Source organism: Streptomyces sp. NPDC057638, assembly GCF_042800315.1.
GTDB lineage: Bacteria > Actinomycetota > Actinomycetes > Streptomycetales > Streptomycetaceae > Streptomyces.
Genome location: NZ_JBHVHF010000027.1, coordinates 1 through 43168, shown reverse-complemented (window position 1 = coordinate 43168; position 43168 = coordinate 1). Strand labels below are relative to the sequence as shown.

Genomic DNA, 43168 nt, shown 5'->3' with positions numbered 1-43168 from the left:
CACTCACCGTGTCCGGGCCCTCGGGCGTGTACGGGAGCGTACGGAGGCGGGGAACCCTCCTCGTACGGAAGCGGAGGAAGCTGAGGAAGCGGCGCGGGCCGCTCGGCGGTGCCCGCGCGGTCCCGCCCGGCCTGCGGACGCCCGGCACTCCCCCGGGAGCCCAGGGTGGCGGACGTCGCGGGCCCCTCTCCCGGGGCCTCGCCCCGGTGGGAGGACGGCGCTGCCGCGCGGACACGGCCTACGGTGACAGCGGGGTCTCCCGGGCCAGCCGTTCGGCCAGGCGCTCCAGCAGGGGTCCCGCGTCGCGCAGGCAGCGCTCCGGGTCGGGCTCCAGGTCCAGCAGGGCGTAGGCGCGGGCGATGCCCACCCCGGCCAGCTCCGCCGGGGTCAGGGCGAGACGGCCGCAGACCGCGACCACCTCACGGCCCCGGGCGCGGGCGGCGGCGGCGACCCCGGCGGGGGCCTTGCCCTGGAGGGTCTGGGTGTCGAGGGAGCCCTCCCCCGTGATCACCAGGGTCGCCCGTTCCAGGGCCGCCGCGAAGCCGAGGACATCGAGGACGACCTCGATCCCGGGCCGCGCCCGCGCTCCGAGCACCGCCAGCGCCGCGTACCCCACACCACCGGCCGCCCCGGCGCCCCGGTCCGCCGCGCGCTCCGGGCCCAGCACCGAGGCGTAGTGGGCCAGGGCCGCGTCCAGCAGGGTGATGTCGTCGGCGGTGGCGCCCTTCTGCGGGCCGTAGACGGCCGCGGCGCCGTCCGGGCCGGTCAGCGGGTTGGCGACATCGCTGGCCAGGATCAGCTCGGCCGTGGTGAGCCGGGGGTCGAGCCCGGACAGATCCACGGTGGCCAGGGCGCCCAGCGCCGCTCCCCCGGGCGGAAGCCCGGCGCCCGAGGCGTCCAGCAGCCGGGCCCCGAGGGCGCTGAGCATGCCCGCGCCGCCGTCGGTGGTGGCGCTGCCGCCGACCCCGAGGACGATCGTGCGCGCCCCGGCGTCCAGGGCGGCCCGCAGCAGCTCGCCGGTGCCCCGGCTGGTGGCGGTGAGCGGGGCGAACCGCTCCGGGCCGACCCCGGGCAGCCGCTGGAGCCCGGACGCCTCCGCCATCTCGACCACGGCGGTCCCGCCGCGCAGGGCGTAGGCGGCGGTCACGGGGGTGCCCAGCGGTCCGGTGACCCGGGCCTCGCGCCGGGTGAACCCGGCGGCCACCGCCGCCGCGACCGTGCCGTCGCCGCCGTCGGCGACCGGGAGCGACTCCACCGCGAGACCGGGCACGGCCCGCCGCAGCCCGGCCGTCACCCGCTCGGCGACCTGGGCGGCCGTCAGCGAGCCCTTGAACTTGTCCGCCGCCACCAGGACATGGGCGGGCGGGATCACTGCTCCGTTCGTCACTTCGTATCCCTCGCTGTCGAACAGGCAGTCGCGCCGCGACCGACAGTATCCGCCCGGTCGGCGGACGTGCCACCCTCGACAGCGGACAAACGGGGTAGGCCGTAGCCATGGGACTGCGACATGTGGAGCTTTCGGACCGGATCCTCGGCGGCTGGCTGGGCCGGGTGGCGGGCAATATGCTCGGCAAACCGGTGGAGCGCGGCGACTACTGGTCACGCGAGCGCATCGACCGCTATCTGCGCCGCACGGGCGCGTTCCCGCTGCGGGACTATCTGCCGCCGCCGCCCTCCGACACCGAGCCCGGCGAGTTCGATCTGCGGCCGGAGTGGCCGCAGTGCGTCCGGGGCCGGATCCACGGCAGCTGCCGGGACGACGACGTGGACTACTCGATCCTCGGGCTCCATCTGCTGGAGGCGCACGGCTTCGGCTTCACCACCGAGCAGGTGGGCGACATGTGGCTGCGGCGGCTGCCCTACCTCCAGACCTTCACCGCCGAGCGGATCGCGTACCGCAATCTCGCCAACGGGCTCAAGCCGCCGCTGACCGCCTCCCACCAAAACCCCTACCAGGAGTGGGTGGGCGCCCTGATCCGCGCCGACGTCTTCGGCTGGACCTCCCCCGGCGACCCGGCCCGCGCCGCCGCCCTCGCCCGCCGGGACGCGGTCCTCTCCCACCAGGGCAACGGGGTCCACGGCGCGATGTGGGCCGCCGCGCTGATCGCCGCCGCCTTCACCGCGGGCGGCCCGCGCGAGGCCGTGGCGGCGTCGCTGGGCCAGATCCCGCCGAACAGCAGGCTGGCCCGCACGGTCCGGGCGACGGCGGCCCTGTACGACGCGGGCGCCGCGTGGCCGGAGAACCTCGCCGAGCTGGAGCGCGCCACCGAGGGGCTGCACTGGATCCACGCCGTGCCCAACGCGGGCGTCATCACGGCGGGCCTGCTGTACGGGGGCGGTGACTTCACCGAGACGGTGACCCTGACCGTGCGCGGTGGTCAGGACACCGACTCGTGCGGGGCGACCGCGGGGTCGGTGGCCGGGGTGCTCTGCGGGGCGTCGGGGATCCCCGGGCAGTGGACCGCACCGCTCGGGGACCGGGTGCGCAGCGCGGTCCTGGGCTTCGACAACGCCCGTATCAGCGAGCTGGCGGCGCGTACCGCCCGGCTGGCCGCGACGGCGTGATCCGGTGCCGTCGCGGTCCAGGGCCGGGCGCCCCGGGCTCGCTCAGAAGAGGGCGGCGGGCTCGGTGTCGCCCGACTCGAAGGAGAGCAGGCGCTGCTTGCGGGTCAGCCCGCCCCCGTACCCGGTCAGGCTGCCGGTGGAGCCGATGACGCGGTGGCAGGGGACGATGATCGAGACCGGGTTCTTGCCGTTGGCGAGGCCGACGGCGCGCGAGGCCTGGGGGTTGCCGAGTTCATGGGCGAGCTCGCCGTAGCTGCGGGTCTCGCCGTACGGGATGGCCAGCAGCCGCTCCCAGACCCGCCGCTGGAAGTCGGTGCCCGCGGAGAGGTCGAGCGGCAGGTCGAAGGTGGTCAGCTCGCGGGCGAAGTAGGCGTCGAGCTGGCGCAGGGCCTCGGTGAAGGGGGCCGGGTCGGGGGCGCCGAAGGTCTCCTCGGCGGGTCGGTGGCGCTGGTCGGTCATATACAGCCCGCTGAGGACGCCGTCGGTGGCGACCAGGGTCAGCGCGCCGTAGGGGCTGTCGATGACGGTGTGGACACGGGTCATGGTGCTGGTCCTTCTCCGTTTTCCGGGAGGTTTTCCGGGAGGTTTTCCGGGCGGTCTTCCGGGCGGTCTTCCGGGAGGTTTTCCGGGCGGTCAGGCGGGGAGGTGGTTGATGGGGTGGTCGTCGGTGGCCCACAGGTACTGGACGGCGTAGGCGCGCCAAGGGCGCCAGGCCGCCGCGTGCGCGGTGAGCGCGGCCGGGGTGGCGGGCAGGCCGAGTCCGGCCGCCGCCCGGCGCATCCCGAGGTCGGTGGGGAGGAAGGCGTCCGGGTCGCCGAGGGCGCGCATCGCGATCACCTCGACGGTCCACGGGCCGAAGCCCGGGAGCGCGGCGAGCTGGGCGCGGGCCTGGTCCCAGTCGCTGTCGACGCCGAGCTTCAGCGAGCCGTCGGCGAGCGCGCCGACCAGGGTGGTGAGGGTGGTGCGGCGGCTGCGGGGCAGCGCCAGCGCCTCGGGGTCGAGCCCGGCGAGCGCCACCGGGTCCGGGAAGAGATGGGTCAGCCCGCCCTCGGGGTCGTCCACGGGCGTTCCGTACGCGGTGACCAGCCGGGCGGCGTGGGTGCGGGCGGCGGCGGTGGAGACCTGCTGGCCCAGGACCGCCCGTACCGCGAACTCCGCCGCGTCCACGGTCCGGGGCACCCGGCGTCCCGGGGCCGTGTCGACCAGGGGCCGCAGCAGGGGGTCGGCGCGCAGCTGCTCGTCGACGGCGACCGGGTCGGCGTCGAGGTCGAGCAGCCAGCGGCAGCGGCTGATGGCGAGGGTCAGATCGCGCGGATCGGTGAGGGAGAGCCGGCAGGCGACATGGTCGGGCCGCGGGGTGAGGGCGACCACACCATGGCCGTAGGGAAGGGCGAGGGTGCGCCGGTAGGCGCCGTCGCGCCACTCCTCGACGCCGGGCACGGCGGTGGCGGCGAGATGGCCGAAGAGGTTGCTGGGGTCGAGCGGGGCGCGGTAGGGCAGCCGCAGGCTGATCACCCCGGGCGCCGGGGCCGGGGGGCCGCCGGTCCGTCCGGCGCGGGAGCGCAGCTCCCCGGGGGTGAGGGCGAAGACCTCGCGGACGGTGTCGTTGAAGGTGCGGACGGAGGAGAATCCGGCCGCGAACGCGATCTCCGCCATCGGCAGCGCGGTCGTCTCGATCAGCAGCCGGGCGGTCTGCGCCCGCTGGGCGCGGGCGAGGGCGAGCGGCCCGGCGCCCAGCTCGGCCAGGAGCTGGCGCTCGATCTGGCGGGTGGAGTACCCCAGGCGCGTGGCGAGTCCGGGGACGCCCTCGCGGTCCACGACACCGTCCTGGATCAGCCGCATGGCACGGGCGACGGTGTCGGCGCGGGCGTTCCACTCGGGTGAGCCGGGGGAGGTGTCGGGGCGGCACCGCTTACAGGCGCGGAACCCGGCCTGCTGACAGGCGGCGGCGCTCGGGTAGAAGGTCATGTTCTCGGCCTTCGGGGGCACGACCGGACAGCTCGGACGGCAGTAGATCCCGGTGGTCCGGACGGCGGTGAAGAACCAGCCGTCGAATCGGGCGTCCTTGGAGCGGACGGCGCGGACGCAGCGCTCGGTGTCGGTGTGCATGTCTCCAGCATCGCGCGCCCGCACCGCTGGGGCTGGCGGAAATCCGACATGAGCCTTCGCCGACCTGGCACCCCGCGCGGCACCTACAGCGCATGGCGCAGGGAGCGCCAGACCGCCTTGGCCGCGTTGTGGCCGGACATGCCGTGGACACCCGGGCCGGGCCAGGTGGCGGCGGAGCAGAGGAAGACCGAGGGGTGCCGGGTGGCGTAGGGGAAGAGGGTGGGGCGGGGGCGGAAGAGGAGCTGGAGGCCGCTGGCGGCGCCGCAGGCGATGTCGCCGCCGACGTAGTTGGCGTTACGGGCGAACAGCTCGGCGGGGCCCGCGGTCGCCCGGGCCAGGACCCGGTCGCGGAAGCCGGGCGCGAACCGTTCGAGCTGGCGCTCGATCGCCTCGGTGAGATCGCCGGTCCAGCCCTGGGGCACATGGCCGTACGCCCAGAAGACCTGACGGCCCCGCGGTGCCCGGCCCGGGTCGACCAGGCTCGGCTGGGCCGTGATCAGGAAGGGGGTCTCGGGGGCCTGCCCGCCGGTGGCCTGGCGCAGCGCGGTGGCGATCTCCCGGCTGGAGGGGCCGATCTGCACCGTCCCGGCCCGCCGGGCCTCGGGTGCCGTCCAGGGCACGGGGCCGTCCAGCGCGTAGTCGATCTTGAACGCGGCGGCGCCGTAGCGGTACCCCGCGTAGGCGCTGCCCAGGCCCGCGATCCGGGCGAGCGCGGTGGGCGAGGTGTCGAAGAGATAGGCGCGCGCCGGGGGGAGGTCATCCAGCCGCTTGACCTCGAAGTCGGTGTGCACCGCCCCGCCGAGGTCCCGCAGATAGCCGGTGAGCGCGTCCGCGATCGACTGCGAGCCTCCGCGCGGCACCGGCCACCCCCGTTCATGCGCGGCGAGCGCGAACAGCAGCCCGACGCCCGTGGTCGCCACCCCGTCCAGCGGGGCGATGACATGCGCGACCAGCCCGGCGAGCATCGCCCGCGCCCGGTCGTCGTGGAAGCGGCGCATGGTCCAGGCGTACGGAGGCAGCGCGGCCGCGCCGAACCGGGCCAGCCGCAGCGGATCGCGCGGCAGCGCGGTCAGCGGAAGCGACATGAAGTCCCGCACCAGCCCGTCCCAGCGGCCGAGATACGGCGTGACCAGCCGCCGGTAGGCCCCGGCGTCACGGGGGCCGAGCGAGGCGGCGGTCTCCGCGACCGAACGGGCCAGCACCGCGGCGGTGCCGTCGTCGAAGGGATGCGCCATGGGCAGCCGGGGGTGGAGCCACTCCAGGCCGTACCGCGCCAGCGGCATCTGCGCGAAGGCGGGCGAGCCGATCCCCAGCGGATGGACGGCGGAGCAGGGGTCGTGCCGGAAGCCCGGCAGGGTCAGCTCCTCGGTCCTGGCACCCCCGCCGACGGTCCCCTTCGCCTCGAACACGGCGACGGAGAGCCCCCGGCGCGCGAGCTCCACGGCGGCCGTGAGCCCGTTGGGCCCGGCGCCCACGACGGCGGCATCCAGCATCGGCGTCACGTCCGGACTCCTTCACCACGGGATGGGCCAGGCTTCCCAGGATATTCGGGGGTGCCACGCGGGGAAGCGGTACGCGGCGGGGCCGCCGGGACGCGGGGCGGGCCGCCGTGTGCCGCCGGACCCACAGGTCCGGACCCGTCTGGACGCACCGCTGGCCCCACGATACGGACGCACCCGGACGCGCCGGGCCGGATGCGCCGCCATGCGCACCGGCCACACACACCCCGCCCGCACCGCCGGATCCACCGGCCGGACGCACCCGTACGCACCGGCCGGACCCACCCGTACGCACAGGCCGGACCCACCCGGACACGCCAGGCACGACCGGCAACGCACAGCCCGGCACTCTCAGCACCGCGCTCCCCCGGCCTGACGCCACCCGCCTCCACCCGCGCACGGCCCAGCGCGCCGCCATGCATGCGGCTCGGCTCGCACCGTCATACGCACAGCCCGGCGCGTCCCAGACGGCGGATCGCCCGGGTTCAGCCGCGCAGCAGGCCCAGCAGCCGGGCCACCGTCTCCTCCGACCCGCCCGCCGTGAACGGGAGCGCGTTGCCGCCGTGGAGCCGGAAACGCTCGCCGGAGAGGGTGCGGTGGGTGCCGCCCGCCTCCGCGACCAGCAGGAGGCCCGCCGCGTGGTCCCAGGCGTGCTCCCAGGAGAACGCGACACCGTCCAGAGCGCCGCGCGCGATGGCGAGATACTCAAGACCGGCCGCGCCACAGGGGCGCGGGCGGACACCGGGGGTGTCCAGCCCCAGCAGGGCGCGCTTCTGCTCGGGGGTGGTGTAGTCGGGGTGCGACGTCGCCACCTCCAGATCGGCCCCGGGCCGGGGGCCACGGGTACGCAGCGGGGCGCCGTTGAGCAGGGCGCCCCGCCCCCGTATCGCCGTGGCCATCTCGTCGAGGACGGGCGCGTACGTCCACGAGGCGAGGATCTCGCCGCCGAGGGCGAGCGCGACCAGGGTGCAGAAGCCGGACTCGCCCCGGACGAACTGGCGGGTGCCGTCGACCGGGTCCACGATCCAGACCGGCGCGTCGCCCTCCAGCGCGGCGTAGACGGCGGGGTCGGCGTGGACGGCCTCCTCGCCGACGACGACGGAACCGGGCAGCAGCTGGGTCAGGGAGGCGGTCAGGTGCTCCTCCGCCAGCCGGTCGGCGACGGTCACCAGGTCGTGCGGACCGTTCTTCTCGACGATCTCGTCGGCCGCGAGTTGGCGGTGCCTCGGGAGGATCTCGGCGGCGGCGGCCTTACGGATCGCCCCGTCGACAGCGGACAGGTCACCAGTGAGGAAGTCGTCGATCATAGGTCCAGCTAAGCACGGTGCTCTGACACCCGGCGACGGGCCCCGGACTCGGGGCCGCGGGCGGCCCGGGGCGCTTGGCGCCCGGCCGTGCCGGTCCGGCCGGGGGGCGGGTCCCGTCACGGCCGGGGCCCTGCCGGAGGCCCGCGTGGCGGAACGTCCCACCGCCGCCGCCGGGCACCCGCGCTCCCTCCGGCCCCTGCGCGCCGACGGCGGTTTACGGTGGGGCCAGGACCCCCGCGACCGGCCGCGGGTCCCTGACCGGTGGAGGCGTGGCGTGCACGGCGAGTACAAGGTTCCCGGCGGCAAGCTGGTGGTCGTCGATCTCGATGTCGACGGCGGTACCGGGCGGCTGAGCAACGTCCGGGTGGGCGGGGACTTCTTCCTGGAGCCCGACGACGCCATCGCGCTCATCGACGCGGCCCTGGAGGGCGCCCCCTCCGACACCGACACCGCCGCCCTCACCGCCCGGATCGACGCCGTGCTGCCCGCGTCGGCGGTCCTCTTCGGCTTCACCACGGAGAGCGTCGCCATCGCGGTACGGCGGGCCCTCGCCCAGGCCACCGACTGGAGCGACTACGACTGGCAGCTCATCCACGAGGCCCCCCAGCCACCCGCGCTGCACATGGCGCTGGACGAGGTCATCACCGCCGAGGTCGCGGCGGGGCGGCGGCCCCCGACCCTGCGGGTCTGGCAGTGGGACTCCCCCGCCGTGATCATCGGCAGCTTCCAGTCCCTGCGCAACGAGGTCGACGCCGAGGGCGCGGCCCGCCACGGCGTGACCGTCGTCCGCCGTATCTCCGGCGGCGGGGCGATGTTCGCCGAGCCGCAGAGCACCATCACCTACTCGCTCTCGGTGCCCGAGTCCCTGGTCTCCGGACTCTCCTTCGCCGACTCGTACGCCTATCTCGACGACTGGGTCCTCGGCGCCCTCGGCGACATGGGCATCAAAGCCTGGTACCAGCCGCTGAACGACATCGCCACCGAGGTCGGCAAGGTCGCGGGCGCCGCCCAGAAGCGGATGGTCGGCCCCGACGGCGGGCCGGGCGCCGTGCTGCACCACGTGACCATGGCGTACGACATCGACGCCGACAAGATGACGGAGATCCTGCGGATCGGGCGGGAGAAGCTCTCCGACAAGGGCACCAAGAGCGCGAAGAAGCGGGTGGATCCGCTGCGGCGGCAGACGGGGCTGGCGCGCGGGGTGGTGATCGAGCGGATGATCGAGTCGTTCCGGGCGCGGTACGGGCTCACCCAGGGGGCGGTGACGGAGGAGGAGATGGCACACGCCCAGGACCTGGTCCGCACCAAGTTCGCCGCCGAGGAGTGGACCAGGCGCCTGCCCTGACCCGGGTCCTGCCGGTGCTCCCTGGTGCGGTGTTCCGGCCCGGGGAGCACCACACGATTCACCCGGACCGGCCCGCACGCACGCGGCGTAGGTCGTGTCCGCACAGGAGCGCCGTCCTCCCCTGGACGAAGTCCAGGGGGCGGGGGCTGCGGTGTCCGGTGCTGGGAGTACCCCCGGGCCGCAGAGCCCAGGGGTGGGGCCCCTCCCGGGCCGCAGGGCCCAGGGGTGGGGGCACCTCCCGGGCCGCAGGGCCCAGGGGGAGCGTGCCGGGCGTCGCGGGCCAGGCGGGGCTGCGCGCACGCGGCCTAGGCTGCGCGCATGGAGATTCGCGGCATCGACCCCAGAGACACCACATGGGAACAGGACCACGCCCGCTACCGGGTCTATTTCTGGGACCGGTTGAACACCCACTCCCATGAGTACGAGATCCTCGGCGAGGTCGACATCGGTGAACTCCTGGCCTGGGCCGAGGAGTACGCCACTGAGCGGGGATGGGCCTACACCGTCTACGTCGTCGCCACGGACCGGGGCGAACGGGGTCTCATCCGGCTCGCCGGAGTGCTCGGGGACCCCTTCGCCCCGTAGGGCCTGTCTGATGGATCGGGCCGGGGCCCGGGGTGCCCGGCCGTGCGGGACGCCCGTGCGGGGAGTGGCACGGGCGCCGGGTCACGAGGACAGGGCCGGGATCACGGACGTCCCGTACGCGTCGAGCATGGCCTCCTTCGCGTCGTGCATCGCGTACACCGCGAACTGGTCCACCCCCACCGCCCGCAGCGCCCGCAACTTCTCCACATGCGCCTCCACCGGCCCCAGCAGACAGAAGCGGTCCACGATCTCGTCGGGCACGAAGTCCGCCGAGGGGTTCCCGGCACGGCCGTGGTGGCTGTAGTCGTAGCCCTCGCGTGCCGCGATGTACGAGGTGAGCGCCTCGGGCACCAGGGAGGAGTGTTCGCCGTAGCGGGCGACGAGGTCGGCGACGTGGTTGCCGACCATCCCGCCGAACCAGCGGCACTGTTCGCGGGCGTGGGCGAGGTCGTCCCCGACGTACGCGGGCGCGGCGACGCAGATGGTGAGCGCGTCCGGGTCGCGTCCGGCGTCGGAGGCGGCGGTCCGTACGGCCCGCACCATGGTCTCGGTGAGGTAGGGGTCGGCGAGCTGGAGGATGAAGCCGTCGGCCTTCTGCCCGGCGAGCGCCAGGGCCTTGGGCCCGTAGGCCGCCATCCAGACGGGCAGCCGGCCCTCCTCCACCCAGGCGAGCCGCAGCGGCTGGCCGTCGACGACGGTCTCGCGGCCCTCGGCGAGGTCGCGGATGGCGTCGATGGCGTCGCCGAGCCGGGCGAGGGTGGTGGGGGCGCGTCCGGCGACGCGCAGCGCCGAGTCACCCCGGCCGATGCCGCAGACGGTGCGGTTGCCGTACATGTCGTTGAGGGTGGCGAAGGTGGAGGCGGTCACCTCCCAGCTGCGGGTGGCGGGGTTGGTGACCATCGGTCCGACGATCATCCGCTCGGTGTGTTCCAGGACGCGGCTGTAGATGACGAAGGGCTCCTGCCAGAGCACCGCCGAGTCGAAGGTCCAGCCGTAGCGGAAGCCCTGGCGCTCGGCCCTGCGCATCAGGTCGACCACGGCGGAGGCGGGCGGGTCGGTCTGGAGGACGAGTCCGAAGTCCATGGGGGTCACTGCTCCTTGCCGTGGGGTGTTCGGGCCGGGAGGGTGCCTCCCGGCCCGGGTGGTGCGGTGCGGGGTCCCCCGCGGAGGACCCCGCACGGTGCGGGACCGCCGTGTGACGTGGCCGGAGGGCCGGGAGCCCGCGCGGCCGGGGCCCGGTGCCGGGAGCCCGCGTACGGATGCCCCGCCGCGTGCGGAGGCCGGGTCCCGCCGCGCCTCAGCCGAGGTACTGGCACGTCCCGCGCGGGACGTACCGCCCGTGCCCCGCCCGTCCGGTGAAGGTGCGGCGGTCGAGGACGAGTTCGCCACGGGACAGGACGGTCTCCACCTGGCCGGTGATCCGGCGTCCCTCGTACGCCGAGTAGTCGACGTTCATATGGTGGGTCCGGGCGGAGATGGTCTGTTCGGCGGCCGGGTCGTAGATCACCACGTCGGCGTCGGACCCGGGCGCGATGGTGCCCTTGCGGGGGTAGAGGCCGAACATCCGCGCCGGGGTGGCGCAGGCCACCTCGATCCAGCGGCGGCGGGTGAGACGGCCGTCGAGGACGGCCTGGTGGAGGAGGTCCATCCGGTTCTCCACGCCCGGCAGTCCGTTGGGGATCTTGGAGAAGTCGCCCCGGCCGAGTTCCTTCTGACCGGAGAAGCAGAAGGGGCAGTGGTCGGTGGAGACCACCTGGAGGTCGTCGGTGCGCAGCCCGCGCCAGAGCGCCGCCTGGTGCTCGCGGGGGCGCAGCGGAGTGGAGCAGACGTACTTGGCGCCCTCGAAGTCCGGCTCGGCGAGGTTGTCGGTGGAGAGGAAGAGGTACTGGGGACAGGTCTCGCCGAAGACGGGCAGCCCCTTGTCCCGGGCGGTGACGATCTCGGCGACGGCCTCCTCGGCGGAGACATGGACCACGTAGAGCGGGGCTCCGGCGACCCGGGCGAGCGCGATGGCGCGATGGGTCGCCTCGGCCTCCAGCAGGGCTCTGCGGACCTCGCCGTGGTAGCGGGGGTCGGTGTGACCGGCGGCGAGGGCCTGTGCCACCAGGACGTCGATGGCGATGCCGTTCTCGGCGTGCATCATGATCAGCCCGCCGTTGGCGGCGGAGCGCTGCATGGCGCGCAGGATCTGGCCGTCGTCGCTGTAGAAGACGCCGGGGTAGGCCATGAAGAGCTTGAACGAGGTCACGCCCTCCTCGACCAGCCGGTCCAGCTCCCTGAGCGAGGAGTCCTGGACATCGGAGAGGATCATGTGGAAGGCGTAGTCGATGGCGCAGCGGCCGTCCGCCTTGGCGTACCAGGCGTCGAGCCCCTCGCGCAGGGAGTGGCCGACGGACTGGACCGCGAAGTCCACGATCGTGGTGGTGCCGCCCCAGGCGGCGGCCCGGGTGCCGCTCTCGAAGTCGTCGGAGGCGAAGGTCCCGCCGAACGGCAGTTCCATATGGGTGTGGGCGTCGACGCCGCCCGGGATGACATATCTGCCGGAGGCGTCGATGACGCGCTCGGCGGTCCAGGAGTCGGCGACGGAGGTGCCGTGCGCGGCGAGCGCGACGACACGGCCCTCGTCGATCAGGACGTCGGCGTGGATCTCGTCCGCGGCGGTGATGACCAGACCGCCGCGGATGAGGGTGCGGGTGGTGCTCATGGGGTGCGCTCCCTTGGGGTGTCGGCCGGGCGTCGCGGCACGGGTGGTCCGGGGGCCGTCGGGCCCTCCGCCTGATACGGGCGGGGGCCGTCGTGGCCGCGTACGGGCCCGGCCGGAGGCCGCGTACGGGGTCATGGCCGGACTCGGTACGGAGTCACGGTCACGGAGACGGCACCGGTCACGGCCCCGGCCCCGGGCGGGGCTGACGGGTGCTCAGAGGACGCTCAGCGCCCGCCCCAGGATCGCGGCCCCCTCCTCCGCCTCCGCGACGGTCAGCGACAGCGGCGGGGCGATCCGCAGCACGCTGGTGTTGTGCCCGCCGCCCTTGCCGATGAGCAGCCCGTTCTCCCGGGCCGCCTCCAGGACCTGGGCCGCCGCCTCGGGGGCGGCCTCGTCGGTGCCGGGCCGGGAGAGTTCGATGCCGATCATCAGCCCCCGGCCGCGTACCTCCCGTACCGCCGGAACGGTCGCGGCGACGCCCCGCAGCCGCTCGATCAGCAGTCCGCCGACCCGGCGGGCGTTGCCCTGGAGGTCGTGTTCGAGGAGGTACGAGAGGTTGGCGAGCCCGGCGGCCATGGTGACCGGGGAGCCGCCGAAGGTGGAGATGGAGTTGGCGTCGAGGGAGTTCATGACGGCGGCCGAGGCGACGACCCCGCCGATGGACATGCCGTTGCCGATGCCCTTGGCGAAGGTGAGGATGTCCGGCGGACCGCTGCCGTCATGGGCCTGCCAGCCCCAGAAGTGGTCACCGGTGCGGCCCCAGCCGGTCTGGACCTCGTCGGAGATCCAGAGGATGCCGTGGCGGGCGAGGACCTCGCGGAAGGCCGCGTAGAGCCCGTCGGGCGGTGCGGTGAAGCCGCCGACGCCCTGGATCGGCTCGGCGATCAGCGCGGCGACGTCATGGGTGTGGCCGAGCAGGTCCTCCAGGTCGGCCACGCACGCCTTGACGAACCGTTCGTCGGAGAGCTGGGCGTAGGGGCCCCGGCTGCGGACGGCGCCGTGGACGTAGAGGGTCTGGAGCGGGGAGAGGGTGGTGGGCGACCAGCCCCGGTTACCGGTGATGGAGACCGCCGAGAAGGAGCGGCCGTGGTAGCTGTTGCGCATCGCGAGTATCTGGTTGGTGCGGCGGTGCGCGGTCGCCAGCAGCAGGGCGGTGTCGTTGGCCTCGGTGCCGGAGGTGGTGAAGAAGACCCGGGCGTCGGGGATGCCGGAGACGGCGGCGATCCGTTCCGCCAGCTCCACCATGGGGCGGTTGAGGTAGAGGGTGGAGGAGTGGATCATCCGCCCGGCCTGGTCGGCGACGGCCTTGGTGACCTCCGGCAGGGCGTGGGCGGTCATGGTGGTGAGGATGCCGCCGAAGAAGTCGAGATAGCGGTTGCCGTCGGCGTCCCAGACATGGCGGCCCTCGCCGTGGGTCAGCTCGATGGGCCGCTGGTAGTAGAGGGCGACCCAGTCGGGGATGACGGCGCGGTGCCGGTCGTACAGGGTCACGGGTTCACCAGCCCTTCATAGGCGTCGGGCCGCCGGTCCCGGTAGAAGGCCCACTGCTGGCGCACGGTGTCGATCAGACCGAAGTCGAGGTCGCGGACGACGAGTTCCTCCGCCGTGTCGCTGGCGACCTCGCCGACGATCTGGCCGCGCGGGTCGACGAAGTAGCTGCTGCCGTAGAAGTCGTTGTCGCCGTACTCCTCCTGGCCGACGCGGTTGATCGCGGCGACGAAGTACTCGTTGGCCACGGCGGCGGCGGGCTGTTCGAGCTGCCAGAGGTAGGCGGAGAGCCCGCGCGAGGTGGCGGAGGGGTTGTAGACCAGCTGGGCACCGGCGAGACCGAGCTGGCGCCAGCCCTCGGGGAAGTGGCGGTCGTAGCAGATGTAGACGCCGATCCGTCCGGCGGCGGTGTCGAAGACGGGCCAGCCCGCGTTGCCGGGGCGGAAGTAGTACTTCTCCCAGAACCCCTTCACCTGCGGGATGTGGTGCTTGCGGTACTTGCCGAGGTACGAACCGTCGGCGTCGATCACGGCGGCGGTGTTGTAGTAGAGACCGGAGCCCTCGATCTCGAAGACGGGGACCACGATCACCATGCCGGTCTCCCGGGCGAGATCGCGCATCCGGCTCACGGTGGGCCCGTCGGGGACGGGCTCGGCCCAGCGGTAGTGCTCGGGTTCCTGGACCTGACAGAAGTACGGGGCGTTGAAGACTTCCTGGAAACCGATGACCTTGGCGCCACGGCGGGCCGCCTCACGGGCGTGGTGCTCATGCTTGGCGATCATGGATTCGGTGTCGCCGGTCCAGCTGGCCTGGACCAGTGCGGCGCGTACGACAGTGGCCATGAGCTGCTCCTTCGACCGGACGTCAGCGAGCCTCTACGCACGTAGACGCGGTGCGTAGATGGAGAACCTAAGCCCCGTCACCAAGCGGTGCAAGACCATCGCCGCGAACCGGCGGAGTCGATCTTGATTCACTCGTACGGGGGAGCAAGTGGCCCGTGGGGCGGGGTCGGTGGCCGCCGGTACGGGGGTGATCGGCGGCCCGGAGGCGCGGTGCCGTACCGCCCGGCACGGGGAGGCACGCGGTGCGGAGTGCGGGCAGCGGAAGCGGGCGTGATCCGGCCGGGCCAGGCGCGCGGGGGTGCCGAGGGGCGCGCCAGGCCCATGTGCGCGCCGGGGCGGACGGCAGGGCACGGGGCGGCACGCGGGGCCCGGGGCGGGCGGGGCACGGGGCGGGCGGGGCCCGGCCGTCCGGGGCTCGCCCCTCCACGCTCATCGCTCCAGATGGCCTGCGACCCGCAGCGCGTGCGTCAGATCGCGCTCATGGGAGCCGCCCGCCGCCCGTGCGGCGGCGAGCAGCGCCGGAACCAGCCGGGCGGGCGCGGGGTCGGCGACCCTGGCCGCGTCGGCGGCGCTGTGCTGCTGGACGCAGGCGATGAGGAGGGCGGGCGCCCGGTCGCCCTGCCCCAGGTCGTCGAGGAGAAGCACGGTGTCGGCGATCTCGGCCACCGGCCGCACCACGCCCTGGCGGAGCAACTGGGCTCCGTCGTCGTCCCAGCCCCACTCGGACAGGGCGGCGGCGACGGCCGCGACCCGGGGCAGCGGCTGGGCGGCGGCCTCCCACAGCAGGGTGGTCCAGTCGGCGCCGAGTCCGGCGTGGTGCAGCGCCTCCCCGATGGCGGGCAGCCACTCGGCGGGCAGGGCGGCGGCCTCGCAGATCAGTCCGTACGCCTCCCCGCCCCGGCCCTGGCGCCGCAGCAGGGCCAGCGTCCCGGCGACTTCACGGGCCCCATGGGCCACGGCGGCCTCGTCGGGATCGTGGGGATCAGCGGGCGCGGCGGGCTGATGAGCCTCGTACGGCGCCATGGCCTCATCGGGTCCGGTGACCCCGTCGGGCCGGTCGTTGCCGTGAACCCCGTTGACCGAGCCGACCCCGCTGAACCCACCACCACCCCCACCGCCAGGAAACGGAGCGGATCCCGCCGGGTCGACGGCCATCCCGTCCCCGGCACCGACGGCTCGTCCCGGCCGCGCCGTACCCCCCGTACCGGCTCCGTCCCCGGCGGCACCGGCGACACTCCCGCCGGCCGGAGAACGGCCCTCGGCGGTCTCGTACCGCGCCGGATCGGTGGCGGCTTCCCCGGCGTGGGGCGCGCGCGCCCCCGCGAACCGGGCCCCCAGCGAGCGCCGCCGCCGGGCCTTCTGCTTCGGCCCCCGCCGCTCCTCCTCCTGGCGCTCCTGGTGCCGCTCGGCCCGGACCGGGGGGCCGTCGCCGTACGGGTCCCCGCCGTTCCCGGCCCGTACGGCGGCGGGGTCCGCCCCGACGTCCGGCCCGGCATCCGGCCCCGCGCTGGGCGGCTCCGCCGCGAACGGGGCCACGGCACCACCGTGACCCGGGGCACCCCCGTACCCGGTGGTGTCCGGGGCGGCGGGGGGCAGTGGGCCGGGAAGGGCCACCGGAGCCCGGCCTGAATCCCGTAGTTCGCCTGACTCCGGCGGCTCCGGTGACGGACTGAGCAACGGCGGCGGCGCGGCGGCCGGGGTACGGTCCGTCAGCGCGTCCAGACGGCCGCGCAGCTCGGCGAGGCGAGCGGTGGCACGGGCCCGCAGATCATGGGCCCACCGCAGCTCGCGCACCACACGTTCCCGCTCACCCGCGTCGTCCGCGCCGCGCGGCGGGGACTCCAGCAGCCGGGTCAGCTCGTCGGCGTGGACGGTCGCGCGGATCAGCTCGCCACGGGTCCGCTCCACCCCGGCCTCCAGCGCCTGCACACCGCCCGGCCGCCGGTCGAAGACGGAGACGGCGGCGGAGTGGAGCCTGCGGGCGCGGGCCTCCTCCTCCGCCACGAAGCCGGAGCCGTGCGCGGTCACCAGATCGTGGAGCAGGCTCTCGACCAGGTCCCACGGCGGGACCTCGACCCCCGCCGCACAGAGCCGCATCCCCTCGGGATCACGGTCGAGGAAGACGGCGTACCAGCCGCGCTCATGATCCAGCCGGGCGGTCAGCCCGGCCAGATACCGGGTGAACGCCTCACGTTCCGCAGGAAGTTGACGCACCGTCACCGCCACCGATCGCCAGGGTCCCGGGCGCGGGGCGCCCGGCCGACGAGACCCGAAGCTACGGGGAAGCCGACCGGCGCGCACCCCCGATGGGTCACAGCACGGACACAGCCGCGTCACACCCCCGTGCGGGCCCGGCGCGCCGACGGCGCAGGGCCACGGGCGCCCCCACCCCACCCGACCGCCACGCGGGCCCGGCACGCGGACCTAGGCCCGGACAGGGCCTAGTTGGCCAGCAGGAACTCATGTGCCAGCGCGTCCCCCAGGGTCACCGCCGCGCTGTGGCTCTCGATCGGCGAGACCTGGGCGTCGGTGAAGAGGATGTACGTCACGCCGGAGGCCACCCCGCCCGTGGCCGGGTCCGGGTCGATCCCCAGCGACTGGGCCATGGCGTAGGACGCCTCGCCGATGATCTGCGCGGGCCCGGTGTCACCGACGACCCCGTAGCGCACCTCGCCGTCGTAGATCACGGCGACGACGCCACCGCCCTTGATCCCGTCGGCGGTGTAGCGCCAGAGGGAACTCGGGCTGGGCACCACGACATAGGGAAGTTTCTCCGAGTTCAGCGGCTTTCCGTCGGATTGGTGGAACGAGGTGTCCGGCAGGAAGGACTTGTCGGTGGAGGAGTTGCACTCCGTGGTGATCTGGCCGTCGCAGTCGATGTCCATATCGGCCTTCCAGAAGACCGCGCCATTGAGCCCGCAGACCGGGACGGTGGGCGAGGCCCCGGCGTCCTTGCGGTAGAGGCCGTTGGAGATCCGGTCGCACTGGGTGACCTTGGCCAGCAGTTCGGCGGCGCCGACGGTCCCTTCGAGGACTCCGGGTACCTGGGGTGCCATGGCGCGCGCGCCACTGGCGGGCAGCGCGGCGGCGGCGAGAACGGCGGCGCCTGAGGCGGCGGCGAGCGCGAGCGTACGAGGATGCATGGAGGTTCGCCTTTCTGTGCGGACATGCCTCCCTATCGATCCCGCGCCCCGCCCGTCCTCCGACATGCCGCGCCACTCACCCCGGTCACCCCGTCGCCCTAAGAACCGTGGCCCACTCGGCGATCTCCCCGAGCGGGCCACGTTCTTCTCTCTATATGACGGTCATACGAGTGTGCTACGCCAGGCGAGTTCGCCCGGTACGCGTGTCATGGACCGGATGTCCCGCGCCTCGTCACCCAGGTGTCCCACACCTCGTCACCGGGGTGCCACGCGCCCACGGACGGATCCGGGGACCGCCGTCAGCGCGGTGCGATGTCCGCCGTACCGCAGCGGGCCGTGTCACAGCGGCCATCGCTGGGGCGTACCACCATGGCCGAACCGCCGCCCCTGCGCACCTTCTCGGCCGCCGCGAGCCAGCGGCCGTCGGACAGCCGCTCGACGCCTGTCGCGGCGCCGATCTCCGGGTTCTGCCGGAAGCCGTGCCCCAGCGCTTCCAGTTCGGCCCGCAGCGGGCTGTTCCACAGTCCGGGCTCCAGTTCGGTCGTCGTCTGGTTGCGCTGGCTGGCGCGGGGCGCGGCGATGGCCTCGACCAGCGGGAGATCACGGTCGAGCCGCCCCAGCAGGGTCTGGAGGACGGTGGTGATGATGGTCGCGCCGCCCGGGGAACCCACCGCGAGCACCGGCCGCCCGCCGTCGAGGACGATCGTCGGTGACATCGACGAGCGCGACCGCTTGCCGGGGCCGGGCAGGTTCGGGTCATGGACGGCCGGGTTGGCCGGGGCGAAGGAGAAGTCGGTCAGTTCGTTGTTGAGCAGGAAGCCCCGGCCGGGCACGGTCATCGCGCTGCCGCCGGTCGACTCGATGGTCAGGGTGTAGGCGACGACGTTGCCCCACTTGTCGGCGACCGTGAGATGGGTGGTGCTCTCCGCCGCGTGGGTCGTCGGCGCGGCCTTGCCCTTGGGACGGCAGGGGCGCGGGTCGGCCGGGTCACCGGGTGCCAGCGGGCTGGTGAGTACCGCGTTGTCCTTGATCAGGCAGGACCGGGAGTCCGCGTACCGCTGGGAGAGCAGCCCCCTGGCGGGTACGTCCTCGAAGGCGGGGTCACCGACCCAGCGCCCCCGGTCGGCGAAGACGATCCGGCTGGCTTCGATGAACCGGTGCAGAAAGCGCTGCTCCGACGTGTTCGCGAGGTCGAAGCGCTCCAGGATGTTGAGGCCCTCGCCGACGCCGACGCCGCCGGAGGAGGAGGGCGCCATGCCGTAGACGTCCAGGCCCCGGTAGGAGACCTTCGTGGGGGTCCGGCGGATCGTCTCGTACGCCCTCAGATCGCGGCTGGACAGCTCGCCGGGGCGGACCTTGCGGGTGACGCCCTCGCCGACGGGGGGTGTGCGGACGGTGCGGACGATGTCGCGTCCGATCGCGCCCCGGTAGAGGGCGCCGACCCCGTCGCGGGCCAGTTCCCGGTAGGTACGCGCCAGATCGGGGTTCTTGAAGGTGGAGCCGACGACGGGGAGCCTCCCGCCGGGCAGGAAGAGCTTGGCCGTGTCGGGGAAGTCCTCGAACCGGGCGCGGTTGGACTCGGTCTGCGCCCGGAAGGTCGCGTCGACGGTGAAGCCGTCCTTGGCCAGCCGCTGGGCGGGGGCGAGCAGTTCACCCAGATCACGGCTGCCCCAGGAGTCCAGGGCGGTGGCCCAGGTCGCGGGGGTGCCGGGGGTCCCGACGGAGAGTCCGCTGGTCTGGCCCTCACTGAACGGGAGCGGCTTGCCGTTCTCGATGAAGAGGTCGGGGCCCGCCGTGCGCGGCGCGGTCTCGCGGCCGTCGATGGTCTGTACGGTACGGGACTTGGCGTCGTAGTAGACGAGGTAGCCCCCGCCGCCTATCCCCGCCGAGTAGGGCTCGGTGACGCCGAGGGCGGCGGCGACCGCCACCGCCGCGTCCACGGCGTTGCCGCCGCCGCGCAGCACCTCGATCCCGGCCGCCGAGGCGTTGGCGTCCACACTGGCGACGGCACCGCCCGAGCCGACCGCGACCGGCGTCTTCCTCGGCTCGTCGGCCGAAGCGGCCGGGGCGGCCGAGGCGGCCGGACCACCGGTGGGGACGGTGGCACCGATCGAGACCATGGCCGTGGCGGCGGCCAGCACCGAAACCTGACGCGCGGTGAGACGACGCATCCGTGTTCCCTCCAGTCGACACTCCGTGCGCGCACTGTAGTTCACCGCGTGGCACCCGTCAGGACCGCCTCAAACATCGTTCCGAAAACACCCCCTTCCGCCCCTCACCTGTGCTTTCCCCCGGAACACCCGTCTGTCGGGGTGGCGGACAGCGCCGGGACACGAGGGCGGTCGCCGTCCCCGGGGGCGCGCCGGGGCGGCCTGCGGGAGAGGGACGGGCCTTCCCGAAGACCGCCCCGGGGGATGCCCGCTACCCCTTCGCCAGGGGGCCGCCGGGCAGCAGGGCGCCCGGATCGGCCGGCGCGCTGTCGGCGGCCCCGGTCCGAGGGGTCTTGGGGCTGCGCCGCTGCCGGCGGGCCACCCACGTGGCCAGCCAGGACAGCAGCATGCACATCCCGATGTAGATCGGCGAGATCACCATCACCACGGGGATGAACGGCAGGTCGTAGTCGAGGTTGGAGGCGATCAGCTTCCCGGCGTGCAGGAACTCCTCATAGGTGATCAGATAGCCCAGCGAGGTGTCCTTGAGCGCGACCACGAGCTGGCTGATGATCGCGGGCAGCATCGCCCGGACCGCCTGCGGCCCCAGGACATGCGTCATGACCTGGGTTTTGCGCAGGCCCAGCGCGTAGGCGGCCTCCCGCTGGCCCCGGTCCACGGAGTTGACCCCGGCGCGGAAGACCTCGGCGAGCACCGAGCCGTTGTAGAGGGTCAGCCCGGCGACCAGCGCGGGCAGCGGCTGCACCTTCAGGGCGACGAAGATGAAGAAGATCATCACCAGTACCGGCATGGCCCGGAAGAACTCGACCAGGACCGTGGCGATCCAGCGCGGGACCCGGTGCTCGGAGAGCCGCCCGCTGGCCAGGATCACCCCGAGCAGCAGTGAGAGCACCGCCGCGTAGGCGAACGCCTTGAGGGTGTTGGCCAGCCCCTGGAGCAACAGCTCCTGGATGCCCTTGTACTCGAAGGGGGTCCACTTCGCGGCGGTGAACTGCCCGGTGTCGAAGAGCAGATAGAGCACCCAGCCCAGCAGCGCCAGGATCGCGACGGTCGCGATGATCCCGTAGAGCCGGTGCCGGGCGCGGGTGCGGGGGCCGGGGATGTCGTAGAGGGCGGAGGAATCGGTCATCGGGCGACTCCATAGCGCTTCTCCAGCACATTGAAGAGGGCGCTGATGGTGAGAGTGATGATCAGATAGCCGACGGCGATCCAGACGAAGGTCCAGATGATGTTGTAGCCCAGCTCACTGAGGGTCTTGTACGTCCCGAGCAGCTCGGTGACGCTGAAGGCGCCCGCGATGGCCGAGTTCTTCGCGAGGGCGATGATCGTGGATCCGATCGGCGGGATGACGGTACGGAACGCCTGCGGCAGCACCACGGTGGTCAGGGTCTGGCCGAAGGTCATCCCCAGACTGCGCGCGGCCTCGCCCTGGCCCCGGGGGACGGTGTTGATGCCCGCGCGCAGCGCCTCGCAGATGAAGGCGGAGGTGTAGCAGCCGAGCGCGATGACCGCGAAGACCCCGAAGGGCAGCACGAGTCCGAACCGGGGCAGCCCCAGCAGGACCGCGAAGAAGAGCAGGGTGAGCGGGGTGTTGCGGAGCACGGTCACCCACGCGGTGCCGAAGGCGCGCAGGGAGGCGACGGGCGCCACCCGGAAGGCGGCCATCAGGAAGCCGAGCACGAGCGCGAGCAGCGAGGAGAAGAACGTCAGCTCGACGGTGCCGAGGAATCCCTCCGCGTAGAGGGAGAAGTTGTCGGTCAGTACGTCCATGGGGGACTGGTGGCTCCTCAGCTCGCCGGGTAGCGGTCGATCGGGGGCGGCGTGGGCGCCGGGACCCCGGAGAGGCCGAGGGTGGCGTCATACGCCTTCTTCCAGTTGCCGTTCTTCTCGTTGGCCTCCAGGGCGTCGTCGATCGCGAAGCGGAAGGCGTTGTCGGGGCGGGGCACCCCGATCCCGTACGGCTCCTGGGAGAACGGCGCGCCGACCACCTTCAGTTCGTCGGGGGCCTTGGCGGCATAGCCGATGAGGATCGCGTCATCGGTGGTCACGGCGTCGACCTGGTAGGTGAGCAGATTGTCGACACAGATGGAGTAGGTGTCGTACGAGACGAGGTCGGCCTGTGGGTAGTCCTGCTGGATGCGCTGGTACGGAGTGGAACCGGCGGCCGAGCAGACCCGCTTGCCCTTCAGGTCCTGCGGGCCCTTGATGTCGTTCTCGTCCGTGCGCACCAGCAGGTCCTGACCGGCGATGTAGTACGGCCCGGCGAAGCCGACGAGCTTCTTGCGGTTGGCGTTGATGGTGTAGGTGCCGACGTAGTAGTCGATCTGACCGTTCTGGAGGGCGGTCTCGCGGTTGGCGGAGGCGATCGTCCGGAAGACGATCTTCTGGGGATCGAGCCCCAGGGAGGCGGAGACCATCCGGGCGATCTCGATGTCGAAACCGGAGTAGACGCCGGTGGCGGGGTCCTTCTCGCCGAGGTAGGGCTGGTCCTCCTTGGCGCCGACGACGAAGTGGCCGCGCTTCTTCGCCCGTACCCAGGTGGGCGAGGAGGGCAGCTGGAACGCGGTGTCGACCTGGTAGTGCGGCAGCGCCTCGGGCTGGGGTCCCTTGACCGGAGGACTGCCCTCCTTGCCGCAGCCGGCGCTGGCCATGGCGGCGATCAGGGCGAGGACCACGAAAGAACGGGTGACACGGGTGACACGGGTGACACGGGTGGTGCGGGAGACACGGGGGCGCCCGGTGGCGGCGCGGGCGGGCCGGGCCGCCTCCGTACTCCGGGAGGTCACCGGGCGAGGGGCGCGGGCGTCGTCGCCACCGCGAGGATGTTGTCTCATTCTGATCCCCCGCTCAGTGCTTGAGGATCTTGGAGAGGAAGTCCCGGGCCCGGTCGCTCTCCGGGTGGGTGAAGAAGTCCTCGGGGGCGCGGTCCTCGACGACCCGGCCGTCGGCCATGAACACCACCCGGTTCGCGGCGGAGCGGGCGAAGCCCATCTCATGGGTGACCACCACCATGGTCATCCCGTCCCGGGCGAGCTGCTGCATCACCTCCAGGACCTCGTTGATCATCTCCGGGTCGAGCGCCGAGGTGGGCTCGTCGAAGAGCATCACCTTGGGATCCATGGCGAGCGCGCGGGCGATGGCCACCCGCTGCTGCTGTCCACCGGAGAGCTGGGCGGGGTACTTGTCGGCCTGTGCGGCCAGCCCCACCCGGTCCAGCAGCTCCCGGGAGCGCTGATCGGCCTCCTCGCGCTTGCGCCGTCTGACCTTGACGGGCGCGAGGGAGACATTGGCCAGCACGGTCTTGTGGGCGAAGAGGTTGAACGACTGGAAGACCATGCCGACCTCGGCCCGGAGCCGGGCCAGCTCCTTGCCCTCCTCGGGCAGGGGCTCACCGTCGATGAGGATCTGCCCGGACTCGATCGACTCCAGCCGGTTGACCGTCCGGCACAGGGTCGACTTCCCCGATCCGGAGGGCCCGATGACCACCACCACCTCCCCGCGCCCCACCACGAGGTCGATGTCCTGGAGGACATGCGCCTGCCCATAGAACTTGTTGACGCCCCGCAGTTCGATCAACGGATCGACGACGGCCATACGCTGCCCTACCCACTCATCGCTTGTGTCGAGGTCAGCGCAAACTATCCAGTCGGATAAGGGACTTCGCACACGACACGCATGAACGGCGCATAAGCCGTATTGAGTGACAGTCGGAGCGGCTGGGGGCGCTCTCGGGCCAGGGAGGGAGCGCGTACGGCTCCGAGGTCGGGCGCGCTCCACCGGCGCCGACCGGCGCGCGGGCGCCCGAAAGCGGTACGGGCGGCGGCGCGGGGCACGGCGGCCCCGGGCGCGCGTGCGGGCCGGTGGGCCCCGGCCGGCCGACTGGGATGAGGAGCGGCGAAGAGAGGTGGCTCCGGGACGGCCACGAGCCCTGGCACCGGAGTACCCCGCTCCGGTACGCGTCCGGCCGGGGGACGCGCATCCGGCCGCCCGGAAGCGCTACGGACGGCGGCAGCGCTACGGGCGGCGGCCTGGGGGCGGCACGGACCGAGTCCGGCGCGGGCACCCCGGCGCGGAGCCGGACGCGGGCACCGGGTCGCGCGGTGCCGGTGCCACCGGCGCCGCTACGCCTCCGCCGCCTCCGCGTACACCTGCGACAGCTCCGGCGCGCCATGGACCGCCCAGTCCAGTCCCGCCTCGACCACACCGATCTCCCGGCCGGAGGCGAGCCGCACCACCGGATGACCGCCGGGCCAGATGTGCCACACCGCGCCCGGGACGGTCCGCACGATCACCGTGCCGAGGTAGAGCCCGGCGTCATTGCCCACCCAGGGCAGCTCCTCCGGGTCATCCCGCCAACGCGGCGGCAACTGGTCCAGGGCGGCCAGCGAGTCGGGGGTGTCGTCCAGCTCAAGACCCAGCCGCTCGGCCCGCACCCGCAGCAGCTCGCACTCGGAGAACAGCTCGGCGATGGCGGCCGAGCGCTCCGGGTCGGTGTCCGCGCCAGGAAACCCGCCCTCCTCGGCAGCGGGGTCCTGCCGCTTGAGCCAGTTGTCCAAGAAAGGGATGTTCATACCACTCAGCCTCGCATCACGGTGGACGCCCCCACCACCGGGCGCCCGCCAGAGATTGACCAGAACGCGCCGCAACGCGCCCCCGGGTTTCCGCGTCAGACGTCGAGATCCACCACGACCGGGGCGTGGTCGGAGGCGCCCTTGCCCTTGCGCTCCTCCCGGTCGACATAGCCGTCCTTGACCGCCCCGGCGAACGGGCCGTTGCCGTAGACCAGGTCGATCCGCATGCCCCGGTTCTTGGGGAAGCCGAGCTGGCGGTAGTCCCAGTAGGTGAACGGGTGGTCGTACTTCAGCGGGCGCGGCACCACATCGGTGAGCCCAGTCTCCCGCAGGGCCGCCAGCGCCGCCCGCTCGGGCTCGGTGACATGGGTGCTGCCCTCGAAGGCGGAACGGTCCCACACATCGGCGTCGGTGGGCGCGATGTTGTAGTCGCCCAGCACGGCGAAGGGCCGCTCACCCGCCGCGTCGGCGGTCACCGCGTCCTTCAGGGCCGCCAGCCAGGCCAGCTTGTAGGTGTAGTGGTCATGGGTGACCTCGCGCCCGTTGGGCACGTACACCGACCAGAGACGGACCGGGCCGCAGGTGGCGGAGATGGCGCGCGGCTCGCTCACGCCCCCGTACTCGGGGCCGCCGGGCAGACCCGTGACCACGTCGTCGAGGCCGACCCGGGAGATCAGCGCCACCCCGTTCCACCGGCCGTCGGCGTGGACCGCGGACTCGTACCCGATCTCGCGCAGCTCGGCGGCGGGGAACTGCTCGGCCGTGCACTTGGTCTCCTGTACGCAGAGCACGTCGGTGCCGCTGCTCTGGAGCCAGGCCAGCAGCCGGGGCAGCCGGGCGGTGATCGAGTTGACGTTCCACGTGGCGATGCGCATGGGAAGAAGCCTAATGCCGGGGTCTGACACTCACGCCCGGCGCGCCCCCGGCCCCCGCCCGCCCCGGGCCGAGCACCCACCGGGACAGCCGCGAACCGGACCGGAGCCGTACGGAACGGAAAGGGACGCGAGCCGTACGGACACGGGCGTGAGCCGTACGGGCAGGAGCCGGAGCCGAACCGGCACGGGCCCGAGAGCGGGTGCGGGCGGACCTCGCCGGTCCGCCCGGCGTCACAGCTCCGTGCCCTCCCCGGGGGTCAGCCGCTGGTGGTGGGCACCGCCCAGGTTCGTGATGTGCCCGTCGTAGATCGGCCGGGCGATATCGGTCAGCAGCGCGTCGTGGATATCGATCGTGAGCCGGGGAGCCACCTCCCGTACATAGTCGATCACCTCGGAGATCTTGCTCCACGGCGCCTGGACGGGCAGCATCAGCGTGTCCACGGGACGTTCGGGGACGGTGAGCGCGTCACCCGGGTGGAAGACCGAGCCGTCCACCAGGAACCCCACGTTGGTGATCCGTGGAACATCCGGATGGATCACCGCGTGCAGCTCGCCGTGGACCTCGACCGGAAGACCGGCCGCGGTGAAGGTGTCCCCGTGGCCGACGGTGTGGACCCGCCCGGGGTAGGCGGGCGCGAGCCGCTCGGCCACGCTCCGCGGCGCCCACACCTCGGCCCCCGCCGCCAGGGCGGCCCGCACCCGGCCCTCCTCGAAGTGGTCCGGGTGCTCATGGGTGATCAGGACGGCGTCCGCGCCGACGGCCGCGTCCTCCTCGCTGAAGGCGCCCGGGTCGATGACGAGGACGGCCCCGTCCCGCTCCAGCCGCACACAGGAGTGCCTCTTCTTGGTGAGCCTCATAAGCCCCATCCTGCTACGGACGCGGCGTGGTCTCCTCCCGTATCACCAGGCCCGCCACCTCGAACGCCGTCTCCGCGGCGGGCACCCCGCAGTACACGGCGGTCTGGAGCAGGATCTCCCGGATCTCGTCCGGGGTCAGCCCGTTGCGCAGGGCCGCCCGGGTGTGGGCCGCGATCTGCTCCCGGTGGCCCCCGGCGACCAGCGCGGTCAGCGCGACCGCGCTGCGGATCCTGCGGTCAAGACCCTCCCGCGCCCACACCTCGCCCCAGGTGTAGCGGGTGAGCAGCTCCTGGAAGTCGGCGCCGAAGGCGTCGGCGCGGCCCATCACCTCGTCCACCCGGGCGTCCCCGAGGACCTCGCGCCGCACCCGCATCCCGGTGTCGTACGGATCGGGCCGCCCCGCCGCGTACGACTCCGGCTCCCCGGCTTCAGTGGCTTCGGTCTCGGCGACGGGAGCGACAGGGGCGACAGGAGTCACCGGAGGGGCGACGGGGGCGGCCGGAGCGGGCGCGACGGGGATCGCCGAGAGGGTGTCCTGGGCGACGCCCGCGAAGTGGCGGCCGAGCAGATCGGTCACGGCGGTGGGCTGCTCGACCGGGGCCAGATGAGAGGCGCCGGGCACCAGCGCCAGCCGGGCGTCCGGTATCCCGGCGACGAGGGTGCGCGCCTCCGCGGGACCGGTGACCTGGTCCTCCGAGCCCACCAGGACCAGGGTCGGAACGGCGACCCCGCCCAGCTCGGCACGGACGTCGAAGGTGGCGAGCGCCTCACAGGCCGCGATGTAGCAGCCGGGGTCGGTGGTGCGCACCATCTGCACCGCCCACTCGACGATCGCGGACTGGGCGGCGACGAAGGCGGGGGTGAACCAGTTCTCGGGGGTGCTGCGGGCGATGGGCTCCAGACCGTTGCTGCGGACGATGACACCGCGCTGGCGGAACTCGTCGGCGGTGCCGAACCGGGGCGAGGCCGCGACCACGGCGAGCGAGGCGATCCGGTGCGGATGGCGCAGCGCCAGCTCGATACCGACGGCGCCGCCGATGGAGCAGCCCGCGTAGCCGAACCGGCGCACCCCCAGTTCGTCCAGGGTGGCGAGGAGTCGCGCGGTCAGCTCCGCGACGGAGCTGACCGGGTGCGCGGGCGCACCACCGTGCCCCGGCAGGTCGTAGCGGATGACCCGCCACTCCCCCGCCAGCTCGGCGATCTGCCGGTCCCACATATGCCAGGTGGTGCCGAGCGAGGGCCCGAGGACGAGGACGGGCGCGTCATCGGGGCCGTCGACGCGGTACTGGAGGGTGGGCGACTGGGGAGTGGGCGCCAGGGGGGTGGCGGGCACGGAGGTGCCCGGGTGAGCGGCCGGAGTCTGTGCGGCCTGAGTGGCCCGCGGGGCCTCAGGGGCGCCGGGGGCGCCGGGGGCGCCGGGGGCGCCGGGGGCCTGGGCGGCCTCCGCGACCCCCAATACGCCCGGTGTACCCACGACTCCCGGTACGCCCGGGGACCCCAGTACGCCCGGTGTACCCACGACTCCCGGTACGCCAGGGGCCTGAGGGACATGGGCCGCCTGGGGCGTCTCAGGGGTGTGCGGGGCCTGAGGTGCTCCGGCCATCGGGACGGCGGAGGCGGCGGGAGCGGGAGCGGCGGGGACAGCCGAGGCGGCGGGCCCGCCTGGAGCGTCCAGAGCGATCGGGGGCCCGAAAGCCCCGCTCACGCCCACGGCCCCCGGCTGCGGAGGCGGCCCCTCGCGGTGGGTGCCCTGCGGCAGGAGCGGCTGCGGAGGCGGCGAGGACTGTGGGATCGGCGGGGGAGTCTGTGTGGGGGGCTTCTGCGTCTCACTCACCCGACACACCGTAGTGACCCTGGGGTCAGGTCCCGACGAGCGCCCCCTGACTTCGGGGCGCGGGGCCCGGCGGGGCGGGACGGGTCAGGGGTTGGCCGTGGAGACCACGTAGACCACGGGCCGCTTCTCGTTGGTCATATCCACGGTGATGTCCTTGGTGGGCCGGGGATCCTTCCCCTCATGGGTGGTCGCGGCCCACTCCCGTGGCGCGGTGAAGTCCCAGCCGACGGTACGGGCGTCCTTGGCCCGGATCGTCACCTTGTCGCCTTGGAGCGCCTCCCGGTCGGTGCCGACCCCCTCCAGGAAGCGGTCCAGGCCCGTCGGGGTGGTGCGGAACTCCACGTACAGCCTGCTGGTCTTCCAGTTGCTGGTCTCGAAGTAGGCCACGTCCTTGGACTTCGGCGGGATCGGCACCTCGAAGACCCGCCGCTTCATCTGGGACGGCCAGCTCTCGCGCAGCCCCTGGGCCGAGGACTCGGCGGCCTTGTCCCGGCCGCTCTCCCGGCTCTGCTGGGCGGAGATCACGAGATAGCCCGCCGGGACACCGATCAGCAGGACGATGGTCATCGCCGTCAGCCAGCGGCGGAGGATCATATGCCGTCGCCCCTCGGCGGGGCTGCTGCCCTCGTCCGGGGAGTTCGGCTGGCGCGGGACGGTCATCACGGGGTTCCTGGTTCCTGGGGGCCACTGGAATCGGAAGGGGTAATTCTACGGGGCTCGCCAGGGCGCCCGCCGGTCGCCGCCCATGGGCGCACAGGCGCGCGCACGGGCTCAAGGGTGCCGGAGCTCGGTCCGGGCGCGTGGACCGGGGATCCCGGCCGGTGCTCCACCGCCCGCTCAAGCGGCGAGTCGACGGGGGATCCCCGCCGCCGGTCCGTCCGCCCCACCCGTACGGGAGGTACGGCGGCCCCGGCACCGGGGACGCCATGGCGTCCCGTTCTGGATCGTGCCGGATCGTGCCGGGTTCGGATGCCTCTCCCGGCTACCGCCGGGCGCCGCGCTCTCCCCCTGGGCCCGGTGGCCCGAGTGGGCGTACCCGCCCGGACCCGGCGGGTACTCCCGCTCAGGCCGGCCCTCTCCCGCCCGGTGCCCGGCGGCACGGAGGTGCCTAGGGCCCCTGTTCCGGGCGGGCCGAGGAAGTGGAGCTGCGCAGGGCCTGCGCGTACCGCTCGTACCGCTCCTGGCGCTCCACCCGGCGCCGGTTCGCCCGGCGGAAACGGCGCGCCACCAGCCGGGCCAGGTCGGCGGCGCCGACCATGCCCGCCTCGGGGCCGAGCTGCGCCTTGGTGATCCTGGCCTCGGGCCGGTAGCCCCGGCCGGTGAGATGGCGCCGGAAGGCGTCCCGCGCCGGGCCGATCAGCAGATCGTCGGCGGCGCTGACGCCACCACCGATGACGAAGCACGACGGATCGAGCGCGGCGGCGAGATTAGCGATGCCGACACCCAGCCACTGCCCGATGTCCTGGAACAGCTCGACGCACATCGGGTCGCCCTCACGGGCCAGCTCGGTGATCAGCGGGCCGGTGATGTCACCGACCGAGCCGCCCACCCGCTCGATGAGGGTGTGGGCCACGGGAGAGTCGGCGGCCGCCAGCTCCCTCGCCTCGCGGACGAGCGCGTTCCCCGAGCTGTACTGCTCCCAGCAACCCCGGTTGCCACACGGGCAGCGGTGACCACCGGGCACCACCTGCATATGCCCGAACTCGCCGGCCACCCCGAACTTGCCGCGCTTGACCCGGCCGTCCTCCAGGATCGCGCCGCCGATACCGGTACCCAGCGTGATCATCACCAGATGGTCCTCGCCCCGGCCCGCGCCGAAGCGCCACTCCGCCCACGCGGCGGTGTTGGCGTCATTGTCGACCAGGACCGGCACGGCGAGCCGCGCGGACAGGGCGTCCCTCAGCGGTTCATTACGCCACGCCAGATGCGGGGCGAAGAGGACGGTGGAACGGTCCGCGTCCACCCAGCCCGCGGCGCCGATCCCGACGGCGTGCACATCGTGGCGGTCGGAGAGATCCAGGACCAGCTCGCAGATGGTGTCCTCGACGACCTTGGGGCTCTTCGACTTGTCCGGGGTCTCGGTACGGACCTTCTCCAGGATCACCCCGTCGGCGTCGACGACACCCGCCATCACCTTCGTACCGCCGATGTCGATGCCGACGGTCGGCACACGAGGCGCGGTGAGATGCGAACGGCGCTCACGGGTGCCGACGGTTCGCAGGACGGTGGCGCGGGCGGAGCCGCGGTGCGCGAAATCGCGGTAGGTGCTCATGTCCCTGCGGGGTGTAGGGGGCGGTGGGCGGATCGAGGCGGCCGCGCCCCGAGACCCCTGAATTCTGCCAGGTCCCCCACCCCCCGCACCCTGCGGGCGCTCCGCCCCGGTCCCCACGGCGGGACCTCGCCCGCGCGAACAGGCGCGTGCCCTGCCGCGGGGGCCGGTGCGGGCGTCTGTTCCGCCGGGCCTCGCGAGGCGGGCGCGCCGTGGAACGGCAGGGGCGCGGGGCCGACCCGCACAAGCCGGGCGCGCCTGAGGTCAGGCGCGGCGGGTGGCTCCGGCGCGGGCGAGCTCGTGCTTGAGGTCCTCCAGCTCGCTCCCGCCCGCCATCTGCCGCGTCAGCTCATCCAGCGTCACCGAGTCCTTCGTATGGCTCGCCGTCATCGCGCCGCGCTTCAGCAGGACGAACCGGTCCCCCACCAGGTACGCGTGGTGCGGGTTGTGCGTGATCAGCACCACGCCGAGCCCCGCGTCCCGCGCCGCCGCCACGTACTTCAGCACGACACCGGACTGCTTCACCCCCAGCGCGGCGGTCGGCTCGTCCAGCACCAGCACCTTCGCGCCGAAGTACACGGCGCGGGCGATGGCGACGCACTGGCGCTCACCGCCGGAGAGGGTCCCGATCGGCTGGTCCACATCGCGCAGGTCGATGCCCATCCGCAGCAGCTCGGTCCGGGTGGTCTCCCGCATCCGGCGGACGTCGAGGCGCCGGAAGGGGCCGGATCCCTTCGTCGGCTCGGAACCCAGGAAGAAATTCCGCCAGACCGGCATCAGCGGTACGACCGCGAGATCCTGGTAGACCGTGGCGATGCCCCGGTCCAGGGCCTCGCGGGGGTTGGCCAGCCGGGTCTCCTCGCCGTCGATGGCGAAGGTCCCCGCGTCGTGCTGGTGCAGCCCCGCGATGATCTTGATCAGGGTGGACTTACCGGCGCCGTTGTCCCCGAGGACACAGGTGATCTCCCCGGAGCGCACCTCCAGCGAGACCCCCTCCAGGGCCCGGATGTTCCCGTAGAACTTGCTGACACCGTCCAGCTCCACCAGAGCGGGTTCGGTCATCGTGTCGCCTCCGCTCGTCTGCGGACCCATGCGTTCAGCAGGGTGGCCAGGAGGAGCATCGCCCCGAGGAAGAACTTGAACCAGTCCGGGTTCCACTCCGCGTAGACGATGCCCTTGCTCGTCATGCCGAAGATGAACGCGCCGACGGCCGAGCCGATGGCGGAGCCGTACCCTCCGGTGATCAGACAGCCGCCGATCACGGCCGCGATGATGTAGATCAGCTCATTGCCGACGCCCTCGCCGGACTGCACGACGTCGAACGAGAAGAGCAGATGCTGGCCGGAGATCCAGGCCGCGAAGCCGACCCCCATATAAAGGCCGATCTTGGTCTTGACGACCGGGACGCCGACGGCCCGCGCCGCGTCCGAACCGCCGCCGACCGCGAAGATCCAGTTACCGAAGCGCGTCCGCAGCAGGACCCATGTCGCCAGGGCGATCAGGACAAACCACCACAGGATCGTCACCTTCAGGGTGACATCCCCGAGGGTCAGCTCCGAGGCGAAGACCTTCTTCGCCGAGTCGAAGCCCTCCATATCGGCGATCGACTTGGTGGAGACGGTGCCACTGATCAGCTTGGTGAAGCCCAGGTTCAGTCCGGTCAGCATCAGGAAGGTGCCGAGCGTGATGATGAAGCTCGGCAGCTTCGTCCTGGTCAGCAAGGCCCCGTTGAAGACGCCGATAGCCAGGGTGACCAGCAGGGACACCCCGACACCGACCCACACATTGGCCGTCATCTGGTAGCTGAACATCGACGACACCAGCGCCGAGCTGGTCACCAGCACACCGGCCGAGAGGTCGAACTCACCGCCGATCATCAGCAGCGCCACCGGGACCGCCATGATCCCGATCGTGGAGGCCGCGTAGAGGACGGTGGAGAGGCTCGCCGCCCGCAGAAAGGAGTCGGCGACGATCGAGAAGAAGAGGAAGACGGCGATGGCACCCACCACCGAGCCCAGCTCGGGACGGCCCAGCAGCCGCTTCCACGGCGAGAGCCGGATCAGCCGCTCATCGGACGGCGGCGAGGGAGCGGCCTCGGCCGGTGGCGCGCTGGTGCTCATCGGGTCCCCCGCTTGGTGTAGTCCTCCAGCCGGGCGGCCTCGTCCTGCGTGATGATCTGCGGCCCGGTCAGTACGGGCTTGCCGCCGCCGAGCACATCCGCGTTGTAGCGGTAGAGCCACAGCAGATCCACGGCCTCATACCCCTGAAGATACGGCTGCTGGTCCACGGCGAAGCCGAGCCTGCCGTCCTTCAGACTGGCGGCGACCTTGGCATTGAGGTCGAAGGTGTCGATCTCCGCCTTGCTCCCGGCGCTCTGCTTCGCCTTCACGGCGGTGTCCGCGAAGGGCGCGCCGAGGGTGACGACCGCGTCGACCGCCCGGTCGGCCTGGAGCTTGGCCTCGATGGACGCCTGGACGTCGGGCATGTTCGTGCCATCCACGTACAGGTTCTGCAACTGCCCCTTGAACGTCTTCTTCGCCCCGGCGCAGCGCTGCTCGTGCCCGACATTGCCCTGCTCGTGCAGGACACACAGCGCCTTCTTCTTGCCCCGCTGGTTCAGCTCCTCGCCGACCGCCTCCCCGGCGACCGTCTCGTCCTGACCCACATGGGTCAGCGCGCCGAACGCCTTGGACTGGTCGACACCCGAGTTCACCGTGATCACCGGGATACCCGCGGCCACGGCCTTCTCGACGACCGCCTTCATGGCGTCCGGCTTGGCGAGGGTGACGATCAGACCGTCGACCTTCTTGTCGATCGCCGTCTGGACGAGCTGCGCCTGCTGCTGCGCCTCGTCGCTCTTGGAATAGACGAAGTTGATGTTGTCCTTGGCGGCGGCCTGCTCGGCCCCGTTCTGGACGATGTCCCAGAAGGTGTCGCCATCACCGGAGTGGGTGACCATCGCGAAGGTCCAGCGCGGAGTGTTCACGGCCGCCTTCCCCGCCGCCGCCTCCGCCTTACGGGCGTCCTCCGCCCGCTTGCCACCGGTGCTGCTGCATCCCGCCAGCGAGAGTCCGAGCACCGTCGCCAGCACCGCGCCGAGCGCGCGTACCCCTGTCCTTGCCCTTGCCACGGTGCCGTGCCCTTCTCGCCGTACTCGTCCTCGCCCCGACCGGGGCACTGTCCCCCGGCGTGACCTGGGGGCGATATCCCGCCCCCCAACCGCCCAAGTATGGGTCACGGCAGATCGCGGGGTCCGCATCGGGTGCTTTTTAGCTGCTTTTTACGCACTTCTTCTTTTTTTAGCGGTTCTTCACCTCCGGGGCGCTTTAGTCGATGTCTCGCGTCCGACGTGCTCGATCGCTCGTTCCTCGCGATCTCCGCGCGACGGCCACGAGATCCCCCAGGCCTGCGCCTGGGGGTGCCCCCAGACGCGCCCCTTTGGCTCAGAACCGACCTCGGGTGGAGCGAATCGTCGCACGGAGCTACTCACCGGCATAGCCCCTGGGTGTGACCCGGTGGCGGGGCTCCCACGCGAGAAACCGGGGGCGGGCGTCCTTCGGAGAATCGACAACGGCCACGGTCACGCGGACAGGTACCACCACAGCCGGGCTCCGGGGGCACGTTCGGGGGGTGCAGGGTCGCCCCCGCAGGGAGTGGCGGGGCAACCCGGTCTCACGGGACAGGGGGGTCTTGTCCGCCGCTCACGAGGAGGTGAGCCCGGAGGCCCCCGAACCCCGCACACAGAGCACAGCGGCAGCGACAGACACCGCACCCGCGGACCGCACACAACGGAACCCCACCGACACCGCGCCCGGCACCGGACCACGGCCCGGAGGGCCCCGCACCACGGGCTCGCCCCGCAGCGGCCGCGAGCCGTCAGGACCTGACCAGGAGCTGGAACTCGAACGCGTACCGGGAGGCGCGATAGAGATGGGAGCCGTACTCCACGGCGCGGCCGGTGTCGTCGAAGGTCGTGCGTTCCATGGTCAGCAGGGGGGCGCCCGGCGCCTCCCCGAGGAGTTCCGCCTCCGTCGCCGAGGCCGCCCGCGCGCCGACCGACTGGCGGGCGCTGTGCAGGGTGATCCCCTCGGCCCGCATCACCCGGTAGAGGCCGGTGGCCTCCAGGCGGGCGGTGGCGCAGTCGAACAGGCCCGGCGGCAGATGGTTGGTGAGCAGGGCCATCGGCTCCCCGTGGGCGTACCGCAGCCGCTGGACGCGCTGGACCTCGCTGCCCACCGCCACCCCGAGGGCGGCGGCGACCTTCGCGTCGGCGGTGGACTCCGCGTTGGCGAGGACGACGGTGGCGGGGCGCTGTCCGGCGGCCTCCAGGTCGTCATAGAGGCTGCTCAGCTCCAGGGGGCGTTTGACCTGGCTGTGGACGACCTGGGTGCCCACGCCTCTGCGCCGTACCAGCAGGCCCTTGTCCACGAGGGACTGGATGGCCTGGCGGACCGTGGGGCGGGAGAGCCCCAGCCGCCCGGCCAGCTCGATCTCGTTGCCGAGGAGGCTGCCGGGGGTGAGCACCCCGCGCTCGATGGCCGACTCCAGCTGCTGCGAGAGCTGGTAGTAGAGCGGCACCGGGCTGGTCCTGTCCACGCTCAGGTGGAGCGACAGCGCGCGTTCCGTCACGGGTCTGGGCTGTTTGGGCACGTGGCGAGCGTAGTCGCCGCTTATGTTGACGGGAAGTCCTGAAGTCAGGTTGTCAGGACAAACCCTTGACATCGTGGTGGGCCCGGCGCCATTTTGGGGCGCATGCGCATCGGACTCATCGGTACGGGACGTATCGGCGCCTTCCACGCGGAGGTCCTCAGCCGCCATCGGGACGTCGGCTCACTGGTCGTGGCGGACGCGGATCCGGCCCGGGCGGCCGTGGTCGCCGAGGCCGTCGGCGCCACGGTGGCCGGGGTGGAGGAACTGTTCGACGGCGTGGACGCGGTGGTGATCGCCTCGGCGACCGCCTCCCACGCCGGGCTGATCGGACGGGCGGCCCGTGCCGGTCTCCCCGCGTTCTGCGAGAAGCCGATCGCCGTGGACCTGCCGGGCACCCTCGACGCGCTGCGCGAGGTCGAGTCCGCGGGCACCACGCTCCAGATCGGTTTCATGCGCCGGTTCGACGCCGGGTACGCGGCCGCGCGGGAGCGGGTCCGTTCGGGTGAGCTGGGGCGGCTGCACACCGTCCGGGCGGTCACCGCGGACCCGGCGCCTCCGCCCGCCGCGTATCTGCCGCTCTCCGGCGGGCTCTACCGGGACTGTCTGGTGCACGACTTCGACATCCTGCGCTGGGTGACCGGACGGGAGGTCGTGGAGGTCTACGCGACCGGCTCGGACGCGGGCGGGGCGATGTTCCGCGACGCGGACGATGTCGACACGGCCGCCGCCATCCTCACCCTCGACGACGGCACACTGGCGACGGCGACCGCGACACGGTGCAACGGCGCGGGGTACGACGTACGGATGGAGCTGGCGGGCGAGCGCGGGCAGATCGCCGTGGGGCTCGACGACCGCACCCCGCTGACCTCCACGGAGCCCGGGGGCCCTGGCGCGCCCGAGCGGCCGTGGCCCGGTTTCCTCGAACGCTTCGCCCCGGCGTACGAGGCCGAGCTGCATGCCTTCGTACGGCTGGTACGGGGAGAGACAGCGAATCCGTGCGACGGGCGTGAGGCGCTGGCGGCGCTGCGGATCGCGGAGGCGTGCGAACGCTCGCGCCGCACCCGGCGCCCGGTCACCGTGACGGCCCCGGCCACGGACTGACCACACCCCGCGCCCGGTCGGCCTCATGGCCGGGGCTCGCCACATCCCGCGCCCGGTCACACCGGCCCCTCTACGGCTCCTCGTCGAGCAGTCCGGCGTCATGCGCCAACAGGGCGATCTGCACCCGGTTGTTGAGCCCGAGCTTGGCGAGGATCCGTGAGACATGCGTCTTCACCGTCGGCACGCTCATATAGAGGGTCGCGGCGATCTCCGCGTTGGAGTGACCGCGTCCGACGGCGACGGCGACCTCACGCTCCCGCTCGGCGAGGGAGGCGACGCGCTGCCCGGCCGCCCGGCGGCGGGCCCCGTTCCGCGACTCCCCGGCCGGGGAGCCCGGCTCGTCCCCGGGTTCCGCCGCGACCCGCGTCATCAGCTGCCGGGTCACGGACGGGGAGAGTACGGGATCCCCCGCGGCCACCCTCCGTACCGCCGCGACGATCTCGGCGGGCGGGGTGTCCTTGAGGACGAACCCGGCCGCCCCGGCCCGCAGGGCGCGCAGCACCTGCTCATCGGCGTGGAAGGTGGTCAGCAGGACCACCTGGGGCGACCGGGGGCGGCGGCGCAGTTCCTCGGTGGCGGTGAGCCCGTCGACGGCGGGCATCCGGATGTCCATCAGCACCACATCCGGCCGGAGCCGCTCCACCAGCTCCGGGACCTCCGCACCGTCGGCCCCCTCCCCCACGATCTCCACATCCTCCGCGCCGCCGAGCATCAGGGCGAGGCCCGCCCGCACCAGAGGGTCGTCATCGACGACCAGCAGCCGTATGGTCATGCCGCCCACGGTAGCCAGGCCCGGACCTGGAAGCCGCCCGCGCCGGTCCGGCCGTGCTGGAGGGTGCCCCCGGCGAGCGTGGCCCGCTCGGTGAGGCCGATCAGTCCCTGACCCGAACCGGGCACCTTCGGAACCTCGCCGTCCGGCGCCGGATTGTCGACCTCGACGGTCACCCCCTCGCCCTTGCGCCCCCGCAGGGTGAGGGTGACCTCGGCGCCGGGCGCGTGCTTGCGGGCGTTGGTCAGGCCCTCCTGGACGATGCGGTAGACGGTACGGCCGACCGCGGCCGGCACGGTGTCCGGGGCGTCGATGCCGTTCTCCAGGGACACCTTCATGCCCGCCGCACAGACCTCGCCGACCAGCGCGTCCAGGCTGGCGAGCGTGGGCTGGGGCCGGTCGCCGCCATCACCGTCACCGGGCGTGCGCAACACCCCGATGATCTCCCGCAGATCCTGGAGCGCCTCATGGGCGCTGTCACGGATCACCCCGGCGGCGCGCGCCACCTCGGCGGGCGGGGCGTCCGGCCGGAACTCCAGCGCACCCGCGTGCACACTGAGCAGAGTCAGCCGATGGGCGAGCACATCGTGCATCTCCCGGGCGATGGCCTCCCGGGCCAGCCGCTGGGCCTGCTCGGCCCGCAACTCGGCCTCGGCCTCGGCCCGCCGCGCCCGCTCGCGCAACACCACCACCAGCTGGCGCCGGGAGCGCACCAGCATCCCCCAGCCGACCGCCAGCAGCACCATCACCACCCCGAGCAGCACCGACCCGAGCACACTCATACTCGGATCGGGCCGCAGCAGCGGCTGGAGGACGGCGGTCAGCAGGGCGAACCCTCCGGCCAGGGCGACGGGGCGGAAGGGCCGGTGCACCGCCAGGCTGAAGACGGCCACGATCTGGGCGCCCCCGGCGACCGGGGTGACCAGGACCAGCAGCGACAGCAGCACCGCCAACTGCACCGGCCAGCGCCGGCGCGGCCACAGCGCACAGCAGGCGGCGGCGCCGACCAGCTGGTCCACGATGACGATCGGCTGACCGGTGTTGACGTCCTGGCTGGTCTCGGCCGCCGCCAGCCCCACCAGCGCCGCGAGGACGAACATCACGGTGTCCACGATCCAGTCGCGCACGGTACGGCGGGGCCTGCGGCCCCGGGGCCGGTCGCCCTCGCCCTCCTCGCCCGCCACCGCACCCGGCCGGTCCGGGTCGATGCTCTCCACCATGGCCGAAGGCAGAAGCCAGGGGTACTCCGTGCGCGTCATGCGCCCAACTTAGGCGGTCATGGTCGCCGGGCCACGCCACGCGCCCCGGCCCGGCACCAAAGTCGCCGGGGAAGAGACTTTCGTCGCGCCGATCGGTCCGGAGGACGGACGCGGTGAGCGGGGGCGGCGGCCGATCATCGGTCCATGTGGAAGATTGTCGAGACCTGCGGCGGAGTGCTGGTGTTCCTGGGCGGGTGCGGGGTCCTGCGGGAGCTGACGGGGTGGTTCTCCTTCATGGGCTTCACGCGGATACTCACGGACAGCGCGGATGTCCTGCGGGACAACGCGCTGTTCACGAACATCGTGATCACGGTCCTGGGCGTCGCCCTGGTGGCCATGTCCGCCAACGCGCACCGCCCTTGACCCCCACGGGCCCGTCAGGTGAGCCATGCCCCCAGGACGGGCCCGCCGGTTCCCGCCCGGCGACGGGGGCGCGCCGGAGCGCGTGGGCCCGCGACGCGCACGGGCGGGGGCAGGCCCCATGGAGGGAGGGGTCAGGTGTCGGCGAAGGTGCCGAATTCGGGGCGGCCGGCCAGGTCGTAGGTGTGGATCGCCACCCCCGCCCCCGTCATCCGCGCCTCCCGGTGGTGGAACGCCGTCGGCACCGCGCCGTCCGCGAAGAGCCGCAGCCCGGTCCCGAGGACCACGGGGAAGACCAGCAGCCGCACGGTGTCGATCAGGTCGTGGGCCATGAGGGCGTGGGCGAGCCTGCCGCTGCCGTGGACCTGGAGTTCGCCCTCCTCCAGGCCGTCCTTGAGCGCGGCGACCTCGGTGGCGAGGTCGCCGCCGAGGATGGTGGTGCCTTCCCAGTCGGCCTGCTCCAGGGTCCGGGAGGCCACGTACTTGGGCAGGGTGTTGAGCCGGGAGGCGATGGGGTCGGTGGGGTCGGTGTGGCGGGGCCAGTACCCGGCGAAGATGTCGTAGGTCCGGCGCCCGAGCAGAAAGGCCCCGGCCCGGTCGAAGACCTCACCCATGAAACGGCCGAAGTCCTCGTCTCCGTACGGGACGGACCAGCCGCCGAGCGCGAAGCCGCCCCGGGTGTCCTCCTCGGGCCCGCCGGGGGCCTGCATCACCCCGTCGAGCGTGACGAACGTGGTGATCGTGAGGTGAGCCATGGTCGCTGTCCGCCTCCTGAGTGCTGCGGTCGTGAGCGGCTACGGAGATCGTGCCCCGGTCGCTCTCCCAGGGTGAACGTCCCGTCGTTGTCCCGCCAGCGCGGCGGGATCCCTCTTGATGTGAGGGACGGCGCGACGACGCGTCCCCGCGGCGGGAGGCCCGGGGCCTTGGGGCGCTTCGGGAACGACGGCCGCGTCCCCTCCCGTACGGTGGGACCCGGGTGCGGGGACCCCGTATCCCCCGCCGCCGGGTCAGAAGGCGTCGCGCAGCCGCTTCTCGCCCTCCCCCGTCAGTTCCCCGAAGAGCCGCAGCCGTGAGATCCCGCCGTCCGGGTAGATGTCCATCCGGACCCGGCGGGCCACCACCTTCCGCCCCAGGACGAAGCGGTGGACGGCGTCCGGCTGGAGCCGGGTCCTGGGGAGGATCTCCACCCACGCGCCGCCCACCTCGTCCTGGGCGGTGAGGGCGACCCAGCCCGCGCTGTTCCCCTTGAGGTACGCGGTGTCGATCTCCACCGCGCGGATCTCCCCCTGTTCCACCAGCCGGTAGCGGATCCAGTCGTTGCCCCGGTCACGGCGGCGGCGGGTCTCCCAGCCGTCGTCCATCTTCCGGGAGCGGCCGGGCTGGATGGTGTGGGTGGCCGGGGAGTAGAAGAGGTCGGAGGCGTCCTCCACCTGGCCGCCGTTCTCCAGGGCGACCAGATCGATGGTGCCCAGCGCGGCGAGCCACGCGGGGTCGGGGACGATCTCTCCGTACACCCGCAGCCGTGCGATACCGCCGTCGGGGTGCTGCCGCAGCCGCAGATGGGTGTAGCGGTGGCCGTCATCGACCGCGAAGCCGTTGGCGGCGTGGCCGCCGACGGGGGTGCGGGGGACCAGGGTGGTCCACTCGATGTCCTCGGCGAGGAGTTCCGCGGCGCCGGGGGTGCCGGAGAGTGAGGTGGCCTCGACGGAGACGGCCTGCGGGTAGTTGCCCCGGAAGTGGGCGGTGTCGACGACGATCCCCCGGACGACGCCCGGTGCGCCGAGGCGTATCAGCGCCCAGTCGTGGTCGTCGTCCCCGGGGTGGGGGGCGGCGGACCCGGTACCGCGTCTGCGGCGGGTCTCCCAGCCGTCCATGATCTTGCCCTTGTGGCCGAAGTGCTCCGGGTCGAAGGCGGCCCGGTCCCGCTTGAGCAGGTTCTCGCGTTCGGCGAAGAACTCGTCGTTGGCGGCGAGGACAGCGCCCCCGAGTCTGCGGTCGGCGAGGTCGGCGAGGTGGGTGAAGGGGAAGTCGGCGGTGCGGTAGTCGGTGTAGGGGTCACCGCCGCCGTAGGGGCGGGCGTCGCCGGTGAAGGAGGGCAGTGCGTCTGAGGAGGGGGAGGGAGCGGAAGCGGAGGGGGTCGGCATCGTCAGTCGTCCCTTTCGAGGAGTCGGCCGGTCGGCGCGCAGGCGGCGGTGTCCGTCGCGATGGGCACGCCCCGGAGCCAGGTCGAGCGGACGGTTCCGTAGAGTGTGCGGCCCGCGTACGCGGTGACCTGGTTGCGGTGGTGCAGCAGGGCGGGGTCGACGGTGAAGTGCTCGTCGGGCGCCAGGACGGCGAAGTCGGCGTCGCGGCCGGGGGCGATGGCGCCCTTGTGGCGCAGACCGGCGAGCGCGGCGGGCCCGGTGGACATCCAGCGCGCCACGTCCTCCAGCGTGTGGCCCCGGGCGCGGGCCGCGGTCCATACGGCGGGCAGACCGAGCTGGAGCGAGGAGATCCCGCCCCAGGCGGTGGCGAAGTCCCCGGTCTTCAGCCCGGTGGTGCAGGGCGAGTGGTCGGAGACGACGGCGTCGATGGTGCCGTCGGCGAGCCCGGCCCAGAGGGCGTCCTGGTTGGCGGCCTCCCGGATCGGCGGGCAGCACTTGAACTCGGTGGCGCCGTCGGGGACTTCCTCGGCGGTGAGGGTGAGGAAGTGGGGGCAGGTCTCGACGGTGATCCGTACCCCTTCGGCGCGGGCGCGGGCGAGCGCGGGCAGCGCGGCGGCGGACGACAGGTGCAGCACATGGACGCGCGCGTCCAGCTCCCGCGCCAGCTCGACGAGGGTGGCGACGGCGGTGTTCTCGGCGGCCGGGGGCCGGGAGGCGAGGAAGTCGGCGTAGGCGGGGCCGGGGCGCTGTCCGGTCAGTTCGGCGGGGTCCTCGGCGTGCACGATGAGCAGTCCGCCGAAGGCCGTGGTCTCGGCCATGGCCCGGGCCAGCCCGGTCCGGTCCAGCGCGGGGAACTCCTCGACCCCGGACGGCGAGAGAAAACACTTGAAGCCGTAGACCCCGGCGTCGTGCAGCGCCCTCAGCCGCCCGGCGTTCCCGGGGATCGCCCCACCCCAGAACCCGGTGTCGACGTGGACCGCGCCGCGGGCGGTGTCCTGTTTGGTACGGAGGTGGGGGACCGTGGTGGTCGGCGGCAGCGAGTTGAGGGGCATGTCCAGGAGGGTGGTGATCCCTCCGGCGGCGGCGGCCCGGGTGGCGGTGGCGAAGCCCTCCCACTCGCTGCGGCCGGGGTCGTTCACATGCACATGGGTGTCGACCAGACCGGGCAGGACCACGTCGTCGCCCGTGTCCACCCGCCGTACCCCCGCCGGTACGGGCGTGTCATACGGGAGGACGGCCGCGATCCGCCCGCCCTCGACGGTGACCGAGGCGGGTCGCAGTCCGTCCTCGGTCACCACCCGGGTGGAGCGCAGTACCAGTTCTCCCCGGTGGGCGTCGCTGTGCGCGTCCAAGCCCGGCCCCTCTCTCGTCCCCTGAAATTCAACGAACTGTTGAAGGAGTTTTCCTCCGCGCGGGCCACCCGTCAAGGGTGTACAAATTCCATTGGGCGAAAAGTCGTTTCCGCACAACAGAAGGTAGAGTGGTCGGCGGAGAGCCGTTCGCGGTGACCCCCACGCCTCGGTGAGACCGCGACGAGACCGCGGCGGAGCACGCCCGGACACCTGCCCGGCCACGCCGTCGCCCCCGCCGAGACCCCGGCTGACCGGGAAGGACGCCGGACGGAGCACGATGTGCCGGGCGTGATCCCCGGGTAGGCTGCTCCCTTGTCCGCCCGCCCGAAAGGACCCGCCAGCCGTGCCGACGTCCAGCGCCAGCGCCTCCGACGCCACCAAGACCACGAACGGCGGAGGTGGAGTCCAGTCCCTGGAGCGCGCCTTCGATCTGCTGGAGCGGATGGCCGACGCGGGCGGCGAGGTCGGCCTGAGTGAGCTGTCCACCAGCAGCGGCCTCCCGCTCCCCACCATCCACCGCCTGATGCGCACCCTCGTGGCCTGCGGCTATGTCCGCCAACAGCCCAACCGGCGCTATGCGCTGGGGCCCCGGCTGATCCGGCTGGGCGAGTCGGCCGCCACCCTGCTGGGCACCTGGGCGCGTCCCCATCTGGCCCGCCTGGTCGACGAGACCGGCGAGACGGCGAACATGGCCCTCCTGGACGGCGACGAGATCGTCTATGTGGCGCAGGTGCCGTCCCGGCACTCGATGCGGATGTTCACCGAGGTCGGGCGGCGGGTGCTGCCGCACTCCACCGGTGTGGGCAAGGCGCTGCTCGCGGGCGTTCCCGCCGATACCGTGCGCGCCCTGCTCTCCCGTACCGGTATGCCCGCCGCCACCGACCGGACCATCACCACCCCGGACGGCTTTCTCACCGCCCTGGCGGAGGTGCGCGCCCGCGGCTACGCGGTCGACGACAACGAGCAGGAGATGGGGGTGCGCTGTCTCGCGGTGGCGGTGCCCGACTCCCCCACGGCGGCGGCGATCTCCATCTCGGGACCGGCGGGCCGGGTCACCGACGAGGCGACGGAACGGATCGTGCCGATCCTCCAGGAGGTCGCCCGCGAACTGTCCTCATCACTCCGCAACCCACCGGGCGCCCCGGCGTGACCTCCACCACCGCGCCACCGGCGTACGGGCCCTGACGGCTCGTCGGCGGCGGGCGCGGGGCCGGTTCGGCGGCGGGCGCGGGACACCGTACGTGTACGGGATCCTCCGTCACGGGTACGGGAACGCCCGCCACGCCTACGGGATCCTCCGTCACGGGTACGGGATCTTCCGTCCCGGGTGCGGGAACGCCCGCCACGCCTACGGGATCTTCCGTCCCG

Annotated in this window: 37 protein-coding genes; 6 read left to right on the top strand and 31 right to left on the bottom strand. The window is 73.0% G+C overall.

The genetic code is table 11. The features are described 5' to 3' along the window. Window positions 1-238: 238 nt before the first annotated feature. On the bottom strand, window positions 239-1387 hold the full coding sequence (locus tag ACFVIM_RS06535) for a glycerate kinase (protein WP_384299298.1): 1149 nt from the start codon (window positions 1385-1387) through the stop codon (window positions 239-241). A 107-nt stretch (window positions 1388-1494) separates the two neighbouring features. Between ACFVIM_RS06535 and ACFVIM_RS06530 the strand changes: the two genes are divergently transcribed. After that, entirely contained in the window at window positions 1495-2565 is a 1071-nt protein-coding gene (locus ACFVIM_RS06530) for an ADP-ribosylglycohydrolase family protein (protein ID WP_384299295.1), read from the top strand. A 42-nt stretch (window positions 2566-2607) separates the two neighbouring features. On the opposite strand, the gene ACFVIM_RS06525 is transcribed toward ACFVIM_RS06530, so the two are convergent. From ACFVIM_RS06525 to ACFVIM_RS06510, 4 genes are all read right to left on the bottom strand, one after another. Further along, a complete protein-coding gene (locus ACFVIM_RS06525) occupies window positions 2608-3108 on the bottom strand; it encodes a methylated-DNA--[protein]-cysteine S-methyltransferase (RefSeq protein WP_384299292.1) in 501 nt (166 codons plus the stop codon). 90 nt (window positions 3109-3198) lie between these two features. Then, window positions 3199-4674 carry an AlkA N-terminal domain-containing protein gene (locus ACFVIM_RS06520; RefSeq protein WP_384299289.1) on the bottom strand — a complete coding sequence of 492 codons (1476 nt, stop codon included), beginning with the start codon at window positions 4672-4674 and terminating at the stop codon, window positions 3199-3201. 83 nt (window positions 4675-4757) lie between these two features. Further along, window positions 4758-6167: a phytoene desaturase family protein gene (locus ACFVIM_RS06515; protein ID WP_384299304.1), complete on the bottom strand. Its 1410-nt coding sequence runs from the start codon at window positions 6165-6167 to the stop codon at window positions 4758-4760. A gap of 491 nt (window positions 6168-6658) precedes the next feature. Next, window positions 6659-7480, bottom strand: coding sequence for an inositol monophosphatase family protein (locus tag ACFVIM_RS06510; RefSeq protein ID WP_384299286.1), 822 nt, complete (start codon window positions 7478-7480; stop codon window positions 6659-6661). Between the two features lie 274 nt (window positions 7481-7754). Between ACFVIM_RS06510 and ACFVIM_RS06505 the strand changes: the two genes are divergently transcribed. Together ACFVIM_RS06505 and ACFVIM_RS06500 are read left to right on the top strand one after the other, a co-directional pair. Beyond that, window positions 7755-8825, top strand: coding sequence for a biotin/lipoate A/B protein ligase family protein (locus tag ACFVIM_RS06505; RefSeq protein WP_384299284.1), 1071 nt, complete (start codon window positions 7755-7757; stop codon window positions 8823-8825). A gap of 318 nt (window positions 8826-9143) precedes the next feature. Beyond that, a complete protein-coding gene (locus ACFVIM_RS06500) occupies window positions 9144-9410 on the top strand; it encodes a hypothetical protein (RefSeq protein WP_384299281.1) in 267 nt (88 codons plus the stop codon). A gap of 81 nt (window positions 9411-9491) precedes the next feature. Here ACFVIM_RS06500 and ACFVIM_RS06495 read toward each other — a convergent pair whose 3' ends face one another. From ACFVIM_RS06495 to ACFVIM_RS06395, 21 genes are all read right to left on the bottom strand, one after another. Then, the gene (locus ACFVIM_RS06495) at window positions 9492-10493 is read right to left on the bottom strand and encodes a TIGR03842 family LLM class F420-dependent oxidoreductase (protein ID WP_384299278.1); all 1002 of its coding nucleotides are present in this window, start codon (window positions 10491-10493) and stop codon (window positions 9492-9494) included. Between the two features lie 214 nt (window positions 10494-10707). After that, a complete protein-coding gene (gene hydA, locus ACFVIM_RS06490) occupies window positions 10708-12114 on the bottom strand; it encodes a dihydropyrimidinase (protein WP_384299275.1) in 1407 nt (468 codons plus the stop codon). 213 nt (window positions 12115-12327) lie between these two features. Further along, window positions 12328-13605 (bottom strand): aspartate aminotransferase family protein, encoded by a 1278-nt coding sequence (locus ACFVIM_RS06485; RefSeq protein WP_384299272.1) that lies wholly within the window; start codon window positions 13603-13605, stop codon window positions 12328-12330. Further along, window positions 13602-14444, bottom strand: a complete 843-nt coding sequence (locus tag ACFVIM_RS06480) for a nitrilase-related carbon-nitrogen hydrolase (protein WP_384299269.1) — start codon at window positions 14442-14444, stop codon at window positions 13602-13604. The genes ACFVIM_RS06485 and ACFVIM_RS06480 overlap by 4 nt, the downstream gene beginning before the upstream one ends. A gap of 429 nt (window positions 14445-14873) precedes the next feature. Further along, a complete protein-coding gene (locus ACFVIM_RS06475) occupies window positions 14874-16658 on the bottom strand; it encodes a hypothetical protein (RefSeq protein ID WP_384299266.1) in 1785 nt (594 codons plus the stop codon). A gap of 227 nt (window positions 16659-16885) precedes the next feature. Beyond that, window positions 16886-17587, bottom strand: coding sequence for a glycoside hydrolase family 75 protein (locus ACFVIM_RS06470; protein ID WP_384299263.1), 702 nt, complete (start codon window positions 17585-17587; stop codon window positions 16886-16888). 299 nt (window positions 17588-17886) lie between these two features. Beyond that, a complete protein-coding gene (gene ggt, locus ACFVIM_RS06465; RefSeq protein WP_384299260.1) occupies window positions 17887-19758 on the bottom strand; it encodes a gamma-glutamyltransferase in 1872 nt (623 codons plus the stop codon). 250 nt (window positions 19759-20008) lie between these two features. Next, entirely contained in the window at window positions 20009-20887 is an 879-nt protein-coding gene (locus ACFVIM_RS06460) for an amino acid ABC transporter permease (RefSeq protein ID WP_384299257.1), read from the bottom strand. Then, window positions 20884-21528 carry an amino acid ABC transporter permease gene (locus ACFVIM_RS06455; RefSeq protein WP_384299254.1) on the bottom strand — a complete coding sequence of 215 codons (645 nt, stop codon included), beginning with the start codon at window positions 21526-21528 and terminating at the stop codon, window positions 20884-20886. The genes ACFVIM_RS06460 and ACFVIM_RS06455 overlap by 4 nt, the downstream gene beginning before the upstream one ends. Window positions 21529-21545: 17 nt before the next feature. Continuing rightward, on the bottom strand, window positions 21546-22409 hold the full coding sequence (locus ACFVIM_RS06450; RefSeq protein WP_384299301.1) for a glutamate ABC transporter substrate-binding protein: 864 nt from the start codon (window positions 22407-22409) through the stop codon (window positions 21546-21548). 196 nt (window positions 22410-22605) lie between these two features. Next, the gene (locus ACFVIM_RS06445) at window positions 22606-23352 is read right to left on the bottom strand and encodes an amino acid ABC transporter ATP-binding protein (protein WP_384299251.1); all 747 of its coding nucleotides are present in this window, start codon (window positions 23350-23352) and stop codon (window positions 22606-22608) included. A gap of 527 nt (window positions 23353-23879) precedes the next feature. Next, on the bottom strand, window positions 23880-24329 hold the full coding sequence (locus ACFVIM_RS06440; protein ID WP_384299249.1) for a DUF6278 family protein: 450 nt from the start codon (window positions 24327-24329) through the stop codon (window positions 23880-23882). A 95-nt stretch (window positions 24330-24424) separates the two neighbouring features. Next, entirely contained in the window at window positions 24425-25204 is a 780-nt protein-coding gene (locus ACFVIM_RS06435; protein ID WP_384299246.1) for an exodeoxyribonuclease III, read from the bottom strand. A 231-nt stretch (window positions 25205-25435) separates the two neighbouring features. Continuing rightward, the gene (locus ACFVIM_RS06430) at window positions 25436-26062 is read right to left on the bottom strand and encodes an MBL fold metallo-hydrolase (protein WP_384299243.1); all 627 of its coding nucleotides are present in this window, start codon (window positions 26060-26062) and stop codon (window positions 25436-25438) included. Between the two features lie 13 nt (window positions 26063-26075). After that, on the bottom strand, window positions 26076-27665 hold the full coding sequence (locus tag ACFVIM_RS06425) for an alpha/beta fold hydrolase (protein WP_384299240.1): 1590 nt from the start codon (window positions 27663-27665) through the stop codon (window positions 26076-26078). Between the two features lie 315 nt (window positions 27666-27980). Next, on the bottom strand, window positions 27981-28556 hold the full coding sequence (locus tag ACFVIM_RS06420) for a hypothetical protein (RefSeq protein ID WP_384299237.1): 576 nt from the start codon (window positions 28554-28556) through the stop codon (window positions 27981-27983). 448 nt (window positions 28557-29004) lie between these two features. Then, on the bottom strand, window positions 29005-30168 hold the full coding sequence (locus ACFVIM_RS06415; RefSeq protein WP_384299234.1) for an ROK family glucokinase: 1164 nt from the start codon (window positions 30166-30168) through the stop codon (window positions 29005-29007). Between the two features lie 261 nt (window positions 30169-30429). Further along, on the bottom strand, window positions 30430-31257 hold the full coding sequence (locus tag ACFVIM_RS06410) for an ATP-binding cassette domain-containing protein (RefSeq protein WP_384299231.1): 828 nt from the start codon (window positions 31255-31257) through the stop codon (window positions 30430-30432). After that, window positions 31224-32285, bottom strand: a complete 1062-nt coding sequence (locus ACFVIM_RS06405; RefSeq protein ID WP_384299228.1) for an ABC transporter permease — start codon at window positions 32283-32285, stop codon at window positions 31224-31226. The genes ACFVIM_RS06410 and ACFVIM_RS06405 overlap by 34 nt, the downstream gene beginning before the upstream one ends. Beyond that, window positions 32282-33295 carry a sugar ABC transporter substrate-binding protein gene (locus ACFVIM_RS06400; protein ID WP_384299225.1) on the bottom strand — a complete coding sequence of 338 codons (1014 nt, stop codon included), beginning with the start codon at window positions 33293-33295 and terminating at the stop codon, window positions 32282-32284. Before ACFVIM_RS06400 ends, ACFVIM_RS06405 begins: the two co-directional genes overlap by 4 nt. Window positions 33296-34041: 746 nt before the next feature. Continuing rightward, the gene (locus ACFVIM_RS06395; RefSeq protein ID WP_384299222.1) at window positions 34042-34815 is read right to left on the bottom strand and encodes a GntR family transcriptional regulator; all 774 of its coding nucleotides are present in this window, start codon (window positions 34813-34815) and stop codon (window positions 34042-34044) included. 102 nt (window positions 34816-34917) lie between these two features. Between ACFVIM_RS06395 and ACFVIM_RS06390 the strand changes: the two genes are divergently transcribed. Next, window positions 34918-35916 (top strand): Gfo/Idh/MocA family oxidoreductase, encoded by a 999-nt coding sequence (locus ACFVIM_RS06390; protein WP_384299218.1) that lies wholly within the window; start codon window positions 34918-34920, stop codon window positions 35914-35916. A gap of 70 nt (window positions 35917-35986) precedes the next feature. On the opposite strand, the gene ACFVIM_RS06385 is transcribed toward ACFVIM_RS06390, so the two are convergent. Together ACFVIM_RS06385 and ACFVIM_RS06380 are read right to left on the bottom strand one after the other, a co-directional pair. After that, the gene (locus ACFVIM_RS06385) at window positions 35987-36688 is read right to left on the bottom strand and encodes a response regulator (protein ID WP_384299215.1); all 702 of its coding nucleotides are present in this window, start codon (window positions 36686-36688) and stop codon (window positions 35987-35989) included. Next, the gene (locus ACFVIM_RS06380; RefSeq protein WP_384299212.1) at window positions 36685-37944 is read right to left on the bottom strand and encodes a sensor histidine kinase; all 1260 of its coding nucleotides are present in this window, start codon (window positions 37942-37944) and stop codon (window positions 36685-36687) included. Before ACFVIM_RS06380 ends, ACFVIM_RS06385 begins: the two co-directional genes overlap by 4 nt. Before the next feature lie 144 nt (window positions 37945-38088). On the opposite strand from ACFVIM_RS06380, the gene ACFVIM_RS06375 reads away from it, so the two are divergent. Beyond that, entirely contained in the window at window positions 38089-38307 is a 219-nt protein-coding gene (locus tag ACFVIM_RS06375) for a hypothetical protein (RefSeq protein ID WP_384299209.1), read from the top strand. A gap of 131 nt (window positions 38308-38438) precedes the next feature. Here the strand turns inward: ACFVIM_RS06375 and ACFVIM_RS06370 are convergent, their stop codons facing one another. The 3 genes from ACFVIM_RS06370 to allB form a co-directional block, all read right to left on the bottom strand. Next, a complete protein-coding gene (locus ACFVIM_RS06370) occupies window positions 38439-39059 on the bottom strand; it encodes a dihydrofolate reductase family protein (RefSeq protein ID WP_384299206.1) in 621 nt (206 codons plus the stop codon). 252 nt (window positions 39060-39311) lie between these two features. After that, entirely contained in the window at window positions 39312-40448 is a 1137-nt protein-coding gene (gene alc, locus ACFVIM_RS06365) for an allantoicase (RefSeq protein ID WP_384299203.1), read from the bottom strand. Window positions 40449-40450: 2 nt separating this feature from the next. After that, window positions 40451-41800, bottom strand: a complete 1350-nt coding sequence (gene allB, locus ACFVIM_RS06360) for an allantoinase AllB (protein ID WP_384299200.1) — start codon at window positions 41798-41800, stop codon at window positions 40451-40453. Between the two features lie 343 nt (window positions 41801-42143). On the opposite strand from allB, the gene ACFVIM_RS06355 reads away from it, so the two are divergent. Continuing rightward, a complete protein-coding gene (locus tag ACFVIM_RS06355; protein ID WP_384299198.1) occupies window positions 42144-42950 on the top strand; it encodes an IclR family transcriptional regulator in 807 nt (268 codons plus the stop codon). The last annotated feature ends 218 nt before the right edge of the window (window positions 42951-43168 follow it).

Coding starts and splice junctions, on each gene's coding strand:
- ACFVIM_RS06445 (WP_384299251.1), bottom strand. CDS start 23,352: ATGGCCGTCGTCGATCCGTTGATCGAACTGCGGGGCGTCAACAAGTTC.
- ACFVIM_RS06370 (WP_384299206.1), bottom strand. CDS start 39,059: ATGGCTCACCTCACGATCACCACGTTCGTCACGCTCGACGGGGTGATG.
- ACFVIM_RS06375 (WP_384299209.1), top strand. CDS start 38,089: ATGTGGAAGATTGTCGAGACCTGCGGCGGAGTGCTGGTGTTCCTGGGC.
- ACFVIM_RS06520 (WP_384299289.1), bottom strand. CDS start 4,674: ATGCACACCGACACCGAGCGCTGCGTCCGCGCCGTCCGCTCCAAGGAC.
- ACFVIM_RS06510 (WP_384299286.1), bottom strand. CDS start 7,480: ATGATCGACGACTTCCTCACTGGTGACCTGTCCGCTGTCGACGGGGCG.
- ACFVIM_RS06410 (WP_384299231.1), bottom strand. CDS start 31,257: ATGGGTCCGCAGACGAGCGGAGGCGACACGATGACCGAACCCGCTCTG.
- ACFVIM_RS06470 (WP_384299263.1), bottom strand. CDS start 17,587: ATGCATCCTCGTACGCTCGCGCTCGCCGCCGCCTCAGGCGCCGCCGTT.
- ACFVIM_RS06425 (WP_384299240.1), bottom strand. CDS start 27,665: ATGGCCGGAGCACCTCAGGCCCCGCACACCCCTGAGACGCCCCAGGCG.
- ACFVIM_RS06380 (WP_384299212.1), bottom strand. CDS start 37,944: ATGACGCGCACGGAGTACCCCTGGCTTCTGCCTTCGGCCATGGTGGAG.
- ggt (WP_384299260.1), bottom strand. CDS start 19,758: ATGCGTCGTCTCACCGCGCGTCAGGTTTCGGTGCTGGCCGCCGCCACG.
- ACFVIM_RS06495 (WP_384299278.1), bottom strand. CDS start 10,493: ATGGACTTCGGACTCGTCCTCCAGACCGACCCGCCCGCCTCCGCCGTG.
- ACFVIM_RS06405 (WP_384299228.1), bottom strand. CDS start 32,285: ATGAGCACCAGCGCGCCACCGGCCGAGGCCGCTCCCTCGCCGCCGTCC.
- ACFVIM_RS06385 (WP_384299215.1), bottom strand. CDS start 36,688: ATGACCATACGGCTGCTGGTCGTCGATGACGACCCTCTGGTGCGGGCG.
- ACFVIM_RS06435 (WP_384299246.1), bottom strand. CDS start 25,204: ATGCGCATCGCCACGTGGAACGTCAACTCGATCACCGCCCGGCTGCCC.
- ACFVIM_RS06525 (WP_384299292.1), bottom strand. CDS start 3,108: ATGACCCGTGTCCACACCGTCATCGACAGCCCCTACGGCGCGCTGACC.
- hydA (WP_384299275.1), bottom strand. CDS start 12,114: ATGAGCACCACCCGCACCCTCATCCGCGGCGGTCTGGTCATCACCGCC.
- ACFVIM_RS06480 (WP_384299269.1), bottom strand. CDS start 14,444: ATGGCCACTGTCGTACGCGCCGCACTGGTCCAGGCCAGCTGGACCGGC.
- ACFVIM_RS06390 (WP_384299218.1), top strand. CDS start 34,918: ATGCGCATCGGACTCATCGGTACGGGACGTATCGGCGCCTTCCACGCG.
- ACFVIM_RS06530 (WP_384299295.1), top strand. CDS start 1,495: ATGGGACTGCGACATGTGGAGCTTTCGGACCGGATCCTCGGCGGCTGG.
- ACFVIM_RS06420 (WP_384299237.1), bottom strand. CDS start 28,556: ATGACCGTCCCGCGCCAGCCGAACTCCCCGGACGAGGGCAGCAGCCCC.
- ACFVIM_RS06440 (WP_384299249.1), bottom strand. CDS start 24,329: ATGAACATCCCTTTCTTGGACAACTGGCTCAAGCGGCAGGACCCCGCT.
- alc (WP_384299203.1), bottom strand. CDS start 40,448: ATGCCGACCCCCTCCGCTTCCGCTCCCTCCCCCTCCTCAGACGCACTG.
- ACFVIM_RS06460 (WP_384299257.1), bottom strand. CDS start 20,887: ATGACCGATTCCTCCGCCCTCTACGACATCCCCGGCCCCCGCACCCGC.
- ACFVIM_RS06415 (WP_384299234.1), bottom strand. CDS start 30,168: ATGAGCACCTACCGCGATTTCGCGCACCGCGGCTCCGCCCGCGCCACC.
- ACFVIM_RS06455 (WP_384299254.1), bottom strand. CDS start 21,528: ATGGACGTACTGACCGACAACTTCTCCCTCTACGCGGAGGGATTCCTC.
- ACFVIM_RS06515 (WP_384299304.1), bottom strand. CDS start 6,167: ATGCTGGATGCCGCCGTCGTGGGCGCCGGGCCCAACGGGCTCACGGCC.
- ACFVIM_RS06430 (WP_384299243.1), bottom strand. CDS start 26,062: ATGAGGCTCACCAAGAAGAGGCACTCCTGTGTGCGGCTGGAGCGGGAC.
- ACFVIM_RS06450 (WP_384299301.1), bottom strand. CDS start 22,409: ATGGCCAGCGCCGGCTGCGGCAAGGAGGGCAGTCCTCCGGTCAAGGGA.
- ACFVIM_RS06500 (WP_384299281.1), top strand. CDS start 9,144: ATGGAGATTCGCGGCATCGACCCCAGAGACACCACATGGGAACAGGAC.